This window comes from Pseudomonas capsici (genome assembly GCF_017165765.1).
In the GTDB taxonomy this organism is placed as follows: domain Bacteria; phylum Pseudomonadota; class Gammaproteobacteria; order Pseudomonadales; family Pseudomonadaceae; genus Aquipseudomonas; species Aquipseudomonas capsici.
Genome location: NZ_JAFGZD010000031.1, coordinates 1 through 42,643, shown reverse-complemented (window position 1 = coordinate 42,643; position 42,643 = coordinate 1). Strand labels below are relative to the sequence as shown.

Genomic DNA, 42,643 nt, shown 5'->3' with positions numbered 1-42,643 from the left:
TCGCGTCCGCTTAAAAATACGCGGACACCATCGCCCTTAATGCTGGAGTTCGGAAGGTGAGTTCGCCGTACGCTTACACATCTTCGCCATTGAGGAAATCATCATCCGCCAGGCCATGGACAAATACATGGGAGACGAAGCGCTCAAGGACTATCTGAGCGGCGGCAATCTCGCTGGCTACATCAATGAAATGGTGAAAACGCTGATGTTGTCTGCCGATAGTTTGGGCGGTATGGCTGCCACTGTTGGCGGGGCGGGCTTTGCCAGCGCATTAGGAGGCCGGGTGCTCTCAATGGTTGCAGCTCCACTTGCTATCGGAGGACTCGCGATTTACCAGGCTTCGTCGCCGGCGTTCCGGATCACCATTCCTGCCGTGCTGCACATCGCTAAGCTACGGCGCGCACGTTACGACCAAGACTTCGAAGCCTACACGGAGAAACTGAACGCATGTTTGTAAACGTTGACGCGCTTGTACGCTCCTTGCCTGATATCCCAGATGTCCTGGCCAAACTGCATAGCGGAGATTACACGCTTTGGGGTGGCGTAGTCCGGCACTCAAAGGGAACCGAGAAGGCTGGCCAGATCGTCGGGCACCTCCTTTTTCCGGGCGACTCAGGGCATGTCCAAGAGAGCCTACAGAACCTGCAATCCACTCTATCCAGTGGTCTGGGGTCGCTTCAAACCGGCATGGATCAAGTGCAGCAGAGCATGAATGTGCTCCAGGGACTACAGTCGGCCAATCTCGTAATGAGCGGGCTCAACCTCGCGGTGACTACCGTGGGGTTTGTCGTTGTGTGCAAAAAACTCGACAAAATTAGCCGGGAAATGGAGAAACAATCAAAAACGATCGCAGAGACCTGGCATCTGGTGAGTGAGGCTCACGAACGGTACCTACTCGCTGATGAGGCTCGCTTTCGAGGCCTGCTACGCACCACAATACAGTTCTCCGAAGAAGGCGATGCTCAGCAGCTCAGGATATTGATTGGATCGTTCAATGAGCAGTATGAGTTCACTAGGCTTCTCCTGGAACGGCATTCGCGGAATGCGACCAGCAACGTTGCACTCTTCGAGCAGATTTCATTGCTGCAAAACCGATTGGTAAACCTTGGCTTGATGATGTCCCACGTTCAGTTGAAGGCTGGTTCTCACAAGTACGCCCGACAAAGCCTGACGGAGCTTGCCACAGACATCGCCAGCCTCAACGCTGCTCGGGTAAAGGCTTTGTCCAACGACCACAGTGTTGCGTCAACGATCACTCATGAGCAATTCGCTGGTCTGACTCGTTTCCTGCAGAACGGAACACAGATGACGCCGTCTCTGACCTACCAAGCTGATCTCATTGAGCTTGAAGTGAAGCATCCTGGGCTACTTCAGCATGCGAACGAGGCGCGGGAAATTTTGCTGATAGCCGCGTGAGCTATTCGGTTGCCGTCAACGAAACGCGACACTTGAAGCTGCCATTAATGCCGGGGAGGGCAGTTGCAAGCGGAGTGCGCAGGCCTTGGCCCACTTGCATGCTTGCGTAGCCACCCTAGGCGAACCTCGAAATCTCCCGGCTTTAGAACATTGAAAGGATTTTTCGCCGCTGTGTTGCGAACCACACCTAGGTAGTCAAAAAAGCTCCTCCCTCCGCGCATGAAGATATCCCGGTGCTGATCAGAATTTGACGCGGTACCTAGTGTGGAGGCTGACGTTGAGGCGGAACTCTCTACGGGGTGATTTCTGACGATCGGGCGCCAATTCTCATTAATCGGCTTAACAGCAAACCCTGTCCTGGTCTTCAACAGGTAACGTGACCCGCCAGACCTAGAAATCCATGACATGGATAGGCGCATGATGAGGTGCATGAACTCCCTGGCATCCGTATCTCGCCATTTTTGGATCGGCTTGTGCCGAATAGACCAGATCCAATGCATCCGTCGGTAACAAAGGATACGGCACGAAGCAATCCGTCGGGTCGGCTGGAGCTGGGGCTCGGCGTCGGCTTGGGGCGTGGTTTCCACGCTGGGTTCTTAATCGATGTTCGCGCTGACTTCATGTAACGGGTTGATTCGAGAAGTGTATGGTCAATTCATGTAAAGTCTGGTTTTCGGGGGCTGGTGACATCATGAACATATCTGGCATAACACATTATTTAACAAGTGGGCGATGTCAGATGTTCATAAGACGCTCCCCAGCGCACTGCACTTGGCTCAATAGCTCAAAACAAATGCGATTGTTCATCGATTTATGTTCATTGACGAGATTTTCCGCTCGTCTGGTCGATCCGAACTTTGGCAGCTCCTCAGCGGTGAGGACGCTGCGGTACCGGGCAGGGAGTCGCATTGGGGGCTTGCCATCCCAAAATTCCTTTCCGTAGATGGCTGGGAACCCTACAGAATTTCAATTTTCGAAGGGCGCCGATTGGTTTCTTGGGATTTCGTAAAGTCCCATTCGTTTCGTATGACGGATTAGCCCCTAAAATACGCAGGTGACTCTACTTCACATAGGCATCTGCCACCCAGACTTCACCCATCGGAACTTTGGCTCTTGAACCTTCGGCCCGGCGAAGTCTTCACCTTCAATCTTGAAGCACCTGGCCATCAGATCCCGCACCCCCCCCAAGCGCTCCATGGCAGTGAGTTCCTTGGTGATGTCCTTGACAACCGTTGTAAACGCCTTAGTCGATTCTGACTTCATGAACTCGGGAGTGGAGAGAGCGAAATCCCGGTCGGGTAACGAAACCCCAAATAGACTAGTAACAGAGCTTGCCGCCTTGATTAGAAAGCTCCCCTGGATACCTTGGGCAGACCTGAGACCGTAGCTGCGTTTAAGGTCGCCGCAAATCTTGTCGACATCATCCATGAGCTTGGTGATGCGCTTGTTTCCACTCGCGAGCCCTTGCTCGTCGAAGGCAACTCGAATGGCCTTTAGGGTTTCACGCATCGTTACGAAATGGTCTTCGCTGCGGATCTGTCGAGCTGCCTCGATCGCACCGGAAACGCTTCCGGCGGATTGAGTCAGCCATGCCGAAAACAAGGGCAGGTCCAAAGCAACGGTCTGAGTTGCTCCGTGCGACTGGATTTCCGAAATGCTCGTACTGGTTTTGTCCGAGAGGTTTGCCAGGAGGCGGGCGGTGAAGTCATGGCCGAAGGCGCCGGCTTTCTTCATCCAGTGCACTTGATAGGCATGCCTGATGGGATGAATGAATGAGTCTGCTTTCAGGTGTTTGGCTGCAGTCGTGTAATAAATTGATTTGTACGCGAGCCAGTTCAGCGAGGCGACGAACATCTCGAGTTGCTTGGTGGGACCTCCGTAGGCACCAGGATACTCTCCAGTGAACTCTGACTTGCTGAATTCGTGGCCATCCGAACCCACTAGCTTGACATCTTTCGACCAACGTCCGCGCGTTTCACTGGCATCGCTTAACTCTGCGAAGATTGCTGCGCTTAGGGCACTGTATTTGCCATAGTCGTCGGACGCACGGTAGCCCAGCATCCTCATGGTTAGGTAATACACACTGGAGGCTTGATCCCAGGTGCAGACCATGTTCATTTTCAGTTGCTCCAAAAGGGCACTAAAGTCCTCATCCACGAACTCGCCGCCGCGAATTTCAGGACGAATCAGCGATGCTTCTTTTTGAGCGAGCGTATCAACCCCGTCCAGCCCGAACTCGGTAGGCGACAAGAACCTGAGGTAGGGGAATTGTTGCTTGCGGCTTTCTCTGTGATCTGCTTTGTAGTTGTCTATGCAGAGGAGGTCGTCGTAAAAGAGGTTGCCTTGCAGGAAGTTCTCTAGCGCGCACAGGTCTCCATTGATCGTATCGCTGGTCTTGACCGCAACCGCGCCGGTGGCGCGCTGGACGGCAGTGAGGGTGGCGTTGTCTATCAGTGCGTAGGTCATGTATTCATTGCCCATCCTAGTGTGGCTGAGACTATAACCACTGAGATTGGATGGCGGCTATATTCGACGGGCAGTCTTCGCGAACCATGGAACATGGTCTTGGCGCAGGTGAAGCGCCTTATTCGACTGCACGCTCATTGGCGCAGTTCACAAGCGCTTGAGCGTGTAATCAAGTGGATGGGCTCGACTATGCTGGGCCATTCACGATCGGATTGACATCAGGTGCTGGAATACAAAGTCCGAACGATCTGTAGTTGCGTATCTGTCAGGCTGCGGTAACGAGTGCGGTCGGGACGAGCATTGATGATATGGCTCTCAAATCGCCGCTCAATGACGTCGGCGACATCGGCAAATACCACGTCGATGTCAGCGTGTGTGGCTGAGTTCTGACGGGCGCGCGGGAGGTAACGGGTCACGCACCAAGACAGGTATTTCTTCAGCAAGCGCAGGTACTGGTCCCGTGTTCGTGAACCGATCTGCTGAAAAAATACAGTGTCAGCTTTGCCAATTCGGGCCACTAGGTTGTCGGCTTGGCGGCGACCAGATGGCGTAACCGCAAGAATCGCCTCGAAGTGGCAGGCCAAGATGGCTTCATCAATATTGAGGATTGAGGTCACGGCTTTTGGCATAGGTGTAAAAAGCCTGGATCGCGCGCAGGTGCGCTGCGGCGGTGCTGTATGCACGATGCCTGAGCTTGAGCTGGACGTAAATGAAAGGGACAAGCATGGGCAACGGCGCTGCGTCACCAGCTTGCACGAGCAGCGGTAGTCGTTGACCAGAAGAGAAACGGCACTGAATCAGAGGCCTCAAAAACGAATTCGTCGTATCAGTGGCTAGGCAGCTCATGAACGTTTATGACATGGCCTTTCTTTTAACATAATACACATTATACGTAACAAGGTATTGCGTTCCCAAGGACAGTGCCAGCCACATTTCAACTGGCAAAACCCTTCCTTTCTCAAATCCTCCATCCAACATCCAGACCATGTCGAAACTGGTCCTGGCGAACCACGTTCACACTAATGCCGGCTTCTTTGAGATCCAGTGCCCAGCTTCTCGCAACCGACCTTTGACGTCTTTGATTTGAGTGAAAATGCAATCCAGAGCCTGCTCATTCATGCCTGAATCTCACGCACACGATCTGCTCGCCGAAGAATGACTCAGCAACGGTCGCGCCACACTGATCAATCCCAATAACGCCATTCCGGCTCCGACCCACAACGGTCCGCGCAGACCATACCCGGCATTGATAGCTTCTCCGCCTGCCCAGCTACCCAGTGCAAGGCCAGCAGTGATGACTGACGTATGGAGTGAGTTCACCAGCGCACCGGGCTCGGCGGCTTTCATTACTCGTGCGGCCATTGCCGGGTTCAGTGACACCCCGGTCAGGCCGATCGCGATAAAGCACGCCACGTTCAGCCACCGATGCTCGCCGGCCAGAGCGAAACCGCTCAGTGCCAGGACCAGCAACGCCAGCCCCCAACCCAATGCTGGGAAAGTATGGCGGTCGGCGATGCGTCCGATGAACATGTTGCCCACCAGATTGGCCACGCCATAAAGCGCCAGAAGAGGCGCTATATAGCTGGGAAGCAAGCCGACTTCCTTGATCAGAATCGGCGTGATGTAACTGAACGCCGCGAAGGTCGATCCAATGATCAGGCCGCTGGTGAGGTAAGCGCCCCAGAGGCTGAGGTTGTTGAGTTCTTTCAGTTGTTTGAGTAAGGCAGGCTGTTTGTCTGCGCTGCCGTGAGGCAGTCTGGTGGCAACCAGGAATGTGCATACCAGGGATAACGCCACGATCAGCCATGAACTCGCGCGCCATCCGTAAGCATGCTCAATCACATTGGTCATCGGCACGCCGGCCACAGGCGAAAGCATGAGTCCGGCCAGGACAACCGATACCGCCCGCCCCCGGGCTTCAGGCGGCACAAGTCCGGCGCAGATTGTCATGCACAGCCCGATGCAGGCGGCACTGGCCACACCCATGATGACTCTGGCCAGCAACAGGATTTCGTAGCTTTGTGCCGCAGAAGCCAGTGCTCCGGCACCGACATACACGGCCAGGAGCCCGATGAGTGCATGCTTGTTGCCGATGTTGCGGGAGACCAGAAGCACCATGACCGGCGGTCCGCCCAGAGCCATGCCCAGTGCATAAAAGGCAATGAGGTTACCGACCTGTGCAAGGCTCACCGAGAATGAGTCGGCCAATGCCGGCATCATTCCGGCCACCATGAACTCGGCGGTGACAAGTGTGAAGATCGTCAAACCCAGCAGGTAGACGGTAGGCGGCAGTTTAGAGCGGGTGGTCATGAGAATCTCGAAGCAAAACAGAGCGCGCTACCCTAAGCAGATATGACCGAACGGTCAAATATCCGGGCTGAATAATGTCTGCCCTCTTCCTGAACGATGGCCGATAACCCTTCCCTGTCCAGCCGTTGCTCGATGCTGCCGCCTTTGATCACCAAAGCCCTGTCGCACAGATGAGCAACCGTGTTCATGTCGTGACTGACGAGGATCATGGTCATCCCGGTATCACGCCGCAGACCTTGAAGCAGGTTGAGAATTTCCGCCTGTACGGTCATGTCCAGCGCTGAGGTGGGCTCGTCGAGCAATAACAAACCTGGCTGCAGTTGCAAGGTACGCACGATAGCAATTCGTTGGCGTTGGCCACCGGATAGCTGATGCGGATAACGGTCGAGAACTTCACCTGGTAACCCCACTTGCTCCAGCGACGCCACCAGAGTGGCCTCATCAAAAGGCAGTCCGTTGACTTGCCGCGGTTCGCACAGGCTGCGACGAATACGGTGCAAGGGATGCAATGAAGCGTAGGGGTCCTGGAACACCATCTGGACATCACGACGCAATTTGCCTTTGAAGGCTTGCTGGGCCGCGAGAGGCTGGCCGAACAATTGAACGCCGCCTTGCCAGTCACGCTGCAATCCTGCAAGAACTCTCAACAGGGTCGACTTGCCTGACCCGGAGCCGCCAATAAGGCCGTAACACTCACCCTGCCCGATCTGTATCTGCTCGACTTCCAGCGCCTTGAAATGACTTGATCCGCGCTTGAAACTCACGGCCAGCGAACTGATATCCACGGCGTTCATCGGTGCTCCTCAAGCAGGCTTCTGTCCAGGACAGGCAAGGGATGGCCATAGCTCCTCGCCGAGGGTTGGCAATTCCACAAGGTTCTCGTGTACGGATGGCTGGCAGTCGCCAGCTCGGATGCCTGACAACGATCCACGATGTTGCCTCGGTACATGACCAGCACACGGTCGCAATATCTGGCGACAAGAGGCAGATCATGGCTGATCAACAGCAGGCCCATGCCCCGCTCTTCTACAAGACCCATGATCAGATCGAGCATCTGGTCGCGCAGGTTGCTGTCCAGAGCCGAAGTCGGTTCGTCAGCGATCAGCACTTGAGGATCATTGATCAGCATCGACGCCAACATGACCCTCTGTCCCATGCCTCCGGACAATTCATGAGGATAACGGTCATAGAGGCTTGCCGGATCTGGCAAGCCCACGGCATCGAGCATTTCCAATACCTTCTCACGACGCTCGCGACGCCCGAGCCGGGTGTGCAATACCAGAACTTCCTCAACCTGGGTGCCGACCTTGAGCACCGGATTGAGTGAGTATTTAGGGTCCTGCAGCACCAGTGACAGCCGTGTACCGCGCAGGGTTTGCCACTGTTTTTCGTTCAGCCCCAGTAAATCAGTGCCTCCCAGGCGCATATGCGCTGCAGTAATCTGAGCGGGACGAGGAATCAGCCCAAGCAGCGCGCGAGCGGTCAGTGACTTGCCCGATCCTGACTCTCCCACCAGGGCAACCTTTTCAGTCCCCAGCGTGAAATCGATCCCCTTTACGACATCGATTCGTTGGCCATCAGGCCCGGGAAATCCGATATGCAGGCCTCTTACATCGAGAAGGGTTTCATCACGAACCATGACGGGGATCCAGAACATCGCGCAGGCCGTCGCCCAGCAGATTGAAAGACAGACTCGTCAGAAGAATGGCGATGCCCGGTGCGGCAGCAACCCACCACTGATCGAAGATGACACGGCTGCCGTCGGCAACCATCGAGCCCCATTCTGCGGTCGGCGGTTCGACACCCAGGCCGAGAAAACCGAGCCCCGCAGCCGCCAGGATGATGCCACCCAGATTCAATGCAACCCGCACAATCACAGACGGCAGACACAGCGGTAATACATGCCCGAGCAACAGACGCGCTCCTCGAATACCTTGCAGATGAGCAGCAGCCAGATAGTCGCTGTCGCGCAGGACACTGGTCTCGGCACGTGCCTGACGTGCGTAGGCTGGCCAGGCAGTGAGCGACAGAGCCAGCGCACCGTTGAGCAGTCCCGGCCCGAGAATGGCAACGAATGCCAACGCCAGTACCAGTTGCGGGAAAGCCATGAACACGTCGGTCATGCGCATCAGGATGCGCTCTGGCCAGCCGCCATAAAAACCGGCCGCGACGCCCACCAGGACGCCGATGGGCAAGGTCAGCAGCAAGACCAGCGACACCAGCAGCAAGGTGGGACGTGTGCCGTAAAGCAGTCGCGTGAACAGGTCACGACCAAAACCATCGGTGCCCAGCCAATGACTGGCTGAGGGTGGCAACAGACGCTGTTCGATATTTTGCTGGTTCGGATCAAAACCACTCAACAAGGGAGCAAATATCGCAACCAGCAACAGCAATAGAATCAATGATCCGCCCAGAGTCAAAGCAGGCGAGCGACGCCACCAGCGTTGTCCTGAAGCGATAGCGAAAGCTGCAGAAAGGCTCATAGCAACTCCCTCGTCCTTGGGTCGATCATCCCTGCAAGCACATCGGCGACACCGTTGACGATCACGAAACAAAGACCGATCAGCAAGGTGCTGCCCAGGATCGCCGGCACATCGCCTGCAAACAATGCAGTCGTCAGATAACGACCGATGCCCGGCCAGGCAAAGACGGTTTCAGTAAGAATAGAGCCTTCGAGCAAACCGGCGTAAGCCAGGGCAACCACGACTACAAGCGTACCTGCGACATTGGGTAAAACGTGACAAAACAGCACACGGCCGCGCCCCGCTCCCTTGGCCAGGGCTGTTATCACATATTCCTTGCCCATCTCACCCAGTAACGCAGAACGTGTCAGCCGACAAATACCCGCCATGGCATAAAACCCCAACACCAGCACCGGCAGTACCAGGTGCGAGACGGCGTTGCTCAAGGCCCCCTCCTCTCCAGAACGCCAGGTGTCCCACAGCATCAGGCCGCTGGGCAATTCGATGGTGTAGAGAAATGCATCATCCAGACGGCCAGGCCCTCCTGCCCACTGCAATTTGGCATAGAACAACAGCAGCATCAGCAGCCCGAGCCAGAACACCGGCACCGAATAGCCGATCAGCGAGAACAATCTCACCAGAGTGTCGATCCAGCCACCCGGCCGCCAGGCAGCCAGCAGTCCCAGTGACAGACCAAGAGAGGCACCCAGCACAATCGACAGCGTGGCAAGCTCCAGGGTTGCGGGCAAGGCACGTTTCAAATCCTCCAGCACCGGTTTGCTGGAGGTATTGGAAATGCCAAGATCGCCCTGAGCCAGTTGATTGAGGTAACTGCCGAACCTTACCGGCCAGGGTTGATCCAGTCCCAGATCACTACGAACCTGAGCCAGGGATGCTTCACTGGCTCGATCCCCGGCAATGCGTAACGCCGGATCAACCGGTGACAGCGTGGTCAGTAGAAAGGTAAAGAACAGCAGACCGAGCAGCGTAACCAGTAAGGTCAACAATCCGGTTCCTGCCACTCGAATCCTGCGCGAGGCCCCCACCCTCACTTGGCTTTGCTCACCTGATCGAAGTACGGCAGCGAAACCGTGATGTTCTGCAGGACACCCTCGACGCCTTCATGGACGGCGACCTGATTGCGACCTTGCAGCGCGACTACAAAGGGCGAACTTTCCTGTACGGTTTTTTGCAGGTGGCCATACAGGGCCGTACGTTTTTGCGGATCGCGTTCAGCAGCTGCCGCGCGAGTCTCCTGGCTCAACTGGGGAATATTCCATTGGGTGCGCCAGGCCAGAGTCTTTGGCCCATTCTCCACGTTGTAGGTGAAGGTGCTGGCGTTGGAGTTAGGGTCAAGGTAGTCCATGCCCCAATAGGTGAAGATCAACTGATAATCACGACTGCGCATCTTTGCCCACAGTTCGCTCTCGACCAGCGGACGGACATTGATCTCGATGCCGGCCTTGCCGAAGCTTGATTGCAATGCCTGGGCAATGTCGGTGTAAGGCGGCTGATTGAAGACGTTCAACTCAACCTTGGTGCCTTGCGCGATACCGGCATTTTTCAGGATGCTTTTGGCCTTCTCTACATCCAGCTTGAAGGGTTGATCAGCCAATGATCCCGCCATACCTGATGGCAGGAATGACTGATGCACGCTGTACTGCCCCTTGAGCAAGTCCCTGGAAATGCTCTGGTAATCCACCAGCCAGCGGGCTGCTTCCCAGAAAGCGGGGTTCTTCAGGACGGGAACCTGAGTGTTACCGCTATTGATGCCCAGGTAATAGATCATCGATGAAGGGAAACGCTGGACTGTCACGCCCTTCTGTTGCTCCAGGGCGCTGAACTGGTCCGCTCCCAGATCATAAGCAATGTCCGCATCACCCTGTACCACCAGCAGGCGACGGGTCGCCGGATCAGTGACATTCTTGATCACCACTGTCTTCAGTTTGGGGGCTACGGCGGCGTGGGGGTTGGCCTGCAAGACCACGGCCTCGTGAGGCGTGTAAGAGCGCAGCGCATAAGAACCGGTACCTGCCGAATGGTTTTTCAGCCAGCCATTACCCAGATCGGCACCCTTCGCATGTTTCTCGACCTCGACAGCATCGACAATAAAGCCAACAGGGGTCGCCGACAGGATACTCAAGGCAAAAGCACTGCCTACACCTGCTGGCCAGGCGACTTTTACGTGGTTCTCATCGACCTTGGTAAGAAAACCGTCAATGTTGTCTGCTGTCCAGCCCAGTTCGCCCAGAATGAATGAAGGTGTCTTGTTGAGTTTGACGACACGCTTGAAAGAATAAATGACGTCCTCTGGACGTACCGCATTGCCCGAAGAAAAAGTCGCGCCAGGACGCAGCTTGAACACCAGGCTCTTGTCGTCACTCCCTGCTGTCCAGCTTTGCGCCAGGGCCGGGACCAGCACGGACGGATTCTGGCGATCAGGCTCCAGCAGACGCTGATACAGGCTGACCAGAGTGTTTGTAGCGGTTATTTCGAAACTCTCGGCAGGATCAAGGCTGACGATATCGTCAATTGAACGCGCCACAATCAACGTATCCGCAGGCGTCTTCGCCCACGCCGAACCACTGATTGCAATAGCCATTGCCAAAGCCGTAAGACGCCGCATTCCTGACTCCTGATTACGAGAAATACCGTTGATGTGGCTGGACGATATATTTCCACCAGGAATAAGAAAAATAGTTTTTAGTCATTAACTTATGACTTTTTGACGTTCATGTGGCAGACGACTCAATCAGCCTGCGCAGGAAAACCGATAGGACTCACACTTGCCATCCCTCATTCCTTTGTTCAGGATGACGCCCGTTTTCAATGTCTGAGAAAGGCTCTCTCCATGAACCTATTGCGCAAATGGCGCGAGCATAAGGAACGCAAGGCCTTGCGCAGTTTGCCCAAGCTCGAACGGGCCGCACAGAAACTGCGTAATCGCTACCCTCAATGCAGTTTTGGCCTGGGCACTTACGGTGACCTGACGGTTCATGACTGGAGCGAAGGCACAACGTTGCGTGTCGGCGCCTATACCTCCATTGCGATGAATGTCGAGGTTTACCTGGGTGGGCATCATCGTAGCGACTGGCTCAGTTCCTACCCCTTCCCCGCCATGATCGAGGAAGTCGCTCACATAAAGGATTTCGGCGGCAGCAACGGCGACGTGGTGATTGGCAACGATTGCTGGATCTGCTCGCACAGCAAGATATTGTCAGGCGTCACCATCGGCGATGGCGCGGTTGTGGCTGCGGGGTCGCTGGTGACCAAGGACGTTGCACCCTATTCGATTGTCGGCGGAAACCCGGCCCGGCATATCCGCTGGCGTTTTGATGAGGACATGCGACAGTTGCTTGCGCAGTCTGCATGGTGGGACTGGCCCGAGTCAGAGGTCAGGGCCGTGGCACATCTGCTTTGCTCGCCGGATCCAGGGCCGTTTGCAGAATACCTGGCACAGCGCACCGGCCATTCACAAACCGTCTGAAACGACACGCCGGGCAATACTGCACGGCGTATCGCACTCAAGGCTTACCGATTACGAGTCACTCTCCACACGGTATTGGCAAGGTCATCGGCGATGATCAATGCGCCACGTGGATCGACAGTGACGCCGACAGGTCGGCCGCGGGTTTTACCGTCGGCATCCCGAAAGCCCGTGGCGAAATCAAGCGGCTCGCCTGCGGGACGTCCGTTGTTGAACGGTACGAAGATCACTTTGTAACCTACCGGATTGTCACGGTTCCAACTGCCATGCTCGCCAACGAATACGCCGTCTGCGTACTTGTCGCCCATGGCCGGTATGGAGAAGTCGACACCCAGTGCCGCGACATGCGACCCAAGGCTGTAATCCGGCTTGATTGCAGCGGCTACCTTCTCAGGATTTTGCGGCTGGGCGCGAGAGTCGACGTTCTGCCCCCAATAGCTGTAAGGCCAGCCATAGAAACCGCCCTCGCGTACCGATGTCAGATAATCGGGAACCAGATCGGGGCCCAACTCGTCACGCTCGTTGACCACCGTCCACAATTGTCCGGTCCCGGGTTGAATCGCCAATGCCGTAGGGTTGCGCAGTCCGGTTGCATAAGGCTTGTGAGCACCCGTCTGAGCATCGATCTGCCACACCATGGCTCGGTCGACTTCCGCCTCCATGCCTCGTTCGGTGACGTTGCTGTTAGAGCCGATACCCACATACAGGAAGCGCCCATCGGGGCTGACGGTCAGCGCCTTGGTCCAGTGGTGATTGATCTCGGAAGGCAGGTCGGTAACCTTGACAGGCGCACCGCTGGCCTTGGTCTGGCCTTCTGCATAATCGAAACGCACCAGTGCATCCTGGTTTGACACGTACAGCTTGCCATCGGCAAAGGCCAACCCATAAGGGGCGTTGAGATTTTCGGCAAATACCGTCTTCAGTTCATAGGTTCCATCACCATCGGCATCGCGCAGCAATGTCAGACGGTTACCGCCTTTGACCTTGGTATTGCCTTCGGCCTTGATGACGCTGGCGATGACATCCTTGGGCTTGAGCTTCGCAGCACTGCCGCCACGGCCTTCTGCAACGATGATATCGCCGTTGGGCAGGACAAGCGTCTGGCGCGGGATTCTCAGATCAGTAGCGATTGCGGTCACACTATAGCCCTGAGGCACCGTCGGCTTTTTATCGCCCCACTCGGCAGGTTCGGCAATCTTCATGCTCGGCAGCAGGCCGCGCTGCGGCTCCGGCAGCTTAGGATCCGGCCCAAGGGATTGGGTGCTGTCCGCTTCGCCGCCACATGCACTCAACAACAACGCCACACTCAAAACAGACAATCCATGCAAGTGTCTCATTGCGCACCTCCCGACCGCAGGCTGGTCAAGCCGATCCACGCGCTCACAACGGACAGCACAGTCACGATGACTGACAGAATCAGACCCGAAGGCATGACGGCCCATGCGTCCTTCGCATGCTCGAAGGCGTTGATCAGCCCCAGCACCCAGGTGCCCAGAAGCAGCAGGAAGTACACCAGCGGGCGACCGGCCTTGTGCTCTGCCCGGATCAGATTGACCAGCGCGAACAACAGCGCAAGGCCACAGAACACTAACCCGCCGGCAATAAGCCAGGACGCAAAGTTGCTCCACTGAATCTGAAAGGTCTTGAAATAGGCAATGTCGCTCAGCAAGGCGCCGAGAAACAGCGGGACGGTTCCGGCAAGCAGGATCGCGTGCAGCGGACCTGGCGTGCTTCGGTAGACGGGATTGGCGGTAACGGTCACGGCGGCTCCTTATCGTGTGGCGTACCTGGATCTGTGCTCAGTGCGATGGCACCGGCTCATCAGGGCGCGCGCAGACTGCGCACAGAAAAGGAACGCATGGCTAAGCCGTTAGTTCAGCCCGTTTCGTATCTAAATATGTTCAAGGCCTCTCGGGATAGGCTAGCGCTCTATTTTGCTACCTCGTCTCCGATGACCACCTTGTCTCCCGCCTTCAGACCGGACAGTACCTGAACCCTGACCTTGTTATTGATGCCGGTACGTATATTTTCCGTTCTGACCTGATCCTGCTCTTCAAGGATGCGTACCGGATAAGTACCGTCGGGGTTCTGCTCGCCCAGTGCCGCCACGGGAATCGTCAGGACGCCCTCACCCGTTTCAAGCACGACTCGTACCTGTGCCGTCATGTTGATCCTCAAGCGCCCGTCAGGATTGGGCACATCGAACAAGGCATTGTAGAAAACCGCCGAGTCCGACCGCCCTGCTCCGCTGGACTGGCTGACGAAGCCGGTAGAAGCCGGCTCGATACCTCGCAATGTGGCGTTGTAACGTTTATCGCGGTCCCCAAGTATCGTGAAGTAGACCGGCATGCCAGCCTTGATCCTGACCACGTCCGCTTCGGAAACCCGGGCCTTGATCGTCATCGTATCGAGCCGGGCCATTTTCAGAATCACCGGAGCCAGTTGTTCGGCAATGACGGTCTGACCTTCCTGGGTGACGATGGCCAGAATCTTGCCGTCCATGGGAGCAAGAATCCGGGTGTACCCCAGATTTATCCGGGCTGTTTCTATGTTGATTCGGGCAGTACGGACCTGGGCCTGAAGCGATTCCAGCGTGGCGCTCTGCTCTTCATAGTCATAGCGCGCATTGTCGTAATCCTCACGAGATACCGCAGCGTCGGAGCCCAGCTCTTCGTAACGCTGATAGGTCAGACGTGCGAGCTGCGACTGATGAATGGCCGCATCTCTCTCTGCGATCAACCTTTCATTGTTGACGATTGCCTGGCGCAACGCGTTGCGAGCTGGCAGAGGATCGATCTGGGCCAGCAATTGTCCCTTCTGGACATTGTCGCCAGGAGCGACTTTCAGCGTTTGCAACTGACCGGAAACCTGTGCCCCCACATCCACTTGCTGCTGGCCCTGAAGTACACCCTCTGCCTGCACGGCATGTTCGATATTGGTAATCTCTGCCGAGGCGGTCAGGTAATGAGGTTCCCCGTCTTGAGTTGCACCTCTATAGAGGGCATAACCCGCCAGCGAAACCAGCAAGTCGATAAAAATCATTCGCAGAATGATCTTGCGGTAGTTGAGGCCACGGAGAAAACGCCAGATCCTCCTCACCACCAGGCCCTTTTCGTGATATGCATACAACCTCCTGATTCTCGATCAGGGGCAATAGAAGCATTCGGGTTCGGGCGCGTCTGTCCTTGCATTTGGGGACAAGGTTCCCGCAATGATCATCAACGGGCCCAAGAACCTTGCAGCACAAGGTCTGTAGCGTTTTCAGTCACATGCATGACAGTTTGTCCCCAGTTTCCCTTACAGACACATCCAAAAGCACATGTGTACATTCATCCATACATTAGGAGTCTTGTCCTACAAAATGAGAGAGTCACGGGACAAGGCATTGATGGACTTCCGAGCTGGGCGAGGTCTGAAATTCCGGCGGAAATTAATGCCATGGGGGCACAAGTGTGATGAATGCCAATCTACGAATGACGGGAAAGCAGCCGGCTTACTTTCTTGAACTGGGGCGTCTTATCTCGAGCGTCGGTGATGCGCAGTTCGTCTCCAATATGTATCAACTCATAGCAGCCTCGGTTCCCATCGATCTTCTTGATCTCAGCGAATGGACCATCGATGAAAGCGAAGCAAGCATCATCGGTATCCAGCCTCTCGGGCGCGAAGCTACAGAGCGAAAGCAGGGAACGCCGACAGCATTGCCGGACAACCAGATGCTGCTCACGCGGATGCTCAATCTGGAAGACTCATTGCTGATTCATCTCAAATACACCATCAACGATGCGCCTGGCAGCTCTGCAGCGGCCAGCATCGCTTACCAGTGCAACCTGGTTTCACGAAAATCCAATCGCCGCTGTGTGATTTCCCTGCACCGGGAACCGCCACTGCGTGATTTTTCCCTGCATGAGCTGTCCTTTCTCAAGAATTTTTCCGAAACGCTGCTGCCCTTGCTGGAGCGACATGCTCAGGCAACACGCAATCTCTTCAATGCGCCAACTGAAGAAGATTCGACAATGCAGGGAGGACAGCAGTTGCTCAAGGACTTCAACGAAAAGCTGACGCTTTCCGAAGTCAGGTTGTCATTGCGTGAAAAGGAAATCTGTCTTGGCCTGCTCGCAGGTTCGACTGTCCCGGAAATGGCTGAAAAGCTCCATGTCAAAAACAGCTCCATAGAAACCTACCTCAAACGTGCAGCAGCCAAGCTTGGCGTGAAAGGACGTCACGGACTGGTGAAGTGGATGATTGGTGTCTCACAGAGTGCCTGACCCACTGACTGCATTGGGTTACCGGTATCTACAAAGGCTATTTCAATGAAGTACTTCTTACTCAGCGCCCTGACGTTTTCAGTGCTTGGCGGTTGCTCTCTCATTCCCGACTATCAACGCCCGACCTTACCTGTTGCTGCAAGCTACCCGACTGGTCCTGCCTATGCGGCAGGTGTTACCGAGCCGGCAAATCCGGCAGCGGCGGAACAAGGTTGGCGAAACTTCTTTCGCGACCCGGTACTTGGTCAACTGATCGAAAGCTCATTGTCCAATAATCGTGACTTGCGCGTAGCGGTGCTCAATCTCGAGGGGTATCAGGCTCAGTACCGTATACAGCGTAGCGCCCTGTTTCCCGCGGTTTCAGTGAGCGGGTCAGGCACGCGACAAAGTCTTCCGGCCGATTTGTCAGGGGTCAACAAGCGTGCCATCAGCAGTTCCTACTCTACGACATTGGGCATCAGTGCCTACGAACTGGATCTGTTCGGGCGCAACCGCAGCCTTTCCCGTGAGGATCTGGAAATCTATCTTTCCAGCGAACAGGCTCGGCGCAGCACGCAACTGAGCCTTGTGGCCAACGTGGCAACCGCTTACCTCACCTGGCGTGCAGACCAGGAGCAGCTCAAACTCACCCGTGACACTCTGCAGACCTATGAACAGAGCCTCAAGCTGACTCTGCAACAAGGATCGGCAGGCACTGCATCGGCTCTGGCCATCAGCCAGGCACGCACGTCCGTGGAAAGTGCACGGGCACGCCTTGCACAATACGAAAGACTGGTTGCCCAGGACCTCAATGCCCTGACCCTGCTGACAGGCACAAACGTGTCGGATACGCTGCCGGCGCAGCCCTTGAGCAGCGAGCTGCTTGGCAATGTACCGGCGGGCTTGCCTTCTGAACTGTTGCAGCGTCGTCCCGACATTCTGCAAGCCGAACACCAGCTTAAAGCTGCCAATGCCAATATCGGCGCTGCGCGTGCCGCATTCTTTCCAAACATCAGCCTGACTGCCAATGCAGGTACATCGAGCAGGGATCTGTCGGGGCTGTTCAAGGCTGGTTCGGGAGGCTGGCTTTTCCAGCCACAGATCAGCATACCGATCTTCAATGCGGGCAACCTGCGCGCCAGCCTGGATTACTCGAAAATCCAGAAAGATATCCGGGTCGCACAGTACGAGAAAAGCATTCAGACCGCTTTCAAGGAAGTCGCCGATGGCCTGGCGGCAAGACAGACGTACACAGAACAACTGGTTGCACAGCGTGACTCACTGAAAGCCAACGAGGACTATTACCGCCTGGCCGAAGCACGCTACAGAAACGGTCTGGATAGCAGTCTGACCTTGCTGGATGCTCAGCGCTCACTCTTCACTGCACAATCGACATTGATCTCGGACCGCCTTGCCCAGCTTACTGCCGAAATCAACCTCTACAAGGCGCTAGGTGGTGGCTGGAATGAGTACACCATGCCAGCCAGCCTGCCGCCAGTCCCGCCCGCTTGAGCGGGCATGCTGAAAATCCATTCAAATGATAATGGTGGCCAAGTGCATCTCTACAACATGATAGTAGGTGGTTAATATTAAATAGCTAGCACTTAGCGTACCAGGGAACATTAATATTTTTTTACCTACTCATATGTATGTATCTGCACTAATCCACTTATTAGTGTTACTAATTCACTCAGCCAAAGACCCGTCAGAGAAACTCCTCCCCACATATAGCCAAAAAATCCTAGAAGTGAACACCTGCAGGTTGCACTAGAGGCTGAAACGATATAGCTTTTTCTCAAGTGCACGTGCATGATTGGATCCAGGTGCGAATCGTCAAATCTAAGACCGGGCTAACAATGACTTTTGAAATCATGAAATTTTCACATTCAGCAGACTTAGGGCGCAGACCATACACGGCAAGCCCTGAACTTGCCGTTGAACTTTTCTCGATCATCCGTTGTCGTATGACCTCACTTGTTTCCGATGAAAACTCGCACTATCGAGCGTTCTTGACCGGGTAACAGCATTCACGGCGTGGCAAAGATTGATATTTATCGGACTGACTCTATGGACACAAGACTGCCGGATTCCCAGGTGTTTGACTTGCTCATCGAAGCGGAGCGAAATTTCCCTGCCGCCAGTGAAACTGAATATATCAGTTCGCTCTCCTCCCTCCTTGGCAAGTTAAACGTTGATTATTTTGCCTACCTGCACATGGACCTGACCCCGCTGGGGATTTCTCGAGTTTCCATATTCAGCAATTACCCGGCCGAGTGGATAGAAACCTATCGCATGAAGTCGCTCTACAAGAAAGACCCCATCATCATTCACTCGGCGAACACCTCCAGCCCCTTCTTCTGGAGCGAGGTCCTGCGCCCCAAGCATGTCAATCTGGAGGTGGTCGAGCAGTCCGCCCATTACGGGATAGAACAAGGCTTCACTGTCCCCATGCATGAGCCTGGCCGCACTTTTGGCTCGATGCACCTGGCCGCTCCCCTTGCAAACAAAGCGTTCGTGCCCAGTATCAAAGCCCATCAACTGGCGATAAAGGTCATAAGCGATCTCGCCCATCACAACCGACCGCACCCCAGCACGTCCTCCGACTCGCTGAGGCTGACGCCACGGGAAAACGAGTTTCTGAGGTGGCTCAGCATGGGCAAGACCTACCGGGAAATCGGCCTGATAATGAATATCAGTGAGCGTACAGTGAAATTCTACGCTCATCAGATGACGGAAAAACTGGAGTGTGTCAACGTCAAGCAAGCCATGATGAAGGCCATGTATCTCAACCTGGTCTAGTCCAGTAAACCCATCTGGACTAGTCCAGAGTCATCAATTAATTTCTTCTTTACGCCCTATTGAAGCATTCTTTCGCACTCAATCAGTGCGTAGTTTGCGTGTGCCCGCGATATAACCTCATAACTCTTCCATAAACATGTGTTTGAAACATATATATGTTTAATCATTGCGCACAGATTGTTTAGTAAGGCTCCACCTTAAGGAAAGTCCTCGATAAACATTAACTATTCACTGCATTGAGAAATACAATAGTCGCGCACACAAGGCGTCTTGAATCATTCCTGTACCTAGGTACAGTAGTAAATGAGTGATGCGAAAGTTAAAAATTAATCACTGTTCAATATTCAGACAGCCCAAGAATAATTAAATTCATCGAGCATGCGGACCCTAAAGCTCGATAGATGTTTGCCTTGGACGATGTCGCTTTTTGAACAGTGCGACAAACTCTTGATATTACTCGCAGCGAGAAAAACAGCCCTTGATTCTTCAGGGGTAAGGCTTGGGAAGCTCACAGGAAGATGACGACCCAGACCTTAATCCACAGGCCCCGGCGCACTTTTAGTCGCGACTGGGAGGTTGAAGAAATTCAACTGAAAAAAAATTCATCTAACACAAAAAGGAAGTCTGATGAACGTTCAACAACTCTTTCCCCACTTGGGTAAAGTCATCACCGGTACCGGAAGCCGTCATTTTGCCCGCCTGCTGCACGATCTGATCAGCGCCTCGCTCCATGTGGATGCCACCCACGTGACCCAGCACCGCACCAAGCTGGTGGAAGTCGCGACCACTGCTGCCGTACCAGCTCCCATCACCAGAAACCTCAGCCAGGATGCCATGCAGCACAATGGCCAGCATTGCCTGGAGCCTGTCTTGCTGAGTGCCGAACAGTTTGCCAATGCCCGCGTCGACAAGAGCATCAGGTTCGATACACCGGCTTATGAGGCGCAGGACAGCAACGATCACAGTGAGGTGCCTCAAGTGCACCTGGCATCTCACAGCAATGGCAAGCGCTGTGTCATCTCGGTCTATCGTTCATCCTCCTCAAGACCTTTCACCAGCCAGGAACGGGCGCAGCTCAAGGACATGTCCTTGATGCTGCTGCCGATTGTCGAAGAACACATCGCCACGTTGACGCCAGTACGTGCAGCCGTGGCTCCAACGCCAATTATCGCCGGAGCTGCTGAAGATGCAGCCATGGAAAGCTTGCGCCAGCGCTTCCTCGATCGTTTGCAGGCATCGGAGTTGAGCCTGTCCCTGCGTGAAACCGAGGTGTGTGTTGGCCTGCTGGCAGGCCTCACCGTCCCTCAACTGGCCGAACGTCTGGAATTGAAGGTCAGCACCGTGGAAAGCTATTTCAAGCGCGCAGCGGTAAAGATGGGGATTGGCGGACGCAGTCCGTTGCTTCGCTGGCTGCATGCAACCGACACCAAGCGTAGTGTCACGGCTGCCGGCGTCTATCAGAAGGCTGTCTGAAGCAGCTCTTCACTTCTTCAGCGTTCACTTCCTTTTGCAAGGGTAACGGTTCTATATCCGAGGATGTACTGACCGATACCCTTGCTTCTTTCTCTCTGTAACACTCTCTCTTTTCAGCCCGATTCAGCCCCGGAAGATCGAGGCTGATAGCAAGGCTCAGTCCCGCGCAAGGGCTTCGATGGGATCAAGACGTGCCGCATTGCGTGCAGGCACAAAACCGAACACGATGCCGATCAGAGTGGAACAGACGAACGCCGTAATGATCGATCCCAGTGAAAACACCATTTGCCACTCCTTGACCAGCAGGGCAAACACATAGCCAATGGCAAAGGACAGGCCGATACCGATAATGCCGCCCAGCAGGCAAACCATCACCGCTTCTACGAGAAACTGCTGACGAATGTCGGAAGGCCTTGCACCCACCGCCATCCGGATACCGATTTCGCGAGTGCGTTCAGTCACCGATACCAGCATGATATTCATGACCCCTATCCCGCCAACCACCAGGGAAATCACCGCGATCAGCGACAACAGCAGCGCCAGAGACTGACTTGTCTTCTGCACGGTCTGCATGATGCTGTCCAGGTTGTAGGTGAAGAAGTCCTTGGTACCGTGGCGTTTCTCGATAAGTTTGGTCAGATTCTCTTCCACCAGTTTGCTCGGCTGTCCGTCCTTGACCCTTACCGTGATGCTGTCCAGATAGCGCTGCCCCAGCAAACGTCCCGAAGCCGTTTCGTAAGGCATCCATACATTCAGGTTTTTGCTGGTATTGAAGACGCTCTTCTTGTCTTCGGTTACACCAATGACGACACATGGCAGGTTATCCACCAGAATGACCTGGCCCAGCGGGTCGGCTTTCGGTCCGAACAGCCGTATGCGGGTGTTGTGATCGATCACCACCACCTGGGCCTGTCGAATGCTGTCTTCCTTGCTGAAGCCCACTCCCTCCCCCATCTTGATGCCGCGTACACGGAAATAGTTGTCGCCCACTCCGTTGACTGTCGCGGTCACGTCGAGATTCTGATAGCGCAGCAGCAGATTGCGGCCGACATTGGGCGTGGCACTATCAATGTAGTACTGCTCTCCCAGCGCCGCGACGTCACCAAGGGACAGTGTTTCGATCGCTGCCGAACGGCTGTCGCCCCAGTCGGTGCCGGGGAATATCTCGATGGTCGTACTGCCAATGGCAGCGATATCATTGAGCACATAGCGTTTGGCGCCCTCACCGACCGCCACGATAGACACTACGGATGTAATGCCGATGACAATACCCAGCATGGTCAGCAAGGTACGCATGCGGTGCGAGATAAGCGCGACCCAGGCCATGGTGAATGCCTCGCGAAACAACTCGATGCTGGCCACCAGGCGATTGCCCTTTCGGGTTGTCGGCAAGCGGTCTTGCTTCTGCTCTTCCAGGGACTGACGATCGGAGTTGATACGATCACTGACGATCTTGCCGTCGGATATCTCGATGACTCGCTGGGCATGCGCCGCGACCTTTTCATCGTGGGTAACCAGAATCACCGTGCGCCCGGCCGCATTGAGCTCCAGCAGAATCTTCATCACCTCCTTGCCGCTTGCGGTATCCAGCGCTCCGGTCGGTTCGTCGGCGAGAATGATCTCCCCGCCATTCATCAAGGCGCGTGCAATACTGACCCGCTGTTGCTGACCACCGGAGAGTTGATTGGGCCGGTTACGCAAGTGCTCCCCCAGCCCCAGCCGTGACAGAAGCTCTTGTGCCCTGTCATTGCGGACTGACTCGCCTACACCTGCATAGATCGCAGGCATCTCGACGTTATTGACCGCGCTCAAATGCCCAAGCAGGTGGTAACGCTGGAAGATGAAACCGAAATGATCGCGTCTGAGCGCTGCCAGTTCGTCATCCGTCAGGGCATGGGTTTCACGTCCGCCGACCTTGTAGCTCCCCTCATCGGCATGATCGAGACAGCCAAGCACGTTCATCAGTGTCGACTTGCCCGACCCGGATGCGCCGATGATCGCGACCAGCTCACCTTCGTTGATCGTCAGGTTGATGTTATCCAGGGCAATGAAATCCTTGGCACCTGCGCTGAAGCGGCGGGTAATGCCTTGCAGCTCCAGTAATGGTTGAGTCGTCATGCGCCGGCTCCTGAAGTTGCGGCGGCAGTCGCCGTCGAGGTTGAAGGCTCGCCGATGACAACCTGATCACCTTCCTGCAACCCGTCATCGATCTGCACCCGGACATTGTTATTGATACCGGTCTTGACCTTGCGAACCTGCGCAACACCCTGGGCATCCAGTACGCGAACCGCAAAGCGGCCTTCAGCGTCTTTATCGCCCAATGCCGCAACAGGGACCGTCAATACGCCAGTGGCTTTGGAAAGCACGATACGCACCTGCGCAGTCATCGAGATACGCAGCTTGTGATCGGGATTGGGTACATCGAACAGCGCGTTATAGAAAACCGCTGTGTTCTGACGACTGGAGTTGTTGGCCTGGGTCTCCAGGAAGTTCTGCGGCGCTGGCTCGATACCGCGCAATTTGCCGTAGTAGCGTTTGTCGGACTCACCGAGGATCGTGAAATAGACTTCCTGGCCCTGTTTGATATGAATCACATCCGCTTCGGAAACCTGGGCCTTCACGGTCATGGTGTCCAGATCGGCAAGCTTGAGCAGTACCGGTGCCAGTTGCTGGGCAATGACGGTCTGGCCTTCCTGAGTCACGATGCCCACTACAGCCCCATCTATGGGCGCGACAATGCGTGTATAACCCAGGTTGACCCGGGCGGTCTCCACCTGAATGCGGGCATCCTTGAGCTGGGCATTCAATGAGCGCAGGTTGGCATCCTGAACGTGATAATCCGCCTTGGCCGTCTCGAAATCCTGTTTCGAGATCGCATCTGCCGGCAGCAGGTTCTGATAACGGTCATAGGTGGTCTTGGCTTTGCTCAGTTGCGCTGCCGTAGCTTCCTTCTTGGCGATCAGGTCTTCTTCATTGACTTGAGCCTGACGCAGGGAGTTCTGCAGCACGACCGGGTCGATCTCGGCCAGCCATTGCCCTTTCTTGACCTCATCTCCCAACTGGACCTTGAGGGACTTCAACTGGCCGGACACCTGGGCACCGACATCCACCTGCCTGACCCCTTGCAGAACGCCGGTAGCCAGCACCGAATTCTCGATATCGGTACGCTCGGCCTTGGCCGTCAGGTACTGGGGCGGCGCGTCCTCGGAGCGGGTCGCGGCATACAAGACACCGGCCGCAACCACCAGGCCGAGAGTGATAACGGTTTTGCGAAATTTGAACTTTGGCATATAGGACCACGAATACTTTACGGACAGGCCCGGCTGGCTGGCAGCCGGGATGAAGGTTGTCGATGTTTGCCGTCGAGGCCGTTATTCAAGGGTTATCTGCGGGCTGACTTCCTTGCCTGATGCCGCGAGCCCCTCGCGCCACCATTGCGCGAGGCGTTGCACATGACCGTCCTTGAGAATCGTGAAATGGTTGCCGGGGCCGTACCAGACGCCCAGATCTGAAATCTGGGATTTCCAGCCTTCGAGCATCGATTGCTGCTCACGCTGGTTGTTCGCGGCATCCAGTGTCGGGTCTTCGGCCAGAACCAGCCTGGCCGGACCGTCGTAGCGGTGAACGGGTTTGTAACGCGTGCGCAGGGCTGCCCCGAAGGCCCGCGCCGGGCCATTCATTGCCGTGACCGGGGAACGGGCCGGCAGAATGCCTGCGCGGACCATGCCCGCATGCAGCATCCGCATCTGTCCGGCATCGTTCTGGCCGTCAAAGGCAGCAGCATCGATGTTCAATGACTTGCCAGACGACAACTGAATAGCCTCGATCAGGCGCTTCAAGACACCACTGCTGGTATAAGGCCTGCCCACCACGCCATTGCCGCCTGGAGACTCGCTGTCGATCATGGTTAGCGACGCAACCTTGCGTCCACTGGCCTGAAGACGAGCGGCCATTTCATAGACCACCCAGCCACCGAACGAATGCCCCAGCAGATGCACCGGACCGTGGGGATGAACGGAGTCGATGGCTTTCAGATAGGCCTCGGCAGCGACCTCTACCAGACCGAAAGGTACTGTTGCGCCATCCAGCCCTCTGGGTTGCAGCCCGTGCACCGGCCAGTGCGGACCTAAAGCATCGGCCAGGGCGATAAACCCGGTGACACTGTCGCCGGCCCCCGGCACACAGAACAACGGTACATGGTCGGCACGCCCGGATTGAATCGTCAGCAATGGATGGAACGTCCCGCCGTTCGGACCGGCAGGCCCGCCACCTTCCAATGCCACACTGATGGCCGCGCCCAGCTCCTGAATATGAGGCAGCTCCATCATGGTCTGGTGGTCACCCGGCACCGAGATACAACGCAACTGGGCAACAGGCAGAACAGCCTCCCAACCCAGATGTCCCTCATGCAGCGGGGCATCCGCAGCTCGTTCAGCGGCTACGAACAGATGCACCGGCACGGGAATCGGGTACACGCTGTAGTTTGCAAGGGCATGGCCATGAGCGACTTCGCGATCAAGGTAATACCAGAGTTCGTCACGCCCCAGCACTGCCAGCTCTGCTGGCAGCAGATTCTGTGCACGGCAGGCGGCCAGCAACGTATCGAAATCTGCCTGACGGGCCATGGACTGCAGCGCCGCCAGAGCATCGGCAATACGAGTGCGTTCGTCGCTGCTCAGGCCCGCAGCATTGGCCAGCACCTCGCAACGGTCCAGCAAGTGCAAGGCATGCCCATGTTCCCGGTTCCAGCGCTGCTGTCCCTGATCCACGAAGCGCGGGTAGTAACTGTCGATCAGACCAAGGAACTCGACTGTCTCCTCAAGGGCAATCAACTGGTTGGCGATTTCATAGGCCAGAACACCACCAAACGACCAGCCCGCCAGACGATAGGGACCTTGCGGCTGAACCTCACGCATCAACCCGATCAGCCGGGTCGCCATGCACTCCAGCGTCTGCAACTGCGGCTCGCCCCAGGCCAGAGCGGGTAATCCGTAGATCGGCGTGTCGGCATCGATGTGCTTGCCCAGTGCCGGGAAATACAGATCCAGACCGCTGAACTCATGGACCAGGAACAACGGTGTGCGTGTGCCACTGCTGCGCACCGTAATTGCGCCTCCCGACTCAACCTGATGAGTTCCACGCTGCTCGATAAGCCCGGCCATGGCCGCGACACTGTCGTGCTCGAAGACCTCGGACAAGGTGATGCGCGCATCGATCTGAGTCAGAACGCCGACCAGACGCACTGCCAGCAGTGAGTGGCCACCCAGTTCGAAGAAGCGCTCGTGGCGTCCCACTCGCTCCAGTTGCAGCACTTGTGCCCAGGCCTCGGCCAGTGTGGTTTCAAGCCCCTCATGAGGCGCTTCATAACCCCGGCTGACCAGCGCCAGTTCATCAGGATCCGGGAGTGCTTTTACATCCACCTTGCCGTTTGCAGTCAATGGCATTTTCTCCACCCTTACATAAGCTGCCGGCACCATGTAGTCCGGTAGCTGGTTCTGCATGTGCGCTCGCAGCGCTTCGAGATCAACGTCGCCATCGGCAGTGAAATAGGCCACCAGGCATTTCCCTCCGGCAGTCGACTCACGTGCCAGTACAACGCCCTCTCTGATCGCAGGATGAATATTCAGCCTGGCTTCGATCTCGCCCAGCTCAATCCGGTAGCCACGCAGCTTGACCTGATTGTCGGTACGTCCCAGACAATCCAGGGTCCCGTCCGCCTGCCAGCGTCCGGTATCGCCGGTGCGGTACAACAAGGCACCTTCGCCCGGGCTGAACGGATCATCCAGGAACGCTTTTGCGCTGAGTTCCGGGCGGTTCAGGTAACCCAGGGCCACGCCATCGCCAGCGATGCAGATCTCACCCTCGACCCCCACGGGAACAGGCTTCTGTCGCGCATCCAGCACATACACCCGTGTGTTGGACAAGGGTTTGCCAATGGACAGAATGGCGGCATCCGGCGCGACCTCTTTGACCTCATGAGTGGTAGCGAAAGTAGTGCTCTCGGTCGGGCCATAGGCATGCAGCAACTGCAAGGCAGGAGCCTTCTCACGCATCCGGGCGAACATCTGCGGGTCTGCCCGCTCGCCACCCGACATCAGGACACGCAACCCGGCAAGGGCATCGCCAATAAGGCTCACGTAATGGTTGAAGACCGCCGTAGTCAGGAACAGCACGCTGACTTCGGAACCTGTCAGGACCTGCGCGAAGCGGTTCGGGTCCAACAGGCATTCATGATCGATGATGACTATCCGCCCGCCGTTGAGCAGCGCGCCCCAGATCTCCAGAGTGCTGGCATCGAATGCCGGGTTCGATGCAAAGGCCAGACGATCCTGTGCAGTGAACTGCGCGAAGTCATTGTTCAGGACCAGACGTGCAATGCCACGGTGCGGCACGACCACACCTTTGGGCATTCCCGTAGAGCCGGAGGTGTAAAGGATGTAAGCCGCATCGTTGCCCCCCGTTTCAGCCTGTTCCTCGAGGGCAGTACCCGCTGGAACTGTCACATCCAGCCAGCGAATGCCCTCGGGAACCGACATGTTCCCGGCGCTCAGGGTCAACACCGCGGCACTGTCATCCAGAACCATGCGCAAGCGCTCTTCGGGAGCCTGACGGTCCAGCGGTACATAGACCGCACCGCACTTGAGAATCGCCAGCGCGCTGACCAGCCACTCCAGCGAACGGTTCAGCAGTATGGCGACAGGGTCACCCGGCCTGACGCCCTCTTGCCATAGCCGTCCGGCCAGACGCCCGGCCTGTTCATCGAGGCTGCTGTAGGAGGTCTGGACACCGTCATGTTCGACAGCAACAGCCAGCGGATTCAGTCGTGCCTGCGCCTCGAACAGACGATGCACCGGCTGATCCGCAGGATAGTCCGCGTGGGTATCGTTGAACTCCAGCAATACCTGATGACGCTCGGCCAGCGGCAGAACCTGCAATTCATGCACCGGCTTGTCCGGCGTGCGCTCCAGAGCTTCGACGAGACTGAACAATGCCCGATTCATGTAAGCGCAGATGCGTTCCGCTCCGGCCTGAGGTACGGCCTGGGCGGTCAGCACGAAAGTGTCGGTCATATCGTCCACGTTCAGTGCGACCGGATAGTTGCTCCACTCCTCGCCGCCCAGTCCCTGAATGCCATCCCATGCCGCTTGTGTCTGGGCATCGACCTGTACCCCGCTGTGGCGATAGTTGAGCAAGGCACTGAACAACGGCGCCGGAGCCTCGATACCACTGCAACGCTGGGCAAGTGCCAGTGAAGCATGCTCGTGGGCCAGCAGAGCCGCCAGCGAAGCATGAGTCGAACGCACCGCGTCACGTGCACTCCGGGCAGAGATATCAATGCGGATCGGCAAGGTATTGATGAACATGCCCAAGGCACGATCGGCACCCTCACCGCCCTGCATGCGGCCCATCAACAAGGTGCCGAACACGACATCTTCGCGACCGCTGACCAGGCTCAGCACCTGCGCCCAGGCCAGGTGATGCAGGCTGGCCGGGCTCACGCCCAGTTGCCGGGCGCAGGCACGCAGCCTCTGCCCAAGCGACTCGTCCAGCATCAGTCGGAACTGCTCGATGCCATTGCCGTCCATCTGCACATCATGCAGACCGAATGGCAGTGTCGATGCAGTGACATCACCCAGCATTTGCGTGAAGAACGCATCGTGTGTCTGCGCTTCTGTACCCAACCGGGCCTGGGCCACATAGTTGCGATACGGCACGGCAGCGTCCAGTTGTGCTTCCTGCCCCGTCAGGAACGCCTGCATTTCCGCCTGCAAGACATCCAGAGCGGTATGGTCCAGTGCAATGTGATGGAACAGCAGGATGCCGACCCAGCGATCCCGTTCATCGTCATAGGCATAGGCCAGATGCAGCAACGGTGCCTGGCGCACATCCATGCGGTAGTGACGCGGATCGAAATGTTCGCGCAACTGGTTTTCCAACGCACCCTGACGTGGGTCCAGCTTGACCACTTCGATCGGCAGCGGAGCCTCGCGCAGGACCAGTTGAACAGGCTCGCTCAAGCCTTCCCAGAAAATCGCCGTACGCAGAATGTCATGCCGCCCGATCACACCACGCAAGGCGCTGATGAAATCATCCAGACGGTCCTGATTCTCGAAGGTAAACAGCGCCTGCTGCAGGTAGGAGTCACCGACTTCAGAAGCCAGGTGGTGATAGAGAATGCCTTCCTGCAACGGAGCCAGCGGGTAGATATCCTGAATGTTCGCCACGCCGCCGGGCACCGCAGCAACCAGGCGATCTATCTCGTCCTGAGTCAGATCGATCAGAGGCAGCATCTGCGGAGTAATCTGCTCACTGCCCGCGATGATCAGGTTTTCCGGCACCGTCACTTCATGATCACTGCCCACTGCCTGGGCCAGCGCAGCAAGCGTCGGCTGCCCGAACAATACCCGGACATCCGCACTCAGCCCGGCCTGACGCATGCGTTCGATCAGCGTGACCGCCAGAAGTGAGTGTCCGCCCAGTTCAAAGAAGTGGTCGAAGCGACCGACTTGTTCGACATGCAGCAGCTCAGCCCAGATCCCGGCCAGCAAGATCTCGGTCGCACCCTGCGGTGCCTCGTACGTGCGGCTGGCAATGCTGGCCCGGTCCGGTGCAGGCAAGCGCTTGCGGTCCAGCTTGCCGTTGGCGCTCAGGGGCAGGCTGTCGAGCCTTACGTACGCCGCCGGAACCATGTATTCCGGCAACAGCCCCAGCAGATAGCCGCGCAGGCTTTCGACTTCCAGCTCACGGCTTGCGGTGTAATAGGCCGCCAGTCGCTTGTCACCCGGCTCGTCCTCACGGGCAATGACCACGGTTTCCAGAATGTCTGGATGAGTGCCCAGACGTGCGGCCACCTCACCCAGTTCGATCCGGAAACCGCGGATCTTGACCTGATCGTCATTACGGCCCAGATAGATCAGCGTGCCGTCGGCCAGGAAACGACCCAGGTCACCGGTGCGGTACATCCGCGCCGTCGGGTCACTGCTGAACGGGTCGCGCAGGAAACGCTCGGCGGTCAGCTCAGGACGTCCCAGGTAACCACGCGCCACCTGGATCCCGGCAATGTAGATTTCACCCGCACTGCCCAAAGGCACCGGCTGGAAGACACTGTCGAGCAGATAGATACCGGTATTGGCCACCGGCTTGCCAATCGGCGTGTTATCCGGTGTTTCAAGACCGCTGCAGTCCCAGGCGGTGACGTCCACCGCCGCCTCGGTCGGGCCATACAGGTTGTACAGGACGGCGCTGGTCGGCTGTGCCTTGAAGCGTCTGACCAGATGCCCCGGCAACGCTTCACCACTGCACATCACACGGGTAAGGCTGTGGCAACGCTCCAGATTGCCGTGAGTCAGGAAAACTTCCAGCATCGAAGGTACGAAGTGCAGAGTCGTCACACCCTGGGCCTGAATCGTATCGCACAGGTAAGCGGGTTCACGGTGACCGCCCGGACGAGCCATCACCAGACGGGCACCGTTGAACAGCGGCCAGAAGAATTCCCACACCGACACGTCGAAGCTGAACGGAGTTTTCTGCAACACGACATCGGTCGCGTCCAGAGCGTATTCGTCCTGCATCCACAAGAGCCGGTTCACGACACCGAGGTGTTCGTTCATGACACCTTTGGGTTGGCCGGTGGAGCCTGAGGTATAGATCACATAGGCCAGGTTCGACTCCGTCAGATTGGCAACCGTCGGGTTATCGACCGGCAAACCATCCAGATCCTGGCCATCGAGCATCAGCATCGGGCACTTGCAGTGTGGCAGGCTGTCGTGCAGGGACAACTGGCTGAGCACAACGACCGGCGCGCTGTTCTCCAGCATATAGGCCAGTCGATCAGCAGGATAATCCGGATCCAGCGGCACGTAGCCGGCACCCGCCTTGAGAATCCCCAGCAGACCCGCAACCATGTGCAGACTGCGCTCCACGCAGATGGCGACCCGGTCTTCCACTGCGACGCCCATGCCGATCAGGCGATGAGCGATGTTGTTGGCCCGTGCGTTGAGCTGTGCATAGCTCCATGACGTGTCTTCGAAGGTCAAGGCCGTTGCTTCCGGCGTTCTCGCTACCTGCTCTTCAAACAGAGCATGCAGCGTCAGACCCCGCGGATAGTCCACGGCCGTCGCGTTGAATGTGTCGAGCAATTGCCGACGTTCAGCGTCCTGCACCAGCGGAATGTGGGTCATGACGGCATGGCTGTCAGCGACCATGCCACGCAATACCGCTTCCAGATAACCCAGATGGCGTTCGATAGTCTCCCGGTCAAACAGTGCGGTTGCATATTCCAGCGAGCCATACAGACGGCCACCGACTTCTGCCATGTCCAGCAGCACATCGAACTTGGCGCTGCGGCTGGTGGAATTGACGCCCTGCAGACTCATATTGCCAAGAGCCAGATCCTCGCCTGCACCGTTCTGCCAGGACAACATGGCCTGGAAGATCGGGCTGTGGGACAGGCTGCGCACCGGGTTGACGGCTTCCACTACCTGTTCGAACGGCAAGTCCTGATGGGCCTGTGCTTCAAGGGTTCGGGCCTTGACCTGTTGCAGCAATGCCTCGACGGTCGGATCGGCAGACAAATCCACGCGCAGAGCCAGGGTGTTGACGAACAGACCGATCAGACCTTCGACCTCCACGCGGGTGCGGTTGGCCACCGGCGTACCGATCACCACATCATCCTGACTGGCCAGACGCCCCAGTACCGTGGCCCAGGCCGCCAGTACGGTCATGAACAAGGTAGTGCCCTGACGCTGACTCAACGCCTTGAGCTTTTCAGTCAGAGCCTCATCCAGCGCCAGACCGACGGCATTCCCCGAATAGTCCTGGTGCGCAGGGCGAGCACGGTCAACAGGCAGACTCAGCAGCGCCGGAGCATCGGCCAGTGCCTGTTGCCAGTAGCCGGTCTGCTGCTGCAACACTTCGGCGGTCAGCCAGCAGCGCTGCCACATTGCATAATCGGCGTATTGCAGCGTCAGGGCCGGCAGCGGATCGGTTTCACCATTGCGCAGCGCTTCATAAAGAATGCCCAGTTCACGGGTGAATATGTCCGAAGACCAGCCATCGGCAATGATGTGATGGAAAGTTACCAGCAGGACGTGATCGTCGTCGGCCATGCGAACCAGTTGACCACGCACCAGCGGTCCCTTGCTCAGATCGAAGGGTGCCCGCGCCTCTTCGGTCACCAGCAACGCGAGGGTCTGCTCGGTAGCAGGTTGCCCCTCCAGTGACTGCAGACGCAGTTCGAAACCGATATCGGACGGTGCAATGCGCTGTTCGGCATCCTGTCCCGTCATCTGGACAAAGGTGGTGCGCAACGACTCGTGACGCGCAACGATCATGTCCAGCGAACTTTGCAGCGCATTCGCATCCAGCTCGCCACGCAGACGCAGGCCGGCCGGAATGTGATAAGCCGGGTTGTCGCCTTCGAGACGCGCCAGGAACCAGAGCCGCTGTTGCGCGAACGACAGAGGCAAGGCCTGATCACGGGAAACCGCGATCACCGAAGGCTGGGAACTGCGGGCCGCCTGGGCCAGTCCCTTGGCCATGGCTTCCAGTACCGGATGGGCGAAGATATCCATCAGGCGCAATTCGGCTCCCAGGCGTTGCCGGACATGGGCAATCAGGCGCATGGCCAGCAGGGAATGACCGCCCAATTCAAAGAAGTGGTCATTGCGCCCTACCCGCTCCACATCGAGCAATTGCTGCCAGATCTGGGCCAATGCGGTTTCGGTCGCGCCTTGCGGCGGCTCGTGGATCCGGCTGGCGAAGGCCTCTCCGTCCGGTGCCGGCAACGCCTTGCGGTCCAGCTTGCGGTTCGGCGTCAGAGGCATTGCTTCCAGCATCACGAAAGCACTTGGCAGCATGTACTCGGCCAGTTGTGGCGCGAGAGTCTCGCGAAGTACCGCCGCAGTCAGTGTTTGCCCGGCATGAGGCACCACATAGGCGACCAGACGTTTCTCGCCCGGCGCATCTTCCCGGGCAATGACCACAGCCTCCTTGACCCCGGAGCAGTCACCAAGACGGGTTTCGATTTCACCCAGCTCGATACGGAACCCTCGAACCTTGACCTGGAAGTCGTTGCGGCCCAGGTATTCGAGGCTGCCATCTGCCAGGTAACGCGCCAGATCGCCTGTCCTGTACATCCGGGCGTCAGGCTCGTCGCTGAAAGGATCGACCAGGAAACGCTCGGCATTGACCCGCTCAAGGTTCAGATAGCCGCGGGCCACACCGTCGCCGCCAATGTACATTTCCCCCGCCACGCCTTCTGGAACCGGTTGTTGCCGGGCATCGAGCAGGTAGATACGGGTGTTGGCCATCGGTTTACCGATGGTGACGTTGTGACTGACAGCCGTGTTATCCACATAGGCAGTCGTGCAGGACACGGTCGCCTCGGTCGGCCCGTAGGTATTGATCAACTGGGTATGGGCTGGACGCAATGCCTGCCACCATTGCAGCTTCTGGGCTGACAAGGCGTCGCCGGTGACGTTGATCAACCGCACGTTTGCCAGCGCGGCGGCTGCGAGGTGCGGCTGGTGGTGCCAGTCACCTACCAGGGTATGCCAGTGCGCAGCGGTCATGTGCAGCATGCTCGGGGTTTCGACTGCCAGACCTTCGCTGCCAAAGATTTCCCGGGTCGGAACCAGGGTCGCGCCAGCCAGCAATGCCGGGAAAACCTCCTCCACCGACAGGTCGAAGTTGAGGGAGTTTTGCTGCAGGACCGAATCATCGGGCGTCAGCTCGAACAGGCGTGCTGCATCGAGGCTGTAGTTGACCAGGCCACGATGCTCGATCATCACCCCTTTGGGGTTGCCGGTAGAGCCCGAGGTATAGATCACATAAGCCAGATGCCGGGCATTCAGGCCTTCGACCTCCGGGTTGTGCTCCGCGCCCGTCAAGGGGTTGTCCAGAGCCACCAGCGGAATGTTCAGATCAGGTAGTGAACGGTCCAGCCCGCGATGGCTCAAGACGGCCTTGGGCTGACTGTCCTGCAACATGAATTGCAGGCGATCCGCCGGATAGGCCGGATCAAGAGGCACATAGGCACCGCCGGCCTTGAGTACGCCCAGCAGGCCGACCAGCATATCGATACCACGCTCTACGCAGATCGCCACCCGATCGTCCGGGCCAATGCCCATGCCGATCAATGTGTGGGCCAGGCGGTTAGCTCGCTGGTTCAATTGCGCATAACTGAGACGCTCGCCTTCGCAGGCCACGGCAATGGCATCGGGCTGGGCAGCCACACGCTCCTCGAACAGGCGGTGAACGGTGCTGGTCTGCGGATAGGTTGTCCGGGTGCGGTTCAAGTCATTCAGCAGGCGCTGACGCTCTTCGGCATCCAGCAATTCAATGCGGGTGATCGCTGTCTCGTCACCTGCCACCAGACCGCGCAGGACATTTTCGAAATAGCGGATATAACGGCTTACGGTGGCTTCGCCAAACAGAGCCGTAGCGTATTCAAGGCTGCCGACCAGTTGGCCCTGCAATTCGCTCAGGTCCAGAGAAAGGTCGAACTTGGACACGGTATTGGCGATACCGATGCCTTCCAGCGCCAGACCTTGCAGTTCCAGCGCCGTACCGCCGGTATCCTGCCAGCTCAACATGGCCTGGAATACCGGGCTGTGCGCCAGACTGCGTACCGGTTTGACCACCTCCACCACTTGCTCGAACGGCAGATCCTGATGGGCCTGGGCACTCAGGACCCGATCCTTGACCCGGGCCAGCAGGGTCTTGACATCCGGGTCGTCCGCCACATCGATACGAACGGCCAGGGTGTTGACGAAAAAGCCGATCAGAGGCTCGACTTCAGCACGCATGCGGTTAGCCATGGGCGAACCGATCACCACGTCGTCCTGCCCGGAAAGCCGGCTCAGCAACACAGCCCACGCGGCCATGACGGTCATGTACAGCGTCGTGCCATGGCGCTGACTCAAGGCTTTCAGGTCCTGGGTCAAGGCTGCATCGAGCACGACACCCAGGGTTGCACCGGCATAATCCTGCTGCGCCGGGCGAGGTTTGTCGGTAGGCAACGCCAGCAATGCAGGTGCATCGGCCAGGGTTTGCTGCCAGTAACGGCTTTGCGCCTCCAGCACTTCGCCACTCAGCCAGCGACGCTGCCACACGGCATAGTCGGCGTACTGCACGCTCAGCGGTGGCAACGGATCGTCCAGCCCCTGTCTGAATGCTTCATACAGCGCCGTCAGTTCATGGGTCAGCACACCTATGGACCAGCCGTCGGAGACAATATGATGCACCGTTACCAGCAAGGCATGATCTTCGGCATCCAGGCGCACCAGTCGCCCCCGAATCAAGGGGCCGGTAGCCAGGTCGAACGGTGCCAGAGCTTCCTCCTGCGCCATGGCCAGCAACTGTTGCTCACGGTCGCTGCTGGCTTGCAGGTTGACACGGGTCAGCGTGAATCCGCTTTCGAGCGTTTCAATCCGTTGTACAGGCTCCTGATCTTCACGAACGGCGAAGCGTGTACGCAAGGCTTCATGGCGGGCAATGATCCGCTCCAGTGCCTTTTGCAGCGCACTTTCATCAAGGGCACCGCGCAAGCGCAGACCGGCCGGCATGTTGTACGCCGTGCTGCCCCCCTCCATTTGCGCCAGGAACCAGAGACGCTGCTGGGCAAACGACAGAGGCAGTTCCTCATCGCGAGGCACACTGACAATATCCGGCAGCGCGCTGCGCCCCGCCTCGGCCAGCAATCCGGCCAGAGCAGACAGTTCGGAGTGAGCGAACAGTTCGCTCAGGCTCAGCTCGACGCCCAGACGCAGCCTCACCTGGGAGATCAGGCGAATGGCGAGCAATGAATGGCCGCCCAGATCAAAGAAGCGGTCGAAGCGACCAACCTTCTCGACACCCAGCAATTCCTGCCAGATGTGCGCCAGCGCCACCTCGATCTCACCCTGAGGCGCTTCGTAGCCCTGACTGACCAGCGCCTGCTGGTCCGGCGCAGGCAGTGCCTTGCGATCCAGCTTGCCGTTGGGGGTCAGTGGCAAGGCTTCAAGCACAACGTAAGCCATTGGCACCATGTATTCAGGCAGCAAGGCTTGCAGGTATTCGCGCAGCGCCTCGATATCCACGCCTTCGACACGAGCAGTGAAGTAAGCCACCAGACGCTTGTCGCCCGGTACGTCCTCACGGGCCATCACCACCGCTTCCTTCACGCTTTCATGGCGCGCCAGTTTGGCTTCGATCTCACCCAGCTCGATACGGAAACCACGGATCTTGACCTGATCGTCGTTACGCCCCAGGTATTCGATATTGCCATCGGCCAGCCAGCGACCCAGGTCGCCGGTGCGGTACATCCGCGCTCCGGCATTGAATGGATCGTCCAGGAAGCGCTCGGCGGTCAGGTCGTCACGGTTCAGGTAACCACGGGCCACACCGGCACCGCCGATATAGATTTCGCCCGGCACACCCAAAGGCACTGGCTGACGATGCTCGTCCAGCAGGTAGAACTGGGTATTGGCCACCGGCTTGCCGATATGTGGCGCAAAGCCGTCTTCGCGGTCCATTGCCACCCAGCTCGAGTAGGTGGTGGTTTCCGACGGGCCATACAGGTTGCACAGGCGCTGGACGCCGGTTTCGGCAAACAGCTTCTCGACCAGCGAACCTTTAAGCGCTTCACCGGCCACGTTGACGGTATGCACGCCCTGCCCCAGACCGCCCGACTCCAGCAGCGCTTTCAGTGCCGATGGGACGGTGTTGATCAGCGTGACATCATGCTCGCCGTCTTGCAGAGCCAGCACGTTCTTGACCACTTCGATACAGCCACCGGAAATCAACGGCGCAAAGCACTCGTAAACCGCCAGGTCGAAGTTCAACGAGGTGGAGAACAGGGTTTTGGCCAGCACCTCAGGCGCAAACGCCTGCTGCGCCCAGGTCAGGAAGTTGACCGTATTGCGGTGCTCAATCATCACGCCTTTCGGCAGACCGGTCGAACCCGAGGTGTAGATCACATAGGCCAGGTGGCTGGCGTTGAGGCCCGGCACCTGCGGATTGGCGGCCGGTTCATTGAGCCAGTTACCCCGATCCAGGTCGATGATCGGGGCCGAAGACGTGGCCAGCAACTCATGATTGACGGTATGCGCCAGAATGGCTGCCGGCGCACTGTTCTTCAGCATGTAGGCAATACGGTCTACCGGATAGGCCGGGTCAAGTGGCACATAGGCACCACCCGCCTTGAGGATTGCCAACAGGCCAACCACCATATCGGTGCCACGCTCGACACAGATACCGACACGCGAGTCCGGCTGCACACCCTGATTGCGCAGATGATGAGCCAGGCGGTTGGCGCGTTCGTTGAGGGTGCGATAGCTCAGGCGCTCACTGCCATGGACCAACGCCACCGCATCCGGTGTGCGTTCGACCTGAGCCTCGAACAGACCGTGAATGGTCTGGGTGTGCGGATACGGCGCATGGGTGTCATTGAATGCCACCAGCACCTGGTTGCGCTCGGCCTCTGACAATACCGACAGACGATTGAGGTGGGTATTCGGAGCCTCTTCCAGAGCCGTGACCAGGCTTACAAGCGCCGCCTGCATGAGATCACAGGTCCGTTGTGCACCGATCTCGACAACCGCCTGGGCATTGAGCATGAAGCGGTCGCCCAGATCATCCACGTTCAGGGTCAGTGGATAGTTGGTGCGCTCTTCCATGGACAGCGTCTGAATACCAGCCCACGCTGCCACGGCTTCGGATACCGGTACCTCACCCGCACTGTGGCGGTAGTTGAGCAAGGTGCTGAACAGCGGCAACGCCGAAGGCACACCGCTGCAGCGCTGGGCCAGTGACAAGGAGGCATGCTCATGGCCGAGCAAGGCCGACAGGCGTTGATGAGTCGCGCGAACACCGGCTTCCACGCCCTGAGTGCCGACATCGATGCGCAGCGGCAAGGTATTGATAAACATCCCCAGCGCCCGGTCCGCACCGGCAGTGCCGCTCATGCGTCCCATCAGCACGGTGCCGAACACCACTTCTTCACGACCGGCCAGACGGCCTACCACCTGCGCCCAGGCCAGATGCATCAGGCTCGCGGCACTGGCACCCAGGCGGCGGGCCTGAGCATTCAGGCGCAGACTCAAGGCATCGTCCAGAATCTGGTGCGCTTCTTCGATGCCATGGCCATCACCCTGAACATCCTGAAGACCCAATGGCAGGGTCGGCTCGTCGATATCGCCCAGCATGTCGCGGAAGAAGGCTTCATGTTCCTCACGGCTGACGCCCAGACGGGCATTGGCCACATGATTGCGATACGGCACAGCGGCAGGCAGAAGCTCGGTCTGCCCCATAAGGCTGGCCTGCATTTCCTGGACCACGACTTCCAGTGCGGTATGGTCGAGGGCCATGTGATGGAACAGCAACATCCCGACCCAGCGGTTATTGGCAGGATCAGCAGCAAAGGCCAGACGCATCAGAGGTGCGCGGGAAACATCGAGACGATAGTGGCGTGGGTCGAAGCGCTGTTGCAGTTGTTGCAATGCATCCGCTTCGTTCTGCTCCAGCACGACCTCTTCAACGTCCAGAGTCGCCTTGCGCCATACCACCTGGACAGGCTCGCTCAGGCTTTCCCAAATCACAGCGGTACGCAGAATATCGTTACGATCCACGACGCTCTGCAAGGCTCTGGCAAAGATGTCGACACGCTGACGATCCTCAAAACTGAACTGCACCTGCAGCACATACGGGTCGCCCTGGCTGGCAGCCAGATGGTGATACAGAATGCCTTCCTGCAACGGAGCCAGGGCGTAGATATCCTGCACATTGGCCATACCCCCCGGCACATTGGCCACGACGCGGTCTATAGCCTGCTGATCCAGATCCGCCAGCGGCAGCATGTCCGGCGTGATGCGCTCGCAGCCTTCGGGAATAAGGTTTTCCGGCACCACAATCTGTGCCTGACCACCCACGGCTGCCGCCAGGGCTGCCAGCGTCGGCTGACCAAACAGCACACGCACATCGGCACTGAGGTCCTGCTGGCGCATGCGCTCGATCAGCTTCACCGCCAGCAGCGAGTGACCACCCAGCTCGAAGAAGTGGTCATGACGACCTACCTGCTCAACGCCCAGCAACTCCTGCCAGAGTTCGGCAATCGCGGTTTCGACTTTACCTTGTGGCGCTTCATAGGCCCGGCTGGCCAAGGCTGACTGATCCGGTGCAGGCAAGGCCTTGCGGTCCAGCTTGCCGTTGGTGGTCAATGGCAGCGATTCCAGCATCACAAAGGCGCTGGGCAGCATATGCTCGGCCAGGCTTTGCAACAGTTGGTCACGCAGGTCGGCAGCAGATGGGTTCATGCCCTCTTCTGCAATGACATAAGCCACCAGACGCTTGTCGCCCGGGACATCTTCACGAGCGATTACCACCGCTTCGCGCACGCCATTGCAGGCTGCAAGCTGGGCCTCGACTTCACCCAGTTCGATCCGGAAACCACGGATCTTCACCTGATCGTCGTTACGGCCCAGATAATCCAGGCTGCCTTCGGCGGTCCAGCGCGCCAGGTCGCCGGTGCGGTACAGTCGCGCGCCGGGACGCTGGCTGAACGGATCGGCGATAAAGCGCTCTTCATTCAGCTCAGGACGGTTCAGATAGCCACGGGCCACGCCAGCACCGCCGACATACAGCTCACCGACGACACCGACCGGCACAGGCTCGCGGTTGGCATCCAGCACATAGGTCTGCAAGTCAGGGATCCGCACACCGATCGGGCTGACGCCAGCTTTCAAGGCATCCGCCGCTTCCAGCGCACGATAAGTCACGTGCACCGTGGTTTCGGTGATGCCGTACATATTCACCAATTGGGTGCCAGCATTGATGGCTCGGGCATACCAAGGCTTGAGAATCCCGGTTTCCAGAGCCTCACCACCAAAGATCACCTGACGCAGGGAATGCGATTGCTGACTTTCACCCTGAGCTGCAATCAACTGACGGAACGCGCTTGGCGTCTGGTTGAGAATGGTCACGCCCGCCTCGCACAGCAAGGCATAGCATTCCTGCGGCGAGCGGCTGACCAGTTGCGGCACGATCAGCAACTCGCCACCGTGCACCAGCGCACCCCAGATTTCCCAGACCGAGAAGTCGAAGGCGAACGAGTGAAACAGTGCCCAGACATCGGTCGAACCGAACTCGAACCACGATTGGGTGGCCGAGAACAGACGCGCCACGTTGCGGTGCTCGACCTGCACGCCCTTCGGCAAGCCGGTGGAACCGGAGGTATAGATCACATAGGCCAGGTTTGACGAAGACGAATCCACCTGCGGATTGGAGACGGATTGCTCCTGCAAACGCGCATCGCCCAGATTGATGACCGGCACCGACACATCCGACAGCACTTCTGCGGTGGACGCTTGAACCAGCACCGCCAACGGTGCGCTGTCGTTAAGCAGGTAAGCCAGACGCTCGGCCGGATAAGCCGGATCCATCGGCACATAACCCGCACCGGCCTTGAGGATGCCCAGCAGGCCGATAATCATCTCCGGACCACGTTCGACGCAGATCGCCACCCGATCGTCCGGGCCGATGCCCTGTTCGATCAGGCGATGGGCCACCTGGTTGGCACGAGCGTTGAGTTCGCCATAACTCAACAGACGGCCCTCGAAACGAATCGCCGTGGCCGAAGGTTGTTTCTCGGCCCAGCCTTCAACGGCGCGGTGAATCAGCAGGTCATCGACATAGGTCGTATCACTGACATTCCAGTGATTCAGCAGCTGTTCACGCTCACTCTCCGGAAGGATCGACAGATCACCCAGCGCTGTTTCCGGAGCCTGCTCCAGTGCATCGATCAATTGATGCATGACGCGCTGCATATAGCCACAGACACGCTCTGCACCGATTTGCGCTTCAGCCATGACGGTCAGGTTGAAGGCTTCGCCCAGATCGTCCACCGACAGGGTCAGCGGGTAGTTCGTGCGCTCTTCTCCCGACAGGGCCTCAATACCTTCCCAGGCCGAGGCGCTGGAAGCACTGGTACGGTTTTGCAGATGACGGTAATTGAGCAGTGAGCTGAACAGCGGTGTGGGCGCTTCGACACCACTGCAACGCTGGGCAAGTACCAGCGAGGCATGTTCATGCCCCAGCAGAGCGGTCAGGTTGGCATGGGTTTTCTTCACACCGCCAGCGACAGCCTGAGCGCCAAGATCAACCCGCAATGGCAAGGTGTTGATAAACATGCCCAAGGCGCGATCGGCCCCTTCGCCACCTTGCATCCGGCCCAGCAATACCGTGCCGAAAACTACTTCATCGCGACCCGAAACAGCGCCCAGCACCCGCGCCCAGCCCAGGTGATACAGGCTGGCAGCACTGACACCCAGTTTGCGAGCCTGAGCCCGCAAACGCTGGCCAAGGGAAGCGTCCACCATCTGGCGGACTTCCTGAATGCCCTGTCCGTCACCCTGCACGTCATGCAGGCCGAATGGCAGCGTCGGCTCGTCGATATCGCCCAGCATGTCGCGGAAGAACGCTTCATGTTCCTCACGACTGACACCCAGACGGGCCTGAGCCACATAGTTGCGGTAAGGCACCGAGGCTGGCAACTGATCACCGAGGCCGGCCATGAAGGCTTCGATTTCCGAAGTCACGATGCCCAGGGAAGTCGCGTCGTCGACCATATGATGGAACAGCAGCATGCCCAGCCAGCGATTGTTGACCGGATCATGGGCGTAACCGATACGCATCATCGGGGCCTGGCGAATGTCCAGACGATAGTGACGCGGATCAAGCACTTCACACAGTTGCTCAGCGATATCGCCGGCCAGCGGATCGAGCAGAATCTCTTCCGCGATCAGTTCTGCATGACGCCAGACCACTTGTACCGGCTCGTCCAGACTCTCCCAGAGCACGCCCGTGCGCAGAATGTCATGCCGCGACACCACGCTTTGCAAGGCCGCGGCAAACTTATGGACTCGCTCCAGGCTGTCAAAAGCGAACAGCGCATATTGCAGATAGGGATCGCCTTCGACCGCCGACAGGTGATGATAAAGAATCCCTTCCTGCAACGGAGCCAGCGCATAGATATCCTGCACATTGGCCACACCGCCCGGCACATTGGCTACGACGCGGTCTATAGCCTGCTGATCCAGATCCGCCAGCGGCAACATCTCGGGGGTGATGCGCTCGCAGCCTTCGGGAATCAGGTTTTCCGGCACCACAATCTGTGCCTGACCACCCACGGCTGCCGCCAGGGCTGCCAACGTCGGCTGACCAAACAGCACACGCACATCGGCGCTGAGATTCTGCTGGCGCATGCGTTCGATCAGCTTCACGGCCAGCAACGAATGGCCACCCAGCTCGAAGAAGTGGTCATGGCGACCTACCTGCTCGACGCCCAGCAATTCCTGCCAGAGCTGGGCAATGACTTCCTCGACTTCGCCTTGTGGCGCTTCATAGGCCCGGCTGGCCAAGGCTGACTGATCGGGTGCAGGCAGCGCCTTGCGGTCCAGCTTGCCGTTGGTGGTCAGCGGCAATTTCTCCAGCATTACAAAAGCGCTGGGCAGCATATGCTCGGCCAGGCTTTGCAACAGTTGGTCACGCAGGTCGGCGGCAGACGGATCTGCACCGTCTTCTGCAATGACATAAGCCACCAGACGCTTGTCGCCCGGGACATCTTCGCGAGCAATAACCACTGCTTCGCGCACGCCATTGCAAGCCGCCAGTTGCGCTTCGACTTCACCCAGTTCGATCCGGAAACCACGGATCTTTACCTGATCGTCGTTACGGCCCAGATAATCCAGGCTGCCTTCGGCGGTCCAGCGCGCCAGGTCGCCGGTGCGATATAGACGGGCATTTTCAACTTTGCTGAACGGATCGGCGATAAAGCGTTCTTCGTTCAGTTCCGGACGGTTCAGGTAACCCCGCGCTACGCCCGCACCGCCGACATACAATTCTCCAACGACACCAACCGGCACCGGCTCACGATTGGCATCCAGCACATAGGTCTGCAAGTCAGGGATCCGCACACCGATCGGGCTGACGCCAGCTTTCAAGGCATCCGC

Annotated in this window: 21 protein-coding genes; 7 read left to right on the top strand and 14 right to left on the bottom strand. The window is 57.7% G+C overall.

What is annotated here, in order from left to right:
- Positions 1–127 precede the first annotated feature (127 nt).
- Both JSY17_RS24755 and JSY17_RS24750 read left to right on the top strand, forming a co-directional pair.
- Positions 128–457, top strand: a complete 330-nt coding sequence (locus JSY17_RS24755; RefSeq protein ID WP_206403249.1) for a hypothetical protein — start codon at positions 128–130, stop codon at positions 455–457.
- Positions 448–1,416 (top strand): hypothetical protein, encoded by a 969-nt coding sequence (locus tag JSY17_RS24750; protein WP_206403251.1) that lies wholly within the window; start codon positions 448–450, stop codon positions 1,414–1,416. Before JSY17_RS24755 ends, JSY17_RS24750 begins: the two co-directional genes overlap by 10 nt.
- A gap of 1,065 nt (positions 1,417–2,481) precedes the next feature.
- Here JSY17_RS24750 and JSY17_RS24745 read toward each other — a convergent pair.
- The 8 genes from JSY17_RS24745 to JSY17_RS24710 all read right to left on the bottom strand — a co-directional run bounded on the left by JSY17_RS24745 (position 2,482) and on the right by JSY17_RS24710 (position 11,280).
- Positions 2,482–3,882: a hypothetical protein gene (locus JSY17_RS24745; RefSeq protein WP_200977997.1), complete on the bottom strand. Its 1,401-nt coding sequence runs from the start codon at positions 3,880–3,882 to the stop codon at positions 2,482–2,484.
- Between the two features lie 218 nt (positions 3,883–4,100).
- Positions 4,101–4,511, bottom strand: a complete 411-nt coding sequence (locus tag JSY17_RS25785) for a hypothetical protein (protein WP_232849641.1) — start codon at positions 4,509–4,511, stop codon at positions 4,101–4,103.
- Between the two features lie 499 nt (positions 4,512–5,010).
- Entirely contained in the window at positions 5,011–6,192 is a 1,182-nt protein-coding gene (locus tag JSY17_RS24735; protein ID WP_206403253.1) for an MFS transporter, read from the bottom strand.
- 32 nt (positions 6,193–6,224) lie between these two features.
- Complete coding sequence (locus JSY17_RS24730; RefSeq protein ID WP_206403255.1) at positions 6,225–6,986, bottom strand: ABC transporter ATP-binding protein; 762 nt, start codon at positions 6,984–6,986, stop codon at positions 6,225–6,227.
- Positions 6,983–7,831 (bottom strand): ABC transporter ATP-binding protein, encoded by an 849-nt coding sequence (locus JSY17_RS24725; RefSeq protein WP_206403257.1) that lies wholly within the window; start codon positions 7,829–7,831, stop codon positions 6,983–6,985. The genes JSY17_RS24730 and JSY17_RS24725 overlap by 4 nt, the downstream gene beginning before the upstream one ends.
- Positions 7,821–8,675 (bottom strand): ABC transporter permease, encoded by an 855-nt coding sequence (locus tag JSY17_RS24720; protein WP_122371350.1) that lies wholly within the window; start codon positions 8,673–8,675, stop codon positions 7,821–7,823. Before JSY17_RS24720 ends, JSY17_RS24725 begins: the two co-directional genes overlap by 11 nt.
- Positions 8,672–9,682, bottom strand: a complete 1,011-nt coding sequence (locus JSY17_RS24715; protein ID WP_200978112.1) for an ABC transporter permease — start codon at positions 9,680–9,682, stop codon at positions 8,672–8,674. The genes JSY17_RS24720 and JSY17_RS24715 overlap by 4 nt, the downstream gene beginning before the upstream one ends.
- Positions 9,683–9,702: 20 nt before the next feature.
- Entirely contained in the window at positions 9,703–11,280 is a 1,578-nt protein-coding gene (locus JSY17_RS24710; RefSeq protein ID WP_206403259.1) for an ABC transporter substrate-binding protein, read from the bottom strand.
- 225 nt (positions 11,281–11,505) lie between these two features.
- Here JSY17_RS24710 and JSY17_RS24705 point away from each other — a divergent pair, with 225 nt between their 5' ends.
- Entirely contained in the window at positions 11,506–12,141 is a 636-nt protein-coding gene (locus JSY17_RS24705; protein WP_206403260.1) for a CatB-related O-acetyltransferase, read from the top strand.
- A 44-nt stretch (positions 12,142–12,185) separates the two neighbouring features.
- On the opposite strand, the gene JSY17_RS24700 is transcribed toward JSY17_RS24705, so the two are convergent.
- From JSY17_RS24700 to JSY17_RS24690, 3 genes are all read right to left on the bottom strand, one after another.
- On the bottom strand, positions 12,186–13,478 hold the full coding sequence (locus JSY17_RS24700; RefSeq protein WP_206403261.1) for a PQQ-dependent sugar dehydrogenase: 1,293 nt from the start codon (positions 13,476–13,478) through the stop codon (positions 12,186–12,188).
- On the bottom strand, positions 13,475–13,903 hold the full coding sequence (locus JSY17_RS24695; protein WP_206403262.1) for a DUF2231 domain-containing protein: 429 nt from the start codon (positions 13,901–13,903) through the stop codon (positions 13,475–13,477). Before JSY17_RS24695 ends, JSY17_RS24700 begins: the two co-directional genes overlap by 4 nt.
- Before the next feature lie 167 nt (positions 13,904–14,070).
- Positions 14,071–15,183, bottom strand: a complete 1,113-nt coding sequence (locus JSY17_RS24690) for an efflux RND transporter periplasmic adaptor subunit (protein WP_200997409.1) — start codon at positions 15,181–15,183, stop codon at positions 14,071–14,073.
- Positions 15,184–15,614: 431 nt separating this feature from the next.
- On the opposite strand from JSY17_RS24690, the gene JSY17_RS24685 reads away from it, so the two are divergent.
- The 4 genes from JSY17_RS24685 (at position 15,615) to JSY17_RS24670 (ending at position 20,657) form a co-directional block, all read left to right on the top strand.
- Entirely contained in the window at positions 15,615–16,406 is a 792-nt protein-coding gene (locus tag JSY17_RS24685; protein WP_206403263.1) for a helix-turn-helix transcriptional regulator, read from the top strand.
- Positions 16,407–16,451: 45 nt separating this feature from the next.
- The gene (locus JSY17_RS24680; RefSeq protein WP_206403264.1) at positions 16,452–17,897 is read left to right on the top strand and encodes an efflux transporter outer membrane subunit; all 1,446 of its coding nucleotides are present in this window, start codon (positions 16,452–16,454) and stop codon (positions 17,895–17,897) included.
- Between the two features lie 555 nt (positions 17,898–18,452).
- Positions 18,453–19,184 carry a LuxR family transcriptional regulator gene (locus tag JSY17_RS24675; RefSeq protein WP_122370931.1) on the top strand — a complete coding sequence of 244 codons (732 nt, stop codon included), beginning with the start codon at positions 18,453–18,455 and terminating at the stop codon, positions 19,182–19,184.
- A 627-nt stretch (positions 19,185–19,811) separates the two neighbouring features.
- Positions 19,812–20,657 (top strand): helix-turn-helix transcriptional regulator, encoded by an 846-nt coding sequence (locus JSY17_RS24670; RefSeq protein ID WP_117186617.1) that lies wholly within the window; start codon positions 19,812–19,814, stop codon positions 20,655–20,657.
- A 156-nt stretch (positions 20,658–20,813) separates the two neighbouring features.
- On the opposite strand, the gene JSY17_RS24665 is transcribed toward JSY17_RS24670, so the two are convergent.
- The 3 genes from JSY17_RS24665 to JSY17_RS24655 form a co-directional block, all read right to left on the bottom strand.
- Positions 20,814–22,775 carry a MacB family efflux pump subunit gene (locus tag JSY17_RS24665; protein WP_206403265.1) on the bottom strand — a complete coding sequence of 654 codons (1,962 nt, stop codon included), beginning with the start codon at positions 22,773–22,775 and terminating at the stop codon, positions 20,814–20,816.
- Positions 22,772–23,947 (bottom strand): macrolide transporter subunit MacA, encoded by a 1,176-nt coding sequence (gene macA, locus JSY17_RS24660; RefSeq protein ID WP_117181459.1) that lies wholly within the window; start codon positions 23,945–23,947, stop codon positions 22,772–22,774. Before macA ends, JSY17_RS24665 begins: the two co-directional genes overlap by 4 nt.
- An 81-nt stretch (positions 23,948–24,028) precedes the next feature.
- Positions 24,029–42,643 (bottom strand): non-ribosomal peptide synthase/polyketide synthase (locus JSY17_RS24655; protein ID WP_206403266.1); only part of this gene is annotated, 18,615 nt, incomplete at its 5' end.

Bases quoted from the DNA above. Each gene is read 5' to 3' on its own strand.
- JSY17_RS25785 (WP_232849641.1), bottom strand. From the start codon at position 4,511: ATGCCAAAAGCCGTGACCTCAATCCTCAATATTGATGAAGCCATCTTG.
- JSY17_RS24735 (WP_206403253.1), bottom strand. From the start codon at position 6,192: ATGACCACCCGCTCTAAACTGCCGCCTACCGTCTACCTGCTGGGTTTG.
- JSY17_RS24675 (WP_122370931.1), top strand. From the start codon at position 18,453: ATGGACACAAGACTGCCGGATTCCCAGGTGTTTGACTTGCTCATCGAA.
- JSY17_RS24700 (WP_206403261.1), bottom strand. From the start codon at position 13,478: ATGAGACACTTGCATGGATTGTCTGTTTTGAGTGTGGCGTTGTTGTTG.
- JSY17_RS24710 (WP_206403259.1), bottom strand. From the start codon at position 11,280: ATGCGGCGTCTTACGGCTTTGGCAATGGCTATTGCAATCAGTGGTTCG.
- JSY17_RS24705 (WP_206403260.1), top strand. From the start codon at position 11,506: ATGAACCTATTGCGCAAATGGCGCGAGCATAAGGAACGCAAGGCCTTG.
- JSY17_RS24725 (WP_206403257.1), bottom strand. From the start codon at position 7,831: ATGGTTCGTGATGAAACCCTTCTCGATGTAAGAGGCCTGCATATCGGA.
- JSY17_RS24665 (WP_206403265.1), bottom strand. From the start codon at position 22,775: ATGACGACTCAACCATTACTGGAGCTGCAAGGCATTACCCGCCGCTTC.
- JSY17_RS24680 (WP_206403264.1), top strand. From the start codon at position 16,452: ATGAAGTACTTCTTACTCAGCGCCCTGACGTTTTCAGTGCTTGGCGGT.
- macA (WP_117181459.1), bottom strand. From the start codon at position 23,947: ATGCCAAAGTTCAAATTTCGCAAAACCGTTATCACTCTCGGCCTGGTG.
- JSY17_RS24755 (WP_206403249.1), top strand. From the start codon at position 128: ATGGGAGACGAAGCGCTCAAGGACTATCTGAGCGGCGGCAATCTCGCT.
- JSY17_RS24685 (WP_206403263.1), top strand. From the start codon at position 15,615: ATGACGGGAAAGCAGCCGGCTTACTTTCTTGAACTGGGGCGTCTTATC.
- JSY17_RS24730 (WP_206403255.1), bottom strand. From the start codon at position 6,986: ATGAACGCCGTGGATATCAGTTCGCTGGCCGTGAGTTTCAAGCGCGGA.
- JSY17_RS24690 (WP_200997409.1), bottom strand. From the start codon at position 15,183: ATGATTTTTATCGACTTGCTGGTTTCGCTGGCGGGTTATGCCCTCTAT.
- JSY17_RS24720 (WP_122371350.1), bottom strand. From the start codon at position 8,675: ATGAGCCTTTCTGCAGCTTTCGCTATCGCTTCAGGACAACGCTGGTGG.
- JSY17_RS24745 (WP_200977997.1), bottom strand. From the start codon at position 3,882: ATGACCTACGCACTGATAGACAACGCCACCCTCACTGCCGTCCAGCGC.
- JSY17_RS24670 (WP_117186617.1), top strand. From the start codon at position 19,812: ATGAACGTTCAACAACTCTTTCCCCACTTGGGTAAAGTCATCACCGGT.
- JSY17_RS24750 (WP_206403251.1), top strand. From the start codon at position 448: ATGTTTGTAAACGTTGACGCGCTTGTACGCTCCTTGCCTGATATCCCA.